This window comes from Pseudoalteromonas sp. G5_S1_54_S4 (genome assembly GCF_054968565.1).
The window spans coordinates 1-57389 of record NZ_JBQKUL010000011.1; the positions used below are offsets into that span (position 1 = coordinate 1).

Consider the following 57389-nt stretch of genomic DNA (forward strand, 5'->3'; position numbering starts at 1 on the left):
ATTAAGCGGTCTATTTTGAGGCAGGAAAAACGGGTTGATAGCTAGGCAAAAAATTCGCTATTTAGTTGTTCTAAATGAGAATTCTTTAACACAGATAGCGACACGTTTAGCCTCGCAAAATGATTTAGTATTATTGCGGATTGGTATAATAGCCAAAAGCCACCTTCATTATGACTCTCCACGCTGTTCTGCCACTACATGCTACTGCGCTGTCGCTAAGAAGTAGGACAGTTACTCTAAATACAAGTCAGTGTTAAGCCCTCAGTTATAAGTTTTGAAGTATTACCATCAGCATTCTCCCTTTACTGATCTCAGTTATTCTCCTTGCACCTTTAAACTAGTCCCTAAATTATCATCTTGCTGCAATTTCATTGTTGGTTTAATAACTGTCCTGTGTAAAACTATCTAGGATAATTTAGTAAATCAGGTGACATGAATGTCGAATATAAAAGCTTGGAAACTTCTCAGCCTGTTTTGTTTGTTTACAGCACTGATTGGTTGTCAATCTAAAGAAGAACAGCTACAACAAACAATTCAAGAGTCCATTAAAAAGGCCGATGTCGAGCTTACTCAGCTTGGTAAAGCACTTGATAATGGTAGTATACGTAATGCGATTATTCTTAAAGAATACAGTCGTATCCTTAAACAACAGCAACCTGAACTCAGTAAGGTTGTTGATGTAGTTAGCCTTGATGCCACACGCCAGGGAGCCCTTTATAGTGGCTTAACCCAACGCCTTGATGATATTAAGGGTAATTACTTAATTCCTCCTTACGAAGACACTTTATACAATATTGATTTATTGCGTGAAGCCGCCAAGCCAACGTTATTTTCTGATGCCTTAACCGATCCTATTAATATGCTTGCGGATATGTCGAATGGTTCTTTGGCACGAGTTGGTGCTATAAGCCAAAAAGCTGAAGGCGAAGGGGTCGGTAACCAAATGGTAGGTAATCCTAACTATGGTAATTGGCAAACGAATAGTAGCGGTATTAGCTTTTGGCAATGGTACGGCATGTACCGTATTTTGGGTGATGTATTTGACCGAGTTGAATACGGAAGTTGGAGTAAACGCCGTAAGTATAGTTACTACAATGACTATGGTCGTACTCGTTACTCAAGCCCTAAACAAATAAAAACCCAAAGTGCATTAGAAACACGTACACGACAATCTTACCAACGCCAAGGCAAGCAGTTCACTAGTCCTTATGCGAGTAAAAAAACAGGTGCATCAGGTTTGAGTCGCAGCAGTTATACGCCGCCTAAAAGTCGCAGCAGTTACTCAAGGGCGAGTAGTTATAGCAATAATTCAGGATCGGTTCGTAACAGCAGTAGCAGAACCTCGCGCGGCGTAAGTCGTGGTAAGTAAAGAATAACGTTGGAGTTAGAATAATATGTATGAATTTAATGGAATAACTATGTGGTCTTTGCAAGCACTGTCTGTGGACTTTGCAATTATCATCTTACTGTTTGTGAGCTTAAAGTATATTAAAGGTTGGGTATCTAATTTACACGCCAATGATGAAATTACCGAGCGCGATAACTTTGCATTTGGAATAAGCTTCGCCGCTGGTTTGGTAGCACTTGCGATTGTGTTAACGGGCGTGAGTAGTGGTGCGTTTGCTGCTACGTTACAAAAAGAAGCTCTGTTAATGCTTGGCTATGGTGCATTAGCAATTCTGCTTATAAAGCTGGGTCACTTTTTTCAAGATAAAGTGGCGCTGCGTAAAGTGAGCTTACATAACGAAATAGTCAAAGGTAACGTTACTGCGTCAATTATTGATTTTGGCCATGTAGTAAGTGTTGCAGTGGTTATCCGCTCAGCCCTATTGTGGGTTGCTACTGAAGGTTGGCATGGCATTCCTATTGTTATTGCTGCGTTTGTCATTGGTAGTGTGGTATTGCTGTTAGTAAGCCAATATCGCGTGCAGTTATTTAAGCGCACCAATAAAAGTGGCGACTGCCTACAACAGGCTATTATTGATGGTAATTTAGCAGTAGGTGTTCGTTATGCAGGCTTTTTAATTGGTAGTGCATTAGCCATTACTGCTGCAACGGGCATTGCTCCTTATGCTGCCGATAATATTAATGCGAGTTTACTTTACTGGGCGCTAAGCGCCGTTGTTTGTTTGGTTGCTTTCATTTTACTGCACTTACTGACGATTAAAATCATTCTTGCTGGCTGTAATATTTCAGATGAAGTGAATCGTCAAAAGAATGTGGGTGTTGCCGCTATTTCTGCAGCTGTGTCATTTGCTGTCGGGATCACTATGGCCACACTACTGGGTGCATAATCACGTGTCATCAACTCAAGCTTCCCCAAGTAAATTTAATTTACTTGGGCATGATATTTTACTGATCACTGTTATGGCCGTACTCGCTGGGTGCGGCCTTATTTATGAATACTTACTTTCTCATTATGCTGGCCGAGTACTCGGCTCAGTTGAGAGTGCAATTTACGCCATGATAGGCACTATGATTGTAGCTATGGGGATGGGTGCATTTTTAGCGCGTTGGTTTAAAGATGCCTTTACCGCATTTGCTTGGCTAGAGAGTATTATTGCGCTCATAGGTATGGGCTGTATATTAGCCATTGCCAGCATTATTGCCGTGAGTTATTCACTCCCTCATTTATTCTCAAGTATTTTTAATATTCCACCTGACGTTATTCTTAATGGTTACGTGTTTCAAAAGCTGCAAGAGTGGTCTCGCTTTTTACCTTATGTATTTGGCTTAATATTAGGGCTATTTATTGGTATGGAAATACCGCTTATTGCGCGCATTCGCCAGCATGTTTATGGACGTTTTTTAGAAAATAACGCCGGCACTATATATGGGGCTGACTATATTGGCGCTGGTATTGGCGCGGCAATTTGGGTGAGTATTATGCTCGCAATGCCAATAATGCAAGCCGCCGCTTGGACAGCGCTATTTAACATTATTGCCGGACTTGCCTTTTTATGGCGTTATCATAGCTATGTACGCTTTGCTAAGTTGCTATTGGTTTGCCATATATTACTGCTGGTGTTATTCGCTTTTATTTTGCAGTTTGGTAGTAGCTGGATGGATAACCTAAGTAACGTACTATACAAAGATAAAGTTATTTACTCTCAGGCGACTAAGTATCAACATGTGGTGCTAACAGAGCGTTTAAGTAAAAATCAGCCTCAGCCAATTACTGATCTATATTTAAATGGTCGTTTGCAGTTCTCTAGTGTAGATGAGCAAATATATCACTCAATGCTTGTTTATCCTGCCATGCTGGCATCTAATCGTCATGACCGTGTTTTGATTATTGGTGGCGGTGACGGATTAGCCATGCGTGATGTATTAAAGTGGCCAGTCAAAGAAGTCACACTAATTGATTTAGATGGCCAGCTACTGAATTTATTTGGCCATGAAGACGATAAATTCACACCGCCAGAAGAGATTAAACAGCGGTTGGTAGCACTCAATAATGAATCGATGTATGACCCGCGAGCAAATATTATTGTGGGCGATGCATTTTTAGAAGTCGAAAAGTTACTGGATCAGTCAAAGCAGTTCGATACTATTTTAATTGATTTGCCAGACCCTAATCACCCTGATCTTAATAAGATGTACAGCGATTACTTTTATAATCATGTGCGCCAATTATTAGCACCTGATGGTGCTATGGCGGTACAGTCAACATCGCCTTATCATGCGAAAAAGGCATTTTTAAGTATTGCTAAAACGGTGAAAGCCGCAGGTTTTGATTATGTAGAGCAATATCAGCAAAACATTCCTTCGTTTGGTCAATGGGGATGGACTATTGCGACTAAAATGGGGCAATCACCTAGTGCCCGTATTAGCAATATAACTGATATGCCAGTGCCATCTCGATGGATTAGTAAAAAATATTTATTAGCGAGTTTTGCATTTCCTAATAACTATTTTGAACAAGTGAACGATATTGAAGTCAATAGGTTAGGTTCTGGTCGCTTATATGATTACTACCGAGCAGCTTGGCAAATAGAAAGTGAATTGTATAAAAATTAATAAAACATGGTTGACATAATATGTCGGCCGTGCGAATCTTAACTCAGACATAATATGTCAAACGACGAAAAGGCAGAGACATGGAATTAAATGAACTTTCAATAAAATTAGCGTCTTTTGAAACCGAGGGTGCTAACTTTGAGTCTTTCTTGATTGCCAATCCAGGTGAGCAAGATGTTTTACAAGTCATTGTTGATGGAAATGACGAGCTTCCAATTTTTGTTACTCAAACACAAGAGCAATTACTATGTATTAGCTACTTGTTTGACGAAGATGAAGTAAAAAGTGAATTACGCAACGAGTTAAACGAAACACTACTGCGTTTAAACGTGCCAATTCCACTGAGTGCATTTGCTAAGATCGATAATAAATACGCGATTTTTGGTGCACTGTCGGTAAATTCATCTCTAGATGATGTTACCCACGAACTAGTGACATTAGCTGATAACGCTATAGATGCACTAGAAGCCGTGACCTTATATTTAAACGATTAGTAGCTAGTTAGTGGAGTTAAGATTATGAGTATTTTAAAAAAATTATTTACAGCAATACGTGGCGGCGCACGTGAAGCAGGCGAAGCAATTGTTGATGCTAATGGTATTCGTATTTTTGAGCAAGAAATTGCTGATGCACAAAATGCGTTACACCGTGCTAAAAAAAGCCTAACAGAAGTGATGGCTAAAGAAATGCAAACTAAGCGTAAAATTAGCGCAGTAGATGCATCAATTGCTGAGCATGAAGCTTATGCAGGTCAAGCCCTTGATAAAGGGAATGAGGCATTAGCATTAGAAATTGCAGAAAAAATTGGTGACTTTGAAGCTGAGAAAGCTGAGCACGAGCAAGTGTTAGCGGGCTTTAGTAATCACATAGTGACTTTGAAGCAGCAAGTAAAAGATGCTGAAAAATCAATTAAGGAAAATCAGCGTCAGCTTACTATGGTTAAAACCACAGAAAGCGTTCAGCAAGCGACAATGGCTGTAAACAGCACGCTTAATACTAATAATTCATCAATGACATCGGCGCGTCAGTCGCTTGAGCGTATTAAGCAACGCCAACAAGACCGTACTGATCAATTAGGTGCTGCAAAGTCTCTAGAAGCAGATGTTAATGGCGACGATTTAAAAGCTAAAATGGCTGAAGCAGGTATTGGTGATACTAATCCAAAAAGTGCTGATATTTTAGCGCGCATTAAAGCGAAGCAAAATAGCTAACATTTAGAACCATATCAAAAAGGTAACCGAGTTTCGCTCCGTTACCTTTTTTGCTTACAGAGGCACCTTATATGTTTAATTTTTTCAAATCTAAAAAAAAGCCAGAACGTCAGCTTAATCATGCGAGTGACCTTAAAAAAGGCGACATGTTTACTGTCATTGATTCGTTTGCTTATCCTTCATGGCTTAAAGGTCAAACGTTGCGCGTTATTGATGTGCAAACGTATCAGTACCAACACAGCAGTGATACTGAATTTGTACTTGAAACTAACACTGGCCAAGTGGTGTTTTTACAAATAGAGCAAAATGATGGTGAACAGTGGGCAAACTTCTCTATAAAAATTCAGCGTGATGAAGTTGAAGAGATCTTTGGTCTTGATGAATTTGCGCGTATTTTTGATGAAGAGTCATTAACACATATCACGGTACAAAATACCCCTGAGCGTTTTATGCAATTTTTAGCGAAAAGCTATCAACAAAGTGAATCGCCTTATGTATGTTATTTTCATAATAAAGACTTTCGTGGCCAAACGCTGCCTCGCTATGAGCAAGAAGGTGGTGAACCATGCGAAATGATTTGCTTAGCCTCTCCTGATGAAGGACATAGCGTTAATATAGAGATTTGGGAGGGAGGTGAAACAGAAGTCTCACTGACGTTAACTCGCCCAATTAGCGATATTGTTGATTTGTTTCCTGGAGATGCCCAGTGAGTGATGCTAAAGACAAGTGGTTGCGCCAAGAGCAAGCTGTGCGCGCCACGCAAATGGCATTTGATTTGAGTAGTGAGGTACAAAAGTCGATAAAAAAACAAGCTATCGATCAAGAGCTCACTCCCTCAGATATGATCCGTAAAATTTTAGGTCTTGATGTAAAGTCTAAAAAAACACGGCAACGACTATCGTTTAATTTAAATGATGACGAAATAGCGCAATTGGCTAGCCGGTTTGAAGTGGCAGTAGATGATAAAAGAGCGGTAAAGCAACAGGTAGCAGAGTTACTCATTGAGCATACAAAAAAGACTAAGTAACCCTTTTGCCTTCTTTATGTAAAATACTTACACTGGGGCTATTATTTTCTAAAAAAGTGCCGCTGTGAATATCTTATTGATTGCCTACTTACTTATGTTTGCTTTATTTGGCACGGCGGCAAGCTACTTCGTGCGTTTTATATATGCTTACTGGGTACAGAAAAAAATGCCACTGGAATACATTTTTAAGGCAGGTGTGTGTATTTTCATGGTGGTGGTTATTTCGGTGTTAATACCACTATTAGATTAACACCGAAACGAACTGCTACTGGTAGTTAACTGTTTTACATTGATTATCAATACATAAAGAGTGGACTTCTAGCACTGGTGAACAGTCTTTGAACTCAAGCATTGCATTATCTAGTTGTTCTTGCTCAGTGATTTTTTGCGCTAATTGCTCTGCTTGTTCTTGAGAGTGATTTAATGTTGAGTACACAACATACTTACTCGGCCCCCCACAGACACGCGAGCCAACACCTAACACCTTACATTGATAGCTGGCTGTGCAGCTTTTATTACTTGTAAGCTCATTAAGTTGAGTATTTAAAACAGATTCACTCGCGTTTTGAGCTTTGCTTGATGTTAGTGCACTACTGCAACCGCTAAGTAGCATAGTCATAACAACACAGGTAGCTGATAGCTTAATTACGGATGACAAACAACTCATAATCTAATCCTTAAAATACACTTACCGCAGAGCCTTCAAGTTTAACACATTTATTTTCAACACACTGAGTGCTTGGCGCAGTTAAATGTTGGCAAATACTCATCATGCCTTTTTGCGCATTATAGGTACTTTCCAATTGAGTGATCGTATCGCTTAGGGCTGAGACCTGCTCTTGGGGTGCGCTTTGTGTAGAGTACACAATGTAATCACTTGGTCCACCACAGGCACGGCTACCAACAGCACTGACTTTACACTGTGAACTAGTTGAACATTGTTTATCTACTATGAGGTTATTTAATTTATTTTTTGCTGTTTTAATATCATCAAGCGACACTTCTTTTGCAGCATCAACCGGTAGTTGCTGTGCTATTTTATTTTGGTTATTCGCTTGTGGTAGTTTTTGTTGTGGTATCGGCGTAGACGTGTTTTCTACCGCATTGGTTTTAGTTTGCTCAGTTTCATTTGAGGTGGTTTCTAAGCAAGCTGTTAAGCAAAGTGGTAGCAGTAGAGCGAGTAATGGAGTACGCATAATCGTTCCTGATAGTGATGAATTATTCATCACTATCATACACGGTGCATCCATTACGGCAATAAAAACTCTACTATCAATACATTAAAGCGCCATTAATGGCGCTTTTACATTAACCCACCTTGGGTTAATTTAGCTGGATTGAGTAATGCCTCTAATTCTGAGCGAGATAGGTCAGTCTCTTGCTCGGCGATATCAATAATTGGCTTTGCTTGCTGATAAGCTTGCTTAGCAATTTTTGCTGCTTTTTCGTAGCCAATAACAGGGTTTAGCGCAGTCACTAAAATCGGGTTTTTAGTTAATGCTTTATCAATCTGAGTTTGATTAACTTTAAAGCTAGCAATGGCTTTGTCTGCCAACGCTTGCGCGCTATTAGCGAGTATCTCGGTACTTTGCAGGATATTATAAGCAATCACGGGTAGCATTACGTTAAGCTCAAAGTTGCCAGCTTGGCCTGCAACCGTAATAGTTGCGTCGTTACCAATGACTTGGGCGCTAACCATTGCAGCGGCTTCTGGGATCACCGGATTCACTTTACCAGGCATAATTGATGAGCCAGGCTGTAATGCTTCAAGCTCTATTTCACCAAGTCCCGCAAGTGGGCCTGAGTTCATCCAACGTAAATCGTTGGCTATTTTCATTTGTGCAACTGCATAGACTTTTAGCTGCCCTGATAAAGCCACAATGGCATCTTGCGATCCAATATTATAAAAAAAGTTATCGCTAGGGGTAAATTGAATCCCTACTTTTTCAGTTAGCTGTGTGGCAAATAGAGCGGCAAATTGTGGGTCGGCATTAATACCTGTACCTACTGCTGTGCCCCCTTGCGCTAGCTCACAAACACGTATTAGTGCATGCTCAATACCGCTAGCTGCATGCTTTACCTGCGATTGCCATGCGCTGAGTGTTTGCTCAAAAGTTATTGGCATTGCATCCATTAAATGAGTGCACCCAGTTTTAACTATATGGCCGATGTCTGCTTTTTTTTGCTCTAAGGCGTCTGCTAAATTTGCTAGTGCTGGCAGTAATTTTTTATCAACGCTGATCGCACTACTCAAAGCAATCGCAGTGGGAATAACGTCATTAGAGCTTTGTCCCATATTCACGTCGTCATTTGGGTGAATAGCTTGGTTAGCATGTTTTGAAGCCAAACTTGCAATAACTTCGTTGGCATTCATGTTTGAGCTAGTACCTGAGCCAGTTTGAAAAATATCAACGGGGAAATGCTCATAATGCTTACCATCAATAATTTCTTGGCAGGCGAGGTCGATCGCATTTGCTTTCGTTTTATCTAAATGGCCTAGTTTGAAATTGGCTATTGCAGCAGCCTGCTTGATATACGCTAAGGCAATAATAAATTGTTGCGGCATTGTGAGGCTGCTGATCGTAAAGTTATTAATGGCGCGTTGGGTCTGTGCTTTATAAAGTGCGTCAGCGGGCACGTTGAGTGTGCCCATGCTATCTGATTCTGTTCTAAAGTTACTCATTAGTACTCCTATAAAAGAGAATATATGACATTTAACTACGCTATATAAAAAGATATGGTGCTGTTATTACTATTTACAACGGTATAGCTAAAAAGTAGAGGGCGTCAAGGTAAGTTAACGAATGGGGTTTAAACTAAAAAGTCGACTTAAACTGATTTTAAGTCGACTTAAATAATGTATCTATATAAACAGCCGGTTACAAGGCTAAACAGAATTTTAATTGTAGCCAAGAATAAATATTTGGTCTGTTTCATGTTTGTTTTGTGCCTTTTGAGTATTTTTTACATGAGAAAGTAAGTCGATAACCGTTGCTCTACAATCTGTTTCATAACTCGTTTTATCTAGGCTTTTGTCTGTAACTGCCATTGCAGCATCTACTGCGGTATAAGGTGAAATATACATAATGTTATCCTTTTGTAGTTTAGTACTCATTAAGTGAGTAATTTAATAAAAGCATATAGCGTACCAGCTCGGTAGAGGTAATTTAACGTATTGAAATTGAAGTTATTTTATTATTTTGGTTAATTTACTCACGACAGAATAGCTGAAATTTGTTTTACTATTGTGCATTCATTTGCAATTTAGGTGCACCAGCATGAGCAAACCGTTTTCACAAGCCTGCGAAAATAATAAAAATCATATACTTAAGGCTTTGCAGCCTGCATTGCAAAATGCAGCATCAGTACTTGAGATAGGCTCGGGGACGGGTCAGCATAGCGTTTTCTTTGCCAAAAAATTGCCACATTTACAATGGTATACCAGTGATCGAGAGGTTAATCATCAAGGAATAAAGTTATGGCATGATGAGGTGCAACTGGCAAACTTGCATCCGCCTTTATTACTTGACCTAAACGATCCTTGGCCAGTAAATAAAGTGGATGCGATATATACTGCTAACACTTTTCATATAGTGAGCTGGGAGTTAATTACGCGTTTTTTTGCTGGAGTAAATCAGCACTTAAACCAGCAAGGGGTGGTGTGTGTATATGGCCCTTTCAAATATAAAGGGGAGTTTACCAGCCCCAGTAATAATGAATTTAACAGTTTATTGCAAAGTCGCGATCCACTTAGTGGTATCCGTGATTTCGAAGCGATTGAGCAACTTGCAGTGCAATCAGGGCTTAAGTTACTCAGCGATACGGCGATGCCTGCAAATAATCAGTTACTCATTTTTAAACGGCAATAAAGAGCTGCATTGTTGTTTGTAAATGTCGATATGTTGGCATTCGCGTTCTAAGTAATCTGCAATAGCATGATTAAAATCGGGGTGAACAATGTGATGGGCAGAGTAAGTAGTGATGGGTTGAAAGCCGCGTGCTATTTTATGCTCACCCTGAGCACCGGCATTAAAACAGTGAATATTATGCTTAATCGCATATTCAATGCCTTGGTAGTAACACAGCTCAAAGTGAAGAGAATCAATCTCTTCGCTTGCTCCCCAATAACGCCCATAAAGGGTATTGTCACCAATTAAACTTAATGTGGCGGCAATCACTTTATGGTCTTTTTTGGCTAGCATAATGAGCAATTTTTCAGCCATTAAGGCGTGTAGCAAGCTAAAAAAATCGCTGTTTAAGTAGCCTAAATGGCCTGAACGTTTTAAATAAGTACGTTGATAAAACTCACAAAAAAGCTGCATCACTGTTGTGGTGATTTGCTCACCTTGCAGCCATTCAATGGTGATATTTTGCTGTGTTATTTTAGCGCGTTCTTTTTTTACTGCTTTGCGCTTACGGGCATTAAAGGTTTTTAAAAAATCATCAAAGTCTTTAAATTCATTATTAAACCACTGAAACTGTACCCCGGTTCTTTGCATAGCACCTGCATCATTTAGCTGAGAGGCTTGTGCTTTATCGCAAAAGTTTACATGCCAGCCTGACCAGGCTTGTTTTGCGCAGTGGGTATTAAGTTGCTCTGTTATATACTCATACACTAACTTTGGATTGCTATGCATAATACTTATTCTTTGCCCCTCAATCGGACTAAAGGGAATACAGCACAGCCATTTAGGGTAATAATCTAAGCCATTTTTTTCATAAGCTTCAGCCCATGCCCAGTCAAATACATATTCACCGTAGGAGTGCGTTTTTAAGTAGCCAGGGGCAAGCGCAATGAGTTTATCGTCTTCATAAACGGCTAAGTGATGGGGCTGCCAACCTGTTTTTGCGCTTACACATTGGCTTTGTTCAAGTGCGTATAAAAAAGCGTGTTGAGTAAAAGGATCATCGCCAAAAAAATAATGCCATTGTGTTGCGTCAATTTGGTTGATGCTATTAAACCATTGATGTGAAAAGTGGCTCATAATGCTTTGCCTACTATTTTTTAAGTGGGTTGCTGATTAATTTTGGTAATAGTGCGACAGCCATATTTGGTTTTCTGTTTTCGATAAATCTTTATGGTTTATCTGGCGCAATATATTGAGATAGGCACTGTACAAGCTTATCGAGTTCGAGAGGTTTTGCAAGATGTTCGTTAAAACCAATTGCTAAGGCATTGGCTTTATCTTCAGGCATTACATCAGCAGTTAAGGCAATAATTGGTAATTGCTCAGTACTTTTAATTTGACGTATCAAGGCGGTGGCTTGGTAACCGTCCATAATCGGCATTTGGCAATCCATTAATACTAAATCGAAGTCATTTATTTTAACTTGTTCTACTGCTAATTCGCCATTTTCAACCAGTGTTGGTGTAATCCCTAAAGAGCTAAGCATTGCTTTTATCACTAATTGATTGACGCTGTTATCTTCTGCAACCAGTATTTTTAGTTTGCTTAAATCAACATGCTGTTGCGAGTGCTTCGCCGTTACTTGTTGTACAGCACAGGTATTTAACTCGACAGACAGAGTAAAAGTGGAGCCTTTACCTGGCTCGCTTTGTACGCTAATATCTCCAGACATTAATAAGCTAAGTTCTTTTGCGATTGCTAAACCAAGCCCTGTGCCACCAAATTTACGTGATGTTGAGCTATCGGCTTGGGTGAACGCATCAAATAACTTACTTTGCTCTGATGGCGCAATACCGATACCCGAATCCTTAATAGTCAAGGTAATTTGACGACGTCTATCGGTGATCTCTTTGCTGTATGCGCTAACACTTACTTCACCTTCATAGGTAAACTTAATGGCGTTACTACATAGGTTTAATAAAATTTGCTCAATTCGCATAACATCACCTTCAAACCAAATATCGGTTGGTAATTGGTTATCAACTTTCCAGTGAATGCCTTTTTGTTCTGCGCTTTGCTCGAACATACTACTGATCCGAGCAAGAAGCGCATTCAAATCAAAAGGAGCGACTTCTAAGGTAAGCTTTTGTGATTCAATTTTAGAGATATCGAGTACATCATTGATTAAACTTAACAATGATTTAGACGCTAAATTAATTTTATTTAAATAATCAGAAAGAATTTCAGGGCTATCTTCATTTTTAGCTAGGGTTGAAAAGCCAATCACAGCGTTAAGTGGGGTGCGAATTTCATGGCTCATATTTGCTAAAAATCGGCTTTTAGCCTGATTTGCTAAATCAGATTGCTGTTTAGCTTTAACGAGCGAGCGAGTACGCTCTGCTACCAAGCGTGAGAGTGCAAGGTGCTGGTTATTAAATAACAGTAATATCAGTAAAATGAGTGAGCTTACAATGACCTGTAAAATAAGTAAAAAGAGGGTCATATGATTGTTTTGATGCGGTAGAAATTCATCTTTAATGGTTAAATCAACGAACCATGTTTGCCCTGCAAAATTAATCGTGATGGTTGTCAGTTTATTGCTTTTGGTCGGTATATTTTCGGCGTTTGAATAAAATGGATTGGTAGTATTAGCTTCATAAATAGCGATATTAAACATCTTATTTTGTGCTTGGGTAATCGACTGAGCAAGTATGTTTTTTACTAAAAATACACCTGTTGCGTAGCCTTTAATTGAGGCAACTTCGTTATTTTGTTGATACACAGGAGCAAATAATAAATACGCAGGTTCAGGTTGTTTTGCTTGAACTAACTGAATTATTTTAGTGCCCACAGGGCGATTTTTAATGCGTGGGTCGAGTAAAGTCTCACGGCGATCTTTACGAGAATTGAGATTAAAACCTATGGCAGATTGGTTTTCTGCAAAAGGAGCAATATAGGTAATAACCACCAATGGATCGTTGTTTGATAATGGCGCCCCTTTAATGCTCGGATCAAAGCTGTATGCAGTATAAACTTCATTGAGCTGTTTGTTAAAGTCACTGACCTGAGCCTGATTAATTTTACGGTTCCATGAAAATGCTTTAATAAATGAATGCTCAGCCAATAGTTGAGCACTGTAGCTATCAAACTCTTGCTTGCTTAAAGTCGGTGTTGATTGTATTTGGCTTGCAAGGCTTTGTACTGTTATTTGGCTGAGGTTTAAATTGCTCAGCAAACTGTTTTCAATAATAGATGTTTCGCGCTTAGCTATTTGTATCGCATTTGAATACGTCTCTTGGTTGTATAGCTTAGTGGTTAAAGCTACAGAGATAAATAACACCGAGCACACTGCAATAGTAGGTAATGGGGTAACATCATGGCGTTTAAATTTTGGTTGTAATAACGCCAATAAAAAGGGAGTTGCGATCAGTACGCCAAGAGAGTCACCAAGCCACCAAAAAGTAACGTTGTTCCAATGATTATCAATGCTGTAAGCAGGGTTAAACTGACTTAAAGCATAGACGCCAATATTGGCCGATATTAGGCTGACGAGAATACCGACGACAAAAATAAAATAAATAATAGATTGGCGTTGTTTTAAATACAACGGATGGCCTAGCCAGTACTTTAAAAGAGCAGCGCCAATCATGCCTTGTAGCACGGCGCCTAAACCGATTAGCAGTACTTGTTCTAGCGTATTACCAATTAAAACCTGATCAGTGATTGGGTTATCACCGGTACTTAAATTAAAGGCGACAGAGGCAATAAATAATGCTGGGATAAAAAGCCACCACCAGATAAAACAGCCAACTAGGGCAATACCTGCAGGGAGCCAGATAGGGATGACTTGTGATTGAAAGGCAAAATTAGTCAATAACTTACCAGTTGCAAAATACGCAACCGCAAACAATATGTAAAAAGCGAAAGATCTGGATGTTGAACGAAAAATATTCACATGCATCCTTGTTAAATATTATTTTTATAATGATATTTTAGTATAGCGAATCGGCACTAAATAGTATTATTTTTTAAAGTGGTAGCTGCTTTTTACTAAATGACTGTTTGAGTACTACCGTTGACTCTATATTGGCGATGCAGCTTAAGCTCCCCAGCTGGTGCTTTACAAACTGCTCATAGCTTTCTAAATCCTGAGAAATAATTTTCAGTAAATAATCGTGGCTACCTGAGATCACAGAGCACTCAAGTACATGGGCTAGCTTTTCTACATGCTGCTCAAATTGCTGTGCCGCACTCACCGAGTTTTGACTTAGTCGCACGAAAGCATAAACCAGCACATTAAGGTTGAGCGACTTAGGGTTAATGGCAGCGTGATAGCCGTAATTACATGTTCCTGCTCAAGCTTTTTGATACGTCTAAGAGTAGGGGTGTCTGATAGGTTAATGGTATTGGCTAATTCAGAAACCGACATGCGGGCATGCGATTGTAAGGCAACCAGTAACTGCTGATCTTTTTTATCTAACATGTCTATGGGATCTTATTAATTATTTTAATATTGTTAGTGATTATTGCTAACTAAAGGTGTTTTTACTATTTTTTTTGGCGTTTTACCCTCAGGGGTTTTTGTTAGCATTAAAACATAATAATAACAGGGTGTAGTTATGAGTTCTTTTACTGCTAAGTTTGACCGTTGGATAAGATCAGAGTTTGTAAGCTTAAACTCGCAATTAGAACAGCTTTATTGGCAGCAAACCGATAAGGCTAATGTTGAGGGGATTGGTGATAGCTTAAAGCTGGCACTAAAGGAGCAAGGCAATGCGCTGATCAGCGATTTATTGGCCGAAGGCAATACCGACGAAGGATTTGATAGCGCATTCGACTTGCTTGGTAATGTTGGTTTGTTTATGGCTGCTTGTCGCAGGCATGAGATCACAGAGCCGAGCAGAGAAACAACCTCACCATTAGTTGAAGCATCGGCGCTTGCTATGCATATTGGTGCCTCTATAGGTGTAACCCCTCGTTTTGCTACTGCGCATCTAACCACGCATAATAAAGCCATTAATGGCACCTATAAACGGTTTACAAATCTTGATGATGAAGCCCTTTTTTTAGATTACAACACCCAAGGTATTTTAGCGTATAAACGTGCGAGTGATGTTTTATTAAAAATACTGCCATTAGGCATTTCACACCCTGTCACGGCTGAACTACTTGAGGTGGTTAAAACGGCATTAATGGATGTAATAGCGTCGAATAACGCTTTATACACTCAGCTAGACACCGAACGTTTTTTTAATTGTGTACGTCCATATTACAAGCCTTACAGGGTAGGTAAAGAGGTTTACCGTGGTGCAAATGCGGGAGACTTTGCCGGTATTAATGTTATTGATATGCTGCTAGGGCTTTGCAGTGCCAATGAGCCGAGTTACTCGCAAATGCTGGTGGATAAATTTTTATATATGATGCCAGAGGATCAACAAATACTTCGTGAAGCCATGCGTATGCAAAGCCTAATGGATGATTTTTTAGAGGCCGAACAATATAAAAATACAGACTGGTTTCAAAAGCACGGCAAACTATTTATTCAAGTGTGTAAATTACATGGCGACACCGCTATCGGTCATCATAATCAGCTGGTGGAAAAGTTTATTGCTCAGCCATCACAGCACATGCAACAACAGCATATGAGTAAAGTAACCGCCAGTGGACCTCCTCTACCGGTACTGCTCGATTCATTAGCTAAGTTAAGAGATAGGCGTGCCGCGGCAAAGCGTGACGACATAAATACGCGCTTTGATGATTTAAACACGCTAAAACAGTGGATTAATTAATATGGCTAAAAATGATTTTTGTATGCCACAGGGTTGTTATTTATTAAGCCACTCTGTTGGCCGCCCATTAAAAACGAGCTTAGAAAATGCCACTGAACATTTTTTTACTCCTTGGCAAGAAAGTGTAAAAGAGCCATGGCAACAGTGGTTACCCGCCATTGAAAGATTTACTGAGGCATTAGGGCAGTTGTTTAATGCGCCTAGTGAGCAATTTTGTCCTCAGGTTAATTTATCCAGTGGTTTAACCAAATTGGTTATGTCACACCCCGTATTTAATAAACCACAGTGTACAGTATTAATGGCGCAGGCTGATTTTCCCAGTATGGGGTTTGTAATGCAAAAAGCACTGCCTGAATGTGCAAAAATACGCTACATCCCTGAGCATGAAGACTTGAGTGATAGACAGGTATGGCAGCGATATTTAACTTCAGAGATTGATGGGGTCTTTGTTAGCCATGTTTATTCTAATACGGGTGTACAAGCTCCCATAAACGATATTGTGGCGCTGAGTAAAGTCACGAATACACTCTCAATAATTGATGTGGCGCAATCGGCAGGGGTTATCCCTGTCGATCTAACGGCGTTAAATGCTGACTTTATGATTGGTTCAAGTGTGAAGTGGCTATGCGGAGGGCCAGGTGCGGCCTATTTATGGGTAAATCCAAAGCAAATAACACAATGTGAACCAAAAGATATTGGCTGGTTTTCACATCAAAACCCATTCGAGTTTGATATTTCGCATTTTCAATATAACGCTAAAACACTTAGATTTTGGGGCGGTACGCCCTCGGTACTTCCTTATATCATTGCCGCTCATAGTATTGAATATATTGTTGAATTTGGCGTTGAACAAGTGAGATCGCACAACTTGATGTTACTTGAGTTAATTCAGCAGCAATTGGGCGCTTTTTTAATGTCACCTAGCGCTAAAGAGCAATGTAGTGGCACTGCTATTTTGCAGTTTTCTGAGCATCAGCAAAGTGTATTAACGGCATTAGAGGCTGCAAAAATAAGTGTTGATGTGCGTAAACTCGGCATCCGTGTTTCACCTCACATATATAATACAAAGTCAGAGATACAAACATTTATTGATGTTGTGAAGCACATACTTAAGGTTGCTGACTAAGCTGCTGTTTTTTTTGAGTGAGTGCTTCTATTTGTTGTTGTGCTTGCTTGATTTGTGGGTCAAATCGCTGCTTAAGTGCCGCCGTTTCAGTAGTAATGGCATTCGCAATTGAGCTGGCCCCTAAGCGATTTGCTTTATCTTGGGTCATGTAATCGATTTGCTGTTTTTTTTGTGCGTATTCTTGTTGGTATTGTTTAATCTTAAGCTCAAGCTGCACAATATCACGCTCTATTTGTTGCACCGCTAGATAATCGTCAACAGAAGTATCGGCAACTGGTGTGTTCTCAGATTGTGGCGTATTTGTTTGCATGATGTTGACGTTTCTAAGCGTGATCACTTGAGCGTCTTCAGCGCAAGGAGTTTGACTAAAAGTAGGCACTCCTTTAATGGTGCATTTATAAACCGTCACTTCATTTGCCATGCTAACAGCACAGGCACCCAAACAATACAGTAGTAATATTAGCTTCGCCATGGTTAAACCTAAGCTGGTTTAAGGTACCATTTATAATGCACTAAGTTGTGACACCATACAATTTGTTTAATTTATTAGAATACGCTCGCGACTGCGTTATAAAAAGTGCAAATTAATAGAGGCTATTAAAATTTAGGCACAAAAAAACCACAATTAAGTGGCTTGTAATCAGTAATGGTGGAGAGGGAGGGATAGACTTACTTACATCCCTGTAATTAATCGCTGCGCGACGCTTGCAGCGGCCTAAAATGTTCCAGACATTTTATCGAACCCTGTCGAGAGTGCTCACCCTCCCTATTTCTTAACGGAGTTAAAATTTAGGCACAAAAAAACCACAATTAAGTGGCTTGTAATTAGTAATGGTGGAGAGGGAGGGATTCGAACCCTCGATAGAGCTACAAACTCTATACTCCCTTAGCAGGGGAGCTCCTTCGGCCACTCGGACACCTCTCCGACGCATTATTCAGCGTGTTATCAATCGGAAAAAACCAATTAATATAAATAAATGGTGGAGAGATAGGGATTTGAACCCTAGAGGGGCTATAAACCCCTGCCGGTTTTCAAGACCGGTGCATTCGACCACTCTGCCATCTCTCCACGTCGTGATGCAGGATAATACTTAGGTGAGTTGCCTGTGTAAATAGCAAAAAGATCGTTTGCTTAAAAAGTGAGCGTAAATGCGGTTTTTTTTGTAAATTATGAAAATTAAAGATGATTTTTAGCTATGAGGAGGGGGCTGGCAGCAAACAGATGGAGCTAAAGAAGAAACTTCATTTAGTGGTTGGGTGTTTGCTGCAGCAATACAAAAATCATGGTTGGGTGATTATTTGTATTGAATTGCACCGCCAAGTGCTAATTTTTTTCCGTAACGGTTAAGTTTAGCTAACATTCTCGCTTTGCGATTAGTTGGTTTAACTGCAACGTGAGTTGTGGCTGTTTGGTTTAATGTATTAATTGGGTTCATTGTATTCGCTCCAAGGTTGTGTCTGTTGAAAACGTGTGCATTTTGCCCGTAGGTTGGTTAAAAATAAAGCGATAAAAATTGCTGGTGAAGTATTAGTTTTTTTAATCCGAAACCGTTTTATTAATTTGTCGTTCAACTACTGGTTTATTATTTTTTGTATAATTATTCATCTGGGCTCATTGTTATGTCACTTTTATATGGGGTCTTTTCGGTTTTTTTGAGTTTAAACTGTTTATAAAAAGAGTTTTTTGAATATTTATTCAGATTAAATTATTTTGTATTAACGGGTTGGGTTTTACTTCGTTCAAAGATTTAACATGTTATTTATAGGGAGTTAATTATTTATCAGATAAGAGCAGTAAATAAACGATAAAAAAGAGTGTTGCGAGGTTTTTAAATTATAAAAAAAGTGCCTAGGTTACTAGGCACTTTGGAGTTAGTTGCGTTTTAAAACGCGTCTAACTGGGGATCGCACCGCCTCAAGAATTTAAAACTTAAAAAGAGGTGGTTTTAATATGTTGCAATTTGGGCTTACAATCATCAGTTCGGACGGCATTCTAAGTGATCTAGAGCGAAGTGAAGATTATACTTTGGTTTGTATTTTACTATGAAGCCACAAAATGCCTCTGCACGGCAAGAGCAGATCCGCTCAACAGTCTATTATTTGAGTTAAATGGGACTGGTGGGGGTAAAAAACGCAAAATGCGGCATAGCTTAAAAGCAAATGCCGCAAAGGGAGATTAATTAAAATGCTGAGCAGTTAGTGCTGTTTTATAGTAAATAACTCATAGCCTTTTAATGCAGGCACTTGCGCAGCAAGTTGAGTTTCTTGTTGTGCGATTTCAACAAAGTCATCACACAGTGTATTTGCACGCTGTTCAAGTTTTTTTGCATGGAGCTCTACTTTTTCTTCTATTTGTGCGCCCATATTTTCCATGCGCTCTTCAAAGGCTTGCATGTCGCCACCTGAACCCATTAGCTCAGAGCCTAATGCTACTAAAATACTGCCCATTGATTGCATTACGGCCGACTCAACGGCAGTTTCTATTTGTTGTTCAAACTGCTGTTCAAAGTTTTCACCAAACTGAGTGAAGCTTTGCTGGCCCATGACAAATGTACCTTGTTGGTAAAAGGTACCCTCTACTTCTTGTTGAATATCGTCCATTAAGGTAGCAATGTTATCGAGGCCATCAATATTAAATGCATTGGCGACTTCTTCTAATGCAACGCCCGCAATTTTAACGCCATCAAGTGCAATGTTGGCTACTTCAGGTAATTGCGCACGTAAATTATCTGTGTAGTTGGTCAGTGCTTGGCGCTGAGCGCTATTTAATGCTACTTGCTCGCCATTGATCGACAACTCACCTTGAGTGGTAAAAGTCATACGTTGATTGTTGGCTTTAAAAATTTCTAATTCACTTGGCTTTATACGTACATCGTTTTTAAACTCAACTTTACATTCGTCGTTACTAAATGAAATTGAAGAGCTGTTATCGTTATGAGCCATGGCGACGGGGGCGCACATAATTGCGCTAACTAATAATAATTCTTTCATGTTTATTCTCTGTTTTTTGCTGATGATAATTAACTTATAACAAGTTTGGTGCCAATAGTTTTTAGTGTTTAAAAACAGTGGTTTGTGATTTTTAAGGTGCTTTGAAGTTGAAAGTAAAGTCATTGAAAAAGCTAAAATTTGGTCAAAATAACCAATGATCAAATGCTAATAAATAAAATTTATCGATACGATAAAAAACTCTCACTTTCCACAATTCAAATTTAGCGCTATTTATTCACAATACTGACACAGAGACTATTTAGGATAGCGATGTGGCTTTATTTTGACGTAAATTTGTACAATGAATTTGCGTTGAACATTTTAATTTCACCAATTATCGCGATACAAGAATCCGTAATTGGTCTCAAACACTTTATGGAGTGGGTTGTGGGTAAGACATTTAGTTACGATGCGCTAGATGATGATTTTGTTGAAGACGAATACGAAATGGTCGGGCGTAATCAACACGACAAGAAAAAGCAAAAGGTGAAAAGAAAGTTAGAGGATTACCTTGAGCAAAAACGCTTGCGTAAAAACCTAGGTGAAGATGACTTAAACGATTATATTGATTAGGTTGTCGCTAGTACAAATCAGTGCCGACATATTAGCTTTTAACTGCTACTTAGGTAGTATTTAAAGCTCTGTGGGTTGGTAATAAAGAGGCTTTATGCCTCTTTATAATTTTTAAGCCTCAAACTTTAGCTGCGAGCAATGCTTTTTCAATTACTTTTTCTAGTTTTTCAGGTTTAGTAAAGGGCGCGTAGCGCTTAATGGGTGAGCCATCTGCATTAATCAAAAACTTTGTGAAGTTCCACTTAATTTTTCGTGTCAAAAACCCCGGCAATACAGATTTTAAATAGCGGAAAACCGAATGTGTATGCTGACCATTAACGTTCACTTTTTCTGCGATTAAAAAACTAACTCCGTAATTGATTAAACAACCTTGCGCTATTTGATTCGCGTCTCCGGGTTCTTGCTGGCCAAATTGGTTACACGGGAAACCTATAATGACTAAACCTTGACTGGCATACTTTTCGTGTAATGCTTGCAATGACTCGTATTGATAGGTGAATCCACACTCACTTGCGGTATTTACTATTAACACAACTTTACCTACAAACTCTTTAAAATCGATAGGTTGGCCTTGCAGGCTAGTAGCACTTAGTTGATGAAATGGGTGCATATTAATAAGCTATTATTTGTTTATTTGGCATAGTCTAACCTTTGCTTGGTGATTAACAAAGTCGAAATAGTGAACACTGCTATGGCGTTACTGTTAATTTAAAATCAAAAATAACCCCATACCAGCAAGTGTGGTTAGGTAAATATTATGTGTTTTGTAAGCAACTATAATGGCTACAATCGCTGCGCTTAAATAAGGGTTTTGCCAATTTAGATTAATGCCACCATCATTTATAAATACAATCGGCACCCAAATCGCTGTTAGAACCGCAGGTGCACTGAAGCTCAAAAACTGCTGCATTTTAGGCCCTACTTTAAATGGTAGCGCGCGGTGTAAGAATAAATAACGGGTAAAAAAGGTAATACATGCCATAAGTAAAATAGTCGTCATCATGATTTAGCGTCCTTATTTTTTACTATTCTAGTTACAGTGTAACCTGCACTCATTGCTAATAGTGCTGAGCATACCAACCACAGCTCAAAGCCTGTGCTTTTTAATAAAGTGGCACAGATCCCTGCAACAATGACCGTGACAAGAGTGGCTAAATTTTTAACTCCTGGGATAACCAAAGCAATAAAGGTTGCAGCAATCGCAAAGTCGAGTCCTAAATTGGTTAGATCAGGGAGCATAGTGCCGGCTACAATACCAATAAGTGTCCAAATATTCCAAGCAATGTAAAAGCTAAAGCCTGCGCTGAGCGCGTAAATTAGGCGCGTTTGAGTCTGGTAGGCGCGAGGGTGATGCGAAAAAGCAAATAGTTCATCGGTTAATACAAAGCTGACTGGAAGGCGCCAACGCATGGGTTGCTCAATCACTTTGTGACGAACCGCCAAGCCATATAAAAAATGACGAGAGCTAATAATAAATGTAGTAAATAAAATGGTTAATAGAGGGGTATTACCAGCAATGAGCTCAATTGCAACCAGCTGCGCCGAGCCAGCAAATACCAATAGCGACATAGCTTGAGTCTCAAAAGGGGTAAAGCCATTTTGTATTGCCAACGAGCCACATAAAATCCCCCAAGGAATAACGGCTAAACATAATGGCAGCATATCTAAAAAGCCTTTTAGTATCGGTTTTTTAATGGACTGCATGTGTTTTACTCTGTGTAATAGTAGAAAGACTCATCGGGATACCTTAATATTAAGATGCTAAAATAGTTAGCGTTTTAGATGATACTGTTTTTTAGGGAAGGTGCAATGTTCAAGGTAAAAGTGTGGGATGGCTTTTTAAGAAGCTTTCATTGGTTATTAGTATTGAGTATTGCTGCGCTTTATTTTAGTGCTGAAGAGGGCATGATAGAGCTACATTTTGTGATTGGCTTTTTTACTTTAGCGCTTATCTCAACGCGGATTATATGGGGTCTTATAGGCAGTAAAACGGCAAGAATATCGGCATTACTGCATTCTCCTAAGTCGGTGCTTGCTTCTTTTAGTGGCAAAAAAATAAATGATGTGGGCCATTCTGCACCAGGCAGTTATATGGTGTTATTATTTTTTATCCTGATTATTACGCAGCTGGTTAGTGGTTTAATGAGTAGTGATGGTATTTTAACTGATGGTCCGTTAGCGCAGTATGTATCGAGTGATACGATTGATTTTGCCAACTGGCTGCACCATATCAATTTTGATATTTTATTTTATGCGATTATTTTGCATGTTGTGGCTATTATTGTTTACAAAATTAAAGGCAAGCCTTTAGTAAAAGCAATGATCACCGGCAATAAAGCACTGCCAATACAAAGCTCAGAGCCTGAGACAAAGTCACCATGGATTGCATGGTTTTTATTGTTACTATTACTGATTTTATTAATGAGTACTTGGGGAAGTGAGCCTTTAAGTTATCTGCTTAGTTAAAAAAATGGCGCTAATACAGCGCCATTTTTATTGTTTAATATACAGAATTTATTAGTCTTTGAATTGCTTATGGCAATCTTTACAGCCTTTAGCCCATGCACCAAATGCTTTACCAATGACCGCTTTGTCACCTGTTTGAGCTGCTACAGCAAGTTCATCAGCATATTGCTGAAACGCTGTCGCTTTTTTCATAAAAGTATCTTTTTCAGACCATACCGCAGGAAGTGCTGATGTATTGCCTTTTTCAGTGCCTGCGTAAAATGCCTCCCAAGGCATTTTAGATAATGCCGCCGCGTTATTTGCACGCTGTTTAAATTGCTCTGCATCAAAAGGAATTTTACCCTTCAGCATGGCACCCATATCGCCTATTTGAACTGAAATCATAGAAAATGCAGCTTGGCGATACTCAATTGCATCACTCGGCTCTTTAAATGCAGAATTTGCAGATACACTAAGTGCGCATGTAGATAGTAATGCCCCGATAAATACTTGCTTCAATTTCACTTTACTCTACTCCTTTGACGATTCTTTAATTATCTTTGTATATTAGCTTAGGATTTAGTTTAAGCCTAAGCGCTGGTTTTAGTCGTTTATATCAATATCAGCAAATATCATTCCTCGACGCATGCTACGCGTTGCCAAGAACACCTCACCGAGTAATGACATAAACGCACATATTAGCAATGCCATGGCACCAACAAAACAACTACCAATAGTGACGCCTAAATTAATCGACTGTATGTGAGATAAAAATAACAGCATAACGACTGCACATACTAATAATACACTTAAACTAAATGCAATATGTATGCAGCGGGAGCGCTTAAGAAGCGCCCTTAGTTCTGTAGTTAGAGACAAGTTAAACTCTTCATCGGTGCTAACTTTTAATTTTCGCTCTAACTGCCTGGCTCTGTCTGTAATACGTGCCAAACGGTTGGATAGCACCCCAAGTGTTGCCGCAATACCTGTAATTAAAAAAACAGGGGCAACGGCTGTTTGAATGACTTTGGCCATAGTTAAAATATTAATTACATCGTTGTTCATTTATCTCTCAATTTAAATCTTTTCATTTACAATGTTTTACAAGCTCAAGATGTTTTATTTTCCTTTTAAATCAATGTTGTATGGTGATTTTTCAAGGTGGTTGTTTTTTTGTGTAATTTTAATGTAGCAATGCTGTTGCAGGCGCGAAGGCTGACGTTTTATATTTGCCCACATAGTTAAAAAATTAAATATAGTAAATACAATAATACATAACATACCCTAGGGGAAACAATGTCTAAAAATATAATTAAAAGAACAGCAATAGCTACAGCTGTATCGGGTGCATTTGTGGCAACATTTGCCAACGCAGTGGCTTTGCCTAGCGCGACAATTAATTACAAACAAGCAGAAAAAGTTAAAGAGATAGTTGCTGATAAAAAAGCGCCTTCAGCTCACATGATTGTTTTAAAAGCAAGAACCTCAGTTGATGCAGTTGTCGCTGGGACTTACCAAGTGTCTTCTAACCGTGAAGTAACGGCTCAGGTTGAGCAGCTTCAGGACATAATGGCGATTGAGCTTAGCAGCCTAGATTTTAATGCAAAAGTAATTGGCAAAACAAAAATTTTAGCACCAACTTTAATTGTTCAAGCCACACCTGAAGCGTTAGCTCAAATTGCAAAAGATGATCGCGTTGCTAAGGTTTTACCAATGTTCGACCGCGACTTACATGTGGCAGCTAGCTCTGAATATATTAATGCAAAACCACTTATTACTGACGGTATCGTAAGTGGTAAAGGCCAACGTGTTGCAGTACTTGATACTGGTATTGACTACACGCACAAAGCATTTGGTGGTGCAGGCACTGTTGAAGCTTACCTAGCTGCACAAGCAGATCCAACATCAGTTGCATGGCCACAAGGCATTGTACAAGGTGGTTATGATTTTATTCGTAATGATGCCGACCCTATTGAAAATGATGCGGCTAACTCGCCATCAACGGGTGATCCTACTAATCACGGTACATCTTCTGCAAACTCAGTAAATGGTATTGCGCCTGATGTTGAACTTTACGCTTACTCAGTATGTGGCGGCGGTTGTCCTGGCGATGCACAAGCTGCTGCTCTAGAAGCTGCAATGGATCCTAACGGTGATGGCGATATTTCAGATCGTGTTGATGTAATGAATATGTCTCTTGGTGGTGAGTTTGGTGATACTTACACAGGTGGTGGTACACAATACTTAGTTCAACGTGCAGTTGAGTTAGGTGTGAATATGGTTATTTCTGCTGGTAACGATGGTGATAATCCGTTCCGTGTTGGTGGTCCAAGTACTACACCTAACGCACTATCTGTTGGCGCTATGACTCACCCAACAACTGAAGTTGGTATTGCTGAGGGAACGATTGCTGGGATTGAGGGCAATATTCAGCCATCAGGTTTTGGTCCTCAAGAAGACTTTGCTATTTCAGGTGCAGATATTGACTTAGTTTATCCTGATGCAAACCAGGATGGTTGTGATGCGTTTGCTGCGGATGTTGATTTTACAGGCAAAGCTGTATTAATCGATCGAGGCTCATGTAATTTTACTGCTAAAGTTTTACATGCTCAGGCTAAAGGTGCTGAGTTTGTAATGATTGCAAACAACGTAGATGATGGTACTCCTGCATCTATGGGTGGCTTTGATGCTGCAGTTACAATTAAAAACGTAGGTATTAATTTTGCTGCAGGCGCTGCTTTAAAAGCACAATTAGCAGCGGGTGGCCCTGCAATATTTGATATTAGCATTGAATTTAAAACAACAGCGGGTGCAGTTGCTACATTCTCATCTCGCGGTCCTTCTATGGATGGTTTATTAAAGCCTGAAATTACGGCGCCAGGTACAAGTATTGTAGTTGCAGCAACAGGTACACAAACGGGGACTAATCCGGTTTCAGGTACTTCTTTCTCGGGCCCAATCACAGCCGGTGCTGTGGCAATGATCCGTGAAGCGCATCCTGAGCGTAATGCGTTTGAGATTAAAGCAACAATAATGAATGCTGCGAACTTAAACGTAACAAATGAGCCTCTTGATATAAACCCTGACTCAGAACTTGCGCCAATTAGTATGATAGGTGCCGGTTTAGTTGACGTAACTAAAGCCGTTAATTTACCTGTTGCAGCTTGGGTACATAACGGAGAGTTTGATACTAAACAAGCTGCACTCTCTTATGGCTTAGTAAGCTTAGCGGAAACAGGCTCAATTACTAAGACGGTAACCGTTAAGAACTTCTCTGCAGATGCAAAAACGTATAACCTTCGTACTGAAGCTCGTTACCAAAGTGATATTGATACGGACGCAGTTAGCTGGGATTTCCCTGCATCTATAACAGTACCTGCAGGTCAAGCGATTAACTTTGACATTACAATGACGGTTGATCCAAGTAAGTTACCTGCATGGGAGTTAGAAAACCCATTCAGTGCAGAGGATATTGCAGCAAGAAGTGCAGCCTTAACATCAATCGAATTTGATGGCGCGTTAGTCTTTGATGATGCATCTACTGAGACAGACCATGACTTACATGTTGTGTATCATGCAATGCCAAAAGCGGCTACTGAGTTAAGTTACTCACCTCAAATCGTAAACAATGAAATGGCATTGGTCATTGAAAACACAGGTCAAACTGAAATTACGCCTCAGGCTGAAAGTGTTATCGCAATGGGTACAGAAAAAACAATTGAAGATGCTGAGTTTAATATCCTGTCTACCACGTTCTCAGCATTTAATTCTGATGCTTGTGATTCAGGCATATTTATTACCTCATCTATTCAATTACGAGATCCGTTAACTCATACTTTCCAAGCTGGTTATAGACTTGAAATTGATACAGATAATGACGGCGTATCTGATCAATTAATGCAAAACTATAACGATGTAGGCCGCACAACTGCGTTTCCTGGACGCAGTCGTACTGTAATAGGGACGACTGATGGTGCTGGAAACGACTCTTTAGCATGGGTTACTCCTATGTATCATTCAGCAGGTGAAGATACAGTTACATTTTCAGGCTGTTCAGAGTTGATGAATATTGATGCTTCACTTATTGGTGAGCCAATGAACTTCAAAGTGTCAGTGGGTTACCCTAGTTATCAATCAGGTGTTTTCTCTGAGACAGACAGCGTAACCGGTTCAACGGTATTTGGTGTACAACCTCAGGTACAGATTACTTCACTTGAAACGGGCGAAGCGGTTTCTTCAATTATGCCAGGAGAGAAAGCGGTGGTTTCTGCAAGTGGTCCTTTTGCATTATCGCAAGGCTCAGGTACTAACATTATTAAAGTAATGGCAGCTGAAGACCTAGAATTACCAGACGTTGAAGCACCAATGCTGGTTGGTGGTGAGTTTAGTGTTTCTGAAGATGCAGCTGATGGAACCGTTGTAGGTGCGCTTACAATTGAAGAATCAGATTTAGACTTGGCTGTTTCAGAATACTATGTTCAATCTAATACAAACCTTGGCTTTGCAGTTGATGCAGATGGTCAAATTGTAGTTGCAGATACCACTTTATTAGCGGGTGATACATCTGCAGAAATGGAAGTTGTTGCGATTGATGTTCGTGGTAATGTGTCAGAGCCTGCAATGGTAACAATATCCGTTACTAAAGTAGCGCCTCCGGTTGTTACTCCAGAGCCTACTAAGAAAAGTTCTTCAGGTTCATTAGCTTGGTTAACATTACTTGTAGCGCCGTTTGCCTTTATGCGTCGTCGTAAGCAAAAGTAATTAAATAAATTAAATAAATTAAATATTAGCTAAAGGGAGCTTCGGCTCCCTTTTTACATAGCTTCACAAACTAAATTTCTGTCGTGTTTAATATTAGGTATATTTAATATAATAAAAACAACAGGGATTTAAATTAATGAAACACACTTCGTTTACGCTTGCCGTAATATCGTTAGCTATTTTAGGTGGTTGTAATAAAGCACCTGAAGTTAAACAAAACACGCCTACTGAACAGTCTGTATCTCAAATCGCAGTAATGCCGCCGGTTGCTAAAAAAGTACCATATGAAATGTCTATTCATGGCGACACTCGTATCGATGATTATTACTGGATGCGTGATGATGAGCGAAAAGATCCTGAGGTACTTAGTTACCTTGAGGCTGAAAATGCTTATACAGATGCAATGCTTGCGCATACAAAAACGTTACAAACTAGGTTATTTGAAGAGCTAAAAGGGCGAATTAAAAAAGACGATGATTCAGTGCCAGTTAAAAACGGTGACTATTATTATTCATCACAAACTCGCGGTGATAACGAATACGCAACTTATGTACGTAGTAGTGATTTTGCAGGCACTGACCAGCAGGTTATTTTAGATGTAAACGAGCTAGCTAAGGAACATGATTATTATGCCGTAAGTGGTTTAGATGTAAGTCCAAACGGCAATTTAATGGCATATGGTGAAGATACCGTAAGTCGTCGTATTTATAATATAAAAATAAAAGACTTAAGCACTGATAAATTACTCGAAGATACGCTTAAAGGTACGAATGGCAGTGTTGTTTGGGCAAACGACAACAAAACGCTTTATTACATAAAAAAAGATTTACAAACTTTACTAGGTTACCAAGTTTATCGTCATACGCTCGGTACCCCACAGGCTGAAGATGAACTCGTTTATGAAGAAACAGATACCAGTTATTACATGGGTATTAGCAAAAGCAAAGACGATTCAGAAATTTATATCTGGCACAGCAGTACAACTGCGTCAGGTGTATCGGTTTTAAGTGCTGATGATGTTAAGGCTATGCCAAAACGCTTGATTGAACGTGAAGCGGATCTGGAGTATGGAATTTCTAAGCTGGGTAATACTTACTATATTGTCACTAATTTAAACGCAGTCAACTTTCAGTTAATGAAAGTAGATATTGATAAAGCTGGCGATAAAGCTAATTGGCAAACGGTGATCCCCGCTCGCGATAATATAAAATTAGAAGGCATCGACTTATTTAACGACTACTTAGTGTATCAGCAACGTGAAATGGGTCAGTCGACTATTATTGCTCGTAACTTAACCACGGGTAAAGAGGTACCGCTTAGTTTTAACGACAGTGCTTATACAATTAGCACCTACGGTAACAATGATTTAAATAGCGATACATTACGTGTGTATTATACCAGTATGACAACACCCGCTTCATCGTATGATGTTAATTTAGCTACTGGCAATAAAACATTACTTAAACAACAAAAAGTACTCGGTGATTTTAGTGCAGATAATTACGCATCAGAGCGAATTTTTGTCACTGCACGAGATGGTATTAAAGTACCGGTAAGCCTAGTCTATCGCAAAGACATGTTTAAAAAAGAGGGGACTAATCCGCTGCTACAATATGGTTATGGCTCGTATGGCGCGACCATGGATCCTACCTTTTCTAGCGCTCGCTTAAGTTTGCTCGATCGGGGTTTTGTATTTGCCATTGCGCATATTCGCGGTTCACAAATGTTAGGTCGCCCTTGGTATGAGGACGGTAAACTACTGACTAAAAAGAACACCTTTAACGACTTTGTAGATGTTACCAAGGCATTGGTTGAGCAAAAGTATGGTGCAAAAGATAAAATATTTGCTCAAGGTGGCAGTGCGGGTGGCTTATTAATGGGTGCAGTGGCAAACCAAGCTCCTGAGTTGTATAAAGGTATGGTGGCTGCGGTTCCATTTGTTGATGTAGTGACCACGATGCTTGATGCAAGTATTCCACTTACAACCAACGAATACGGTGAGTGGGGTAACCCTAACGAGAAAGAATACTATGAGTATATGTTATCGTATTCACCTTATGATCAGGTCAGTAAGCAAGATTACCCAAATATGTTAGTTACTACTGGCTTACATGATTCACAGGTACAATATTTTGAGCCTGCAAAGTGGGTGGCTAAGCTGCGAGATTACAAAACAGATGATAACAAGCTACTGTTTAAAATCGATATGGAAGCAGGGCACGGAGGTGCATCAGGTCGCTTCAAACGCTTAGAAGATACTGCATTAAATTATGCTTTTATGCTTGATTTAGCGGGTGTGAATAAGTAACTGGTCTGGCAATATCAATAAGCGCAGCTATTTGCTGCGCTTTTTTTATTTTTAAATATACACAAATGCTTTGCATTGGATAAATAAGCATTTACATTAAGGTGGCTAATGAGTGTGAATATTATTTTAGCGCAAAATAAAGACGAGAAGGGAGAGTGTAATGGAACAAAATCAAGAGATTAAAGTCGTCAATAAAGATGACCGCACATGGGCAATGCTATGTCATTTAAGTGCATTAGCGGGGTTTATTGTGCCATTTGGGTCGGTACTCGGCCCTCTTATTATCTGGTTAATTAAAAAAGATGAAATGCCAATTGTTGATATACATGGAAAAAAAGCCCTTAATTTTCAAATCACTATGGCAATAGCTTATTTTGTTTGTTTTTTACTAATTTTTGCAGCGGTTGGTTTACTACTGTTACCTATGGTGGCTATTTTTTCATTTGTGATGGTGGTTATCGCAAGCGTGAAAGCCAACGATGGCAAAGAGTTTAATTATCCCCTTAGCTTAAATTTGATAAAATAACTGTTTTTATTATTCGGTGAATTGGTTTTAAGTTAAAAAGTCGTTCAAACCCAGCTTAATTGCTGGGTTTAGTTTTTAGCCATAAGGGAAAGATGCTCTATATAACATTATTTTTTACAGCATTTATATCTGCCACGTTATTACCTAGCTCCTCTGAAGTATTGATGGGTGGCATGATCATGCAAGGCAATACTAACTTATGGCTAATTTGGTTTGCAGCAACCTTGGGTAATGTACTGGGCAGTTGTGTTAACTATTGGTTAGGGACGCAGGCATTGCGTTTTAAAGATAAAAAATGGTTTCCAGTATCTGAAAAAGGGCTTAAAAAAGCACAACAGCAGTTTAATAAATATGGTGTTTATAGCCTGTTGTTTGCTTGGCTGCCCATCGTTGGCGACCCACTAACCGTTATTGGCGGCGTGTTTAAAGTTCACTTTACTACATTTTTAGTGCTGGTAACGCTCGGCAAGGGGTTACGTTATTTAGCGGTAATAGCCCTTGCCGTTGGATTATTTGTGCCAGTCGAGGGTTAAAGAAACCGAATCGGCAAAGCGCAACGCATGAGGTTTATCTACTCGAGCCTTAGCATAATTAACACTTGGGTGTGAGTGGCAAACAGCAAGAATTTCAGCAACTAGTTTTTCTAACAATAAAAAGTGTCCTTGCTCCACTAAGCTAATCACCTCTTTAGTAATCACTTTGTAGTTAAGTGCTTGGTCTACTTCATCTGTTTCACAAGCTTGATCAGCAGGGTAGTGAATTTCAAGGTTAATGACCACATCTTGTTTTTTTTCACGCTCATCAGGATTAAAACCAATAAATGTGCGTAGTCGTAAATTAGTTACATTAATAATTGCGTTTGCCATACATTATCCTTTGATCAGCTGTAAAAACTCATTACGTGTTTTCGGATCGGCTCTAAAGTTTCCTAGCATTACCGAGGTACGCATGCTTGAGTTTTGCTTTTCTACACCACGCATCATCATACACATGTGTTTTGCTTCAACAATTACCCCCACACCTTTTGCACCGGTTACTTCCTCAACCGCTTTTGCAATTTGATGGGTAAGCTGTTCTTGAATTTGAAAACGACGCGAAAACATATCAACAATACGCGCAAACTTAGATAAGCCTAATACTTTGCCATCAGGAATATAAGCAATATGACAGCGGCCAATAAAAGGGAGTAAATGATGTTCACACATAGAGTAAAGCTCGATGTCTTGTATCAATACCATGTCGTCAGCGTCAGAGGTGAATACCGCATTGTTAGTGATTTCGTTAAGCGTTTGACGATATCCTTGAGTAAGGTACTCCATCGCTTTTGCAGCGCGTTTTGGGGTATCAAGTAACCCTTCACGTTCAGCGTCTTCACCTACAGCAGTTATAATTTTTTGATAGCTTTCTTTTAATTCGTTATGCATAAGTTTCTCAGTTTTATTGGGACTTACTTAAGGTGGCGACCACCATCAACAGGTAAAGCACGCCCTGTGATGTAATGGCTGTTCAGTAGTAGGTCTATACTATTGATAATTTCTTGGCATCCAGGTTCGATACCCATTAATGATTTTTTTAAAGTTTTAGCGCGATACTGCTCATCATCATGTTGGTTAAAAATAATTAATGATGGTGCGACTGAATTCACTTTTATGTTAGGTGCATATTTAGCACTAAATGATTTAGTTAAGTTATCCAGTGCGGCTTTACTGGCCGCATAAGCAAGATGTTTTGGGCTGCCTGTTTCCACTACATAATCAGTCAAATGAATAATGTCAGCGGGTTTAGCATGCGACGCCTGATAATTTAATAGTAAATCTGCGCAATGTAAGTTTACCAAGTACGGTGTTTTTGCATGAATGCGCATCATATTGTCAAACAGCTGCTCAAAGTGAGGGTTGTTAGCTTCACAGTCCCAGCTTGATGCATTATGAATAACCGCCCTGAGTGAGTCAGTGTGTGATTTAAGCAAAGTAATAAAAGTATTAATGCCCTCATCAGTACTAAAGTCAGCATAAAGACAGGTAACCCCTTGTTGTTCCAACGAATCAACAGCCTCATGACGGGTCCGATAAGTAATAATGACCGCTTGCCCTTGGGCTATAAAGTGCTTTGCCAGCGCAAGCCCTATACGTTGTGCTGCACCAGTAATCAAAATAGGGGGTGTCATAAAATATAAAACTCTCTGTTGGCAAGCGTTAAGGTTAACTTTTAAAAATTTAAGCCACTTATTTTCACGTCATGTTTACGTAAAATACAAGCGGCTCGATCAGTTAAATTACGCTTATAATATTGATTTAAAAAGCATCGTATATTGTTGGAATAGGCTGGCGCTTATGTTGCGTGCGCTGGTAAATTGCAATTAGCGTTTCTTCTACATGACTTGAAACTGCTTTACCTTCTAAAAAGTCATCAATTTCTTCATAACTTAAGCCAAGTGCTTCTTCGTCTGTTAGTCCTGGTCTATCACTTTCTAAATCCGCTGTTGGTGCTTTCTCAACTAAAAGCGCAGGCGCACCCAATGTGGTTGCTAATGCGCGAACTTGGCGTTTTGATAGGCCAAATAAAGGAGCCAAATCGCATGCACCATCACCAAATTTAGTGTAAAAACCAGTAATATTTTCAGCACTATGATCGGTACCGACCACTAAGCCTTGGCAAAAGCCGGCTATTTCATATTGCGCAATCATGCGTTGACGTGCTTTGACATTACCTTTAATAAAATCGATTTTATCTTGCGAAGGGAGTGTTTGTTCGGTACCCGCGAGAGTTGCCATTGTCTGCTCATGCAGTGCATCGGTTGCGGGTTTAATGTTTACCGTCATGCGGGTGCTCGGCTTAATGAAATCAACCGCCATTTGCGCTTCACTTTCATCAGCTTGAACGCCATAAGGTAGGCGTACAGCAATAAATTGATAATGAGTGTCAGGGTGTTCTTGGTTTAGCTCATCAATAGCAAGTTGACACAAACGGCCACAGGTCGATGAATCTACACCACCACTGATCCCTAGTACAAGTGAGGTTGAATATGCCGCTTTTAAACGTGCTTTAATAAAATCCACTCGGCGTTTAATTTCAGCGTTTACATCAATCGAAGGCTGAACTTTCATTTCAGCCATAATCTCGGCGCGCATGGCCCGCTCCTTTAGTTAAATAATTTTTACGCTCTACATAGAGCAACTATTATGTGATTTCATATTTATGAATTAAAGCCCTAAGTGAGCTTTTATTTGTTTAAGCTGGACTTTTAGCTCATCAATTTCTGCAAGTAAGTCATTTAGTTCAGTGTTTTTTATATCATCAGTGTGTGTTTGTGCCTCAAGTGAAGCCTCGTTCACAGATGATTGATCTGCAAATAAATGAATATATCGACAATCCCGTTTACCTGATTCGCGCGGCAGCTTTTTAACATGATTGCTTTGAATTAGTTGTTCAAGTGACTTTTCAACATCATCAATACGAGCAAAGTCGGCAAGGCGGCTACTGCGTGTTTTTAATTCGCCAGGTGTTTGTGCGCCTCGCAATAATAATAAACAAATAATCGCCCTTTGCTGTTGATCAAATTGCAGGTGACTAAACTCAGTATTACAAAAACGATGATCGTATTTATTAACTCGCCCAGACAGCCCTTCATTTACAGTGACTAATCGCAGACTGATTAATTCATCAACGGTTGTTTGAACTTGCTCTTCTGTATAATTAACAACTGGCGCGCGATTCGATTTTTGATTACAGGCATTTGTTAATGCATTTAACGATAAAGGGTAGTGCTCAGGTGTTGTGCTTTGTTTTTCTAATAAACAACCAATAACGCGTTGTTGCTCCATTGATAATTGCAATTGCATACCTTATCTCACCTAATAAATTCTATTTTTAGCTTACACTGTTATTTGCTTGTAAGCCATTGCTGGAGCTTAGAATGAAGAGTTGTGGCATTGAGGGGTTTAGTTAAATAGTCATCCATACCAGTGGCCAAACATTTGTCTTTATCACCCTGCATTGCATTTGCGGTAAGCGCTATTATTGTTATGTTTTTATTTACCTTGCCTGCTTTGCCTTCTCTGATGGCAATAGTTGCTTGGTAGCCATCCATCGTAGGCATTTGGCAATCCATTAATATTAATTGATAAGTGTTAGCTGGGTTTTGATTCAACTTTTCAACTGCCTCAGCACCATTTTCAGCAATCTCAAATGTCACGTTCAACTGTTTTAAAAAAGCAGCGGTAACAACTTGGTTAATTTTATTATCTTCTACTAATAAAACATGCGCCGCGAGTGTATCTGTCATAACCTCAGTGGCAGCAAGCAACTTTAGTTGTGTATCAACGTGTGTTTGCTCGATAGTGCTTTTTGCAGTCAGCGCATTTTGTAAATCAAAAGGGGTGAGTGGTTTAAATACGAGGGTTTCTTCGGTTAATGGTAAGGTCGCGTTTTTATTTGTATAACTCATGGGAGCCATAATAATTAAATGGCCGCTACTTCTTGTTAAAAACTGCTTAAGTGCGAGTGCTTGAGCTTCGTATAATGGTTCAAATAAAGCACTGTCAACGAGCACAATGTTTGGTGGGGTATCTTCATGGCTATTAATGTAGGCACTTATAGACAGGTAATCGCAGATCGTGCTGACCTTAGCCCCCCAGCGAGTTAATTGTTTTTTGGCAATAGTGGTATTGAGTAAGCAATCATCAATAACCCAAATACGCTTATTTTTAATTGCTTGATATGCTTCGTGCTCTTGAACTAATTGAGGGGTTATCTTTATAAAAAAGGAAAATGTACTGCCTTTATTTGGTGTACTACTCACACTCACTTTGCCACCCATGAGCTCACACAGCTGCTTTACAATAGCAAGACCCAGGCCTGTGCCACCATATTGGCGTGTGGTTGATGTGTCTGCTTGAGTAAATGAGTCAAATAAATGGGGCTGTTTCTCTGCGCTGATTCCTATACCTGAGTCAGCGATTGCACATTCTAAAACTGTGGCGTCAAGTGTATGGGCAATTTTAGCGGATATCAATATTTCACCGTTTTGGGTGAATTTAACGGCATTGCCAATTAAGTTACTTAAAATTTGACGTAATCTATTCGGATCGCTAATAAATTCACTGCTGGTGATATGTGTTGCATCCAAAATTAACGTGGTGTTATTTTGCTCGGCTTTTAATGCAAATGACTCAACCACTTCACCCAGAAAGCGAGGTAAATTAAATTGAATATTTTCAATGTCTAACTTGCCAGCCTCTATTTTAGAAAAGTCTAAAATATCATTAATAATTCCTAACAATGACTCTGCAGATGATTGCGCAAGTTTAATATGATGCTTTTGTTGTTGATCTAATTGGGTTGCTTTAACAATATTAAGCATTCCCAACACCCCATTCATGGGTGTGCGAATTTCATGGCTCATACTGGCTAAAAACTCACTTTTTGCAATCACAGCTTGTTCTGCGGCTTCTTTTGCCCTGACTAGTTGTGCCTCTGTTTCTATACGTTGTTGGCTAGAGTAAAGGCTGCCAATTAAAGCCCCTACAGCAATTAAAAAGCTTTCTTCATTATGGCTCCATGTTCTAACTATATCTTGCTCAGCACAAACTATTCCAATAGAGCCACTGCTTGCAGGAATAAGAACACACAGCATCGCCTTGACTGAAAACGGTTGAAGGTAGCTTTCTTTGATAGGGGCTAAGTAGGGATGTTGTTGAGCATCATCAACACAAAATATCGCTTTTCGTTCTATTGCGGTAAAAAAGTCAGGAATAGTTTCTTGCAGCCACGGAATATTATTTTCGCTACCTGAACGATTATAACTCGCAAATTGAATTAGCTGGGTTCTTTGTTGGTTAAACAATTTTATACTGGCGCTGTTTACCTCAAGGGCTTGGCAAATAGACTGCGTGATTAATTCTTTAGATTGGCTTAGTTTGCCATTTAATATTTCATCACTCACCGTTAAGGAGGCCAAGGTTTCGTTAAAACGAGCAATTTTACGATTTTCTAATTCTACTTTTTTACGGGCATCAATATTTTGTAATGAACCAAATATTCTTACACAACGGCCATTTTTATGTTCAGCTTCACCGTGAACAAGTGCCCATACAGACTGACCATTTGCATTGATCACTTCAAGCTCAGTTTCGTAACTTTCACCATGCTTAATTGCTCTTTCAACCAGTTTAGCGATTTTTTCTCTACTTTCACCTTCTTTAAAATAGTTTAAATTTTCTGACCATTTTGGTTGCTCATCTAATGGGTATTCAAATATTTTTTTAGTCATATCTGACCAAAACACGTGTTTTTTTTCTAAGTTAAACGACCATGCACCGACTTGTGCTAAATTACTCATCATCTCAAGCATTCTTTCGCTTTCTTGTTCACGGTTGAGTATTTTTAGATAAAACAAAAAGGCAGAAATGAGCAAGCCTAACACGGTTAAAATAATGAACCGTAAAGGCCAGATCGAAGAACTCACTGGTTGCCAGCCTTGCTTGGGTATAACATAAAGCTGCCAAACACCTCCTTGAAAGTTTAAAGTAAATTCTAGAGGGTCTTGAACAGTAATAGAGGGGTCACCGAAAAAAAACTCACCTTGCTTACCTAATCCATTACGTCCTTGTATTGCTATATTATAATTTTGCTGTAGTTCAATAATCCCCGAGTTTTCATAAACTTTTTCTATATCGAGTACCACTGAGAGCAATCCCCAAAAGGCGTTATTTTCTGGCAAGTATGCTGGTACGCGCGCAATCAAGGCTTCGCTGCCTTGGACAAGCTGAAGTGGACCTGCCATCACGATCGTATTCGTGTCTCTTGCTTTAATGGCATCTTCGCGCTGTGCTTTATTTTCCAAAAAATTAAGACCTATCGCTTTTTCGTTACCTTTAAGCGGATGGGTCATTTTTATTACCATGTCTGGCGCCGCGCCAATGTTACGTAGCTCATTTGAGGTTTCAAAAAGTGGGGCTGCAATTTGTTCAAAGCGAGTTTGATCTAAGTTTGGCTCAGCGGCAACAGCAATAGCTAAGCCACGAATGAGTTGAATATTAGACACTAATACAGCTTCAAGTTGTGCTCTATAGGTACTTACCTGCGACAGAGTGCGTAATCGATAAGCATCTTTCTCACGGTGATAATTGACGTGATCAAGCACCAAGCTGATAGTGATTATCAACACCAGCGATAATAAAAAAGTCAGCTTAGCGTTATTAATTCGGGTGCGTTTGTTTTTGCGCTGCGGGGACATAGAATGTAATTAAGTTGTTAATCAAGACAGGCTAACTATAGTCAATTTATCGAAGAAATAAAAATGGCGCAGTTAAAAATGCGCCATTTTATTTTTATAATTAGTAGTTTAGGTGTGGTTATGAGTCGCTAACTTCGCGCGCCCAATGCTGTTGCTTTGCAACGTGTAATTTGCGGTAACCATCAAGAAGTGCTGCATGCTTTTTAAAGCCCTCAAGCGATAAGCCTGGGAACGTTAAGCCGTTAAATAATTTACGACCTTCAGCAATTTCAATAGCAAGCGTGACATTGTCGCTACCAAACATTAAACCTAATGCATCTTGATAACTTGCATATTCGCGCTCGTCATCATATTTAATTTCAAGGATTGCTTTTAAGCAACGAAAGTGACGCATCGCTTCGTCGTTTACTTGGCCGGTATGCAAAATCCAATCAACCCAGTCAATAGCTTCTTCATTACCCGCCGCTAAGCATAAATGTGCTTTAAGCTCACCAATGCGTAGTGTGTGCCAAGGTGTATCGGCGTCGGTTGCTAAGCCAATGAATTCAGCTGCGCGAATAATATCGCTATGGCCTGCTTCTTCGAGGTTGTCGTAAATTTCCATCCATTGTTCGCTATCGTACTGATCAAGCGATAAGAAGTCTTCGCGGAATTTAGCGCCTTCATTATTGTTGCGCCAAATTAACTCATCTACTGGATAAATGTCTGACATACCAGGAACTAAAATACGACATGCATACACGTTTAAGTGGGTGTAATCCATAATATAGATATCGTGACCCATGCTATGAATTAAATCAGTACAGAAGTTGTATTCTTGCTCAGTTGAACCACTAAAGTCCCAATGTACAAATTCAAAATCTGCTTCAGAGCGGAAAAAGTCATGTGAAATTAAACCGCTTGAATCAATAAAGTGCAGTTCAATGTTCTCAGGAGTAGCGACTTCGTCGTTATCAAATGTAGCAGGTTGGAATACGTCTAGTTGATCTAGGCGACGACCTTGTAGTAATTCGGTAACGGTACGCTCTAGCGCTACTTCAAATGAAGGGTGAGCACCAAAAGAAGCAAATACTGACCCATCAACAGGGTTTATAAGCGTGACACTCATTACTGGGTATTTACCGCCTAGTGATGCATCCGCAATGCGTAAATGGAAGCCATGGCTTCGTAGCTCTTCACAAGCTTCATGAATTTTAGGGTATTGTTTTACCACCTCTTCAGGCACGATTGGTAAGCTGATGCCTTCGGCAATAATGCGGTTTTTAATAGCGCGCTCAAATACTTCAGATAACCCCTGAACACGGGCTTCAAATTTAGTATTACCGGCACTCATGCCATTAGAAACAAAAATATTACCAATCACATTCACCGGAATATAAATGTCTTGGTTGTCGCGCTGACGAGTGTACGGCACAGAACAAATGCCACGTTCGAAATTGCCAGAGTTAAAGTCATAAAGGTGTGATGCGGTTAATTCACGCTCTGGGTCAAAATAATCCCATAAGCTTTCATCCATAATACCCTGCGGTATTTCATCGTTTTCAACTTTAAACCATTTCTCGTTTGGATAATGAGTAAAGTCATCATTGGCGAACTCTTCGCCTAAGTAAAAATCAGCAAAAAAGTAGTTACAGCTTAAACGCTCAAAATATTCACCTAGCGCAGAGGCAATAGAGGCTTTATCAGTGGCACCTTTACCATTAGTAAACATCACACCGCAGTCGCTATCTTTTATATGAACTGAATAACAGTTTGCTACAGGGTTAAGCCACAGCGCTTCTTCAATATTAATATTTAGCGCTTTTAGCTTGTTTTGCATGGTAGAGATAGACGATTCTAAATCGCGGTCTTTACCTTTAATAAATGTTTTTTCAGTCATTTTGATCTCAACTAGGTCTGCACAATACATGAACTATGTATTATCGTGGATTTTGATGTTTATTTCACCCTTTACCCGCTTTTCGTAGCGTTTTTAATAGAACGATTATGAATATATGCTAATAATAGTTTATTGAAATAGTTAAAGGGTATGTCTATGTTTAAAGTAATCAAACGGTTGCTATTGGTTGTTGTGGTTTTAGCACTCGCCAGTACTGCAATTGTTTACGGCGTTTTGACCTTAAGTTTGCCAGCCCTTGATGGTAAAGGCCGAAGCGATGCGGTAACACAGCCCGTTAAAGTCGCTCGTGATACGCTTGGCCAAGCCATTATTACTGCAACTACTCGTCATGACGCTGCTTATGGCTTAGGGTATGCTCATGGGCAAGACCGCTTTTTTCAAATGGATTTATTACGTCGTAATGCGGCCGGTGAGCTAAGCGAGCTATTTGGTAAAGCCGCGCTTGGGCTTGATAAAAAAATGCGTTTTCACCAATTACGTAAACGCAGCCAAGCTATTTTAAAAACCCTCCCGAAGACCGACAAACAGCTGCTACGCAGTTATGCCCAAGGTGTAAATGAAGGCCTTGCACAAGTAGGGTACCCAAGTTTTGAATATTTACTCACAGGGGCTGAGCAAAAGCCTTGGCAAAGTGAAGACAGTTTATTAGTTATTTTTAGCATGTACCTTGATTTACAGTCATCTACATTTGAGCGTGACCAAGCTTTAATTCAAATACAACAGCAATACGGCGCAAAAATGGTTGAATTTTTAACCCAACCAAGCCAATACCAAGCAGCATTAGATGGCAGTATTTTAACACCTTATTCTCAAACTATACCTCAGTTACCAAGGCAGCCATTGGCGGCGATTAAAAGCATTACTGCTAATTTAGAGGTAGGCAGTAATAACTGGGCAGTCACAGCAGACTTAACTAATACTCAAGCTGCGATGCTTTCAGATGATATGCACTTATCAATGGCGGTGCCGGTTATTTGGTATCGCGCACAACTTAATTACACTCATAACAATCAAGCGTATCAAGTAACCGGTGTTTCGTTACCAGGAGCACCTGCCATTGTGGTTGGCAGTAATAATAAAATTGCATGGGGATTTACTAATGGCTATATAGATACAGCCGACTGGGTTGCACTAACGGATAGCAGTAAAACATGGCAAGTAAATGAAGTGATTACCTTGAATAATGGCAACGATGAAATCTATCCCTTAACGCTAAGTGAGTATGGCCCTGTTAAATACATTAACAATCAGCCTTATGCCTTAAGTTGGGCTGCGCATCAGCCGTATGCCGTTGATATGCAATTGTTACAGCTTGAGCAGGCTGAAACAGTGGATGATGCCCTTAATATTGCAAGTAACGTGGGTATTCCGGTACAAAACTTAATTGTGGTAGATAGTCAAGGCAGTGCAGCTTGGAAACACATGGGCGGTATTCCTGCACGAACAGTACCCAGTGAGTTAGCCATTAATGAAAATGAATATGCAGCAACTTGGCAGCAAAATGAAGTTATTCGCCCGTTTGTTAAAAACCCTGAGAGTGGGCGTCTATGGACAGGGAATTCGCGAGTGGTCTCTGCTGAGGATAATGCACGTTTTGGTAATGGCGGCTATGCCCTAGGTGCTCGTGCGACGCAAATACGCGATCGGTTGTTTGAAAAACAGCAGTTTAACGAAGGCGACTTTTACCAATTACAGTTAGACAATCAAGCGCGTTTTTTAACTCCTTGGCATAGCTTATTACTTGAGCAGTTAAAACAGCAGCCAGAACACAATGCAGATTATATCAATGCACTGGATAACTGGCAGCAATGCGCCTGCTCAACCTCCGTTGGTTATACTTTAGTTAAGACGTATCGTGATGAACTAATAAATATTTTATTTAGTAGTATTGAAGCCAGTCTCAATCAGCAGGATGGTACATTAAGTTATGTAAAACGCGATTTAGAGCCCGCTGTTTGGCAATTAATAAAAGCGCAGCCAGCAAGTTGGGTTAACCCGCAATTTACGAATTGGGAGCAGCAATTACAGGCAGCTTTTGAGCAAACTCTCGCGCAGTTAACAGCAAAGTTTGGTAATAACATTCAAAACTGGCAATGGGGTAAAGTAAACGAATTAGCGATTGAACACCCATTTGCTAAACAAATACCTCTATTGAGTAAGCTACTAAATATGCCTACCGCTCCAGGCTTTGGTGATAGCTATATGCCTGCCGTACAAAAAACCAGTTTTGGCGCATCGCAGCGATTTATTGCCCAGCCTGGATATTTAGAAAGTGCCATTTTAACAGTGCCTGGAGGGCAATCAGGGCACCCGCTTTCTGAGTTTTATCGAGCCGGTTTTGATGAATATGTAGAAGGAAAGCACACCCCATTGTTACCGCAAACATTCATGCATCAAATTGAAATAGTGCCTATCAACGACTAGCTTTGGATGCAGAGTGAGCTAAATAAGTTGCTATCACGTTTTATAACCATGATTATTAATTATAGGGTTACAACAATGAAAAAATTACTACCGGCATTAATCACCAGTTTACTACTAAGCAACTACGCGGCGGCGGATGACAACCCAGTTACAGCTAAGCAACTGAGCGAGCATGTATACGTCCTATACGGACAAGGTGGCAACATTGCAGCCAGCGTAGGGGATGATGGCATATATATCATTGATGATCAGTTTGCCAAACTCTCAGACGATATTAAAAAAACCATTAGCGACTTAAAGCCAGGCAGTGCAGAGTTTGTAATTAACACTCATCATCATGGCGATCACACCGGTGGTAACGAAAACTTTGCTAAAGCCGGAGCCCATGTTATTGCCCACAATAATGTACATAAACGCCTAAAAGAAAAACATGGCGAAGGGTCGGATTACCTACCACGAATTAGTTTTGGTGATGATTTAACACTGCACTTTAATAATGAGCAAGCGCATGTTGTGCATTATCAACATGCCCATACCGATGGCGATGCGGTGATTTTTTTCAATAATGATAATATTGTGCACATGGGCGATATTTACTTTAACTTTGGCAGCCTGCCGTTTGTTGATGTAGACAGCGGGGGTAGCGTTGATGGTGTTTTAGCGGCGGTTGATGATGTGATTAATCAGATTGATGATAAAACCCAAGTTATTCCAGGGCATGGCCCGCTAAGTGACCGTTCAGGACTGATCACGTATCGTAAGCTGGTGCAAAAAGCGAAAGATGTTATGCTAAAAGCAATGCAAAATGACGCCAGTTTAGAGCAGGTACTTAAAGCAGATCCATTGTCAGAACTTGGCCTTGAATATGCTAATTGGTTACCTAAAGAGCGGGTAACCACACTTTTTTATCGCAGTTTAAAGTAGCGCAAAGCGCGAATAAAAACGCATAAACCTAATAAAGCTGAGCATGTGTTCAGCTTTTTTGATTCTTACATGCCCCAAGGAGTTGCGTATGTCGGCAGAAAAAACCCATCTTGAAATTTGTAACTTAACCCGAGAACAATACCCACAAATTAAAACCTTGATGGACGAAGCTTACCCCGACCTAGGCGGAGCATGGCCAAGCCATACTATTTTTAGACTCATCGATCAGTTCCCTGAAGGGCAAATCGGTATTGTGGATGACGGCGTGCTGGTGGGTTTAGCGCTGAGTGTACAGGTAGATTATGCGCGTTTTTCAAACCCGCATACCTATGAAGATATTGCCGATGGCCACGACCGTGTATTTAGCGATACCACAGGAGATGCTTTATACGGCTTGGATGTTGCCATTAGTGAGCAATACCGAGGCATGCGTTTAGGGCGCCGTTTATATGATGCGCGAAAAGAATTGTGTCGCCAGTATAACTTACGCGCTATTTTAGCGGGTGGCCGCATTCCGCGTTATTACAATCACAGCAGTGAAATGACCCCGATGGAATACATTGCAAAGGTCGATCAAAAAGAGCTGTATGACCCTATACTCAGTTTTCAATTAGCCAATGACTTTCAGGTTAAACGATTATTAAAAAAATACTTACCTGAAGATCAGGAGTCGGTCGGTTATGCCACATTACTTGAGTGGAATAACATTATGTATGAGCCAACCGACACCGTTATTGAGTCAACTAAATCAATCGTGCGCGTAGGAGCTGTGCAATGGCAAATGCGCTGTGTTGAATCGGTTGAAGAAATGCTTAAGCAAGTTGAATACTTTGTTGATACGGTATCTGATTACAAAAGCGATTTTATTTTATTCCCTGAGTTTTTTAATGCGCCACTGATGGGATTAACCGAACAAAGTAACCAAACCGAGGCAATTCGGTATTTAGCCGAATACACTGAGACTTTTAAAAACGCCATGTCGCGTATGGCGATAGAATACAACGCCAACATTATTACCGGCTCAATGCCGCTTGCCGAAGACGATAAAATATATAACGTTAGTTATTTATGCCATCGCAGCGGTAAAATAGACGAGCAACGTAAAATTCATATTACCCCGCATGAACAAAATGATTGGGTGATCCAAGGCGGTGATAAAATTGCTGTATTCGATACAGATGCAGGCCGTGTAGGTATTCAAATTTGTTACGATGTCGAATTTCCTGAGTTGTCACGTATTTTGGCCACCCAAGGTTTGGATATTTTATTTGTGCCATTTTGGACTGACACTAAAAACAGTTACTTGCGTGTACGCCATTGTGCCCAAGCACGTGCCATTGAAAACGAATGTTATGTGGTTATTGCAGGCTCTGTGGGTAACTTACCTGAAGTAGAAAGCTTAGATGTGCAGTTTTCGCAGTCGGCGGTACTAACCCCATCGGACTTTTCATTTCCGCACGATGCCACACTAAATGAAGCCACCACCAATACAGAAATGTTATTATTTAGCGACTTAGATATGGATAAGTTAAAAATTCTACACAGTGAAGGGACAGTGCGTAATTTAAAAGACCGCCGTCACGATTTGTATGAAGTGATATTGAAAAAGAGAGATATTTAATGGCGTGGATGTATTTAATTATTGCTGGGTTACTTGAGATTGGCTGGCCTATAGGGTTAAAAATTTCTCAAACCCCTGAAACTCGTTGGCAAGGCATTGCAATTGCAATCGCGTTTATGGTCGCAAGTGGCTTTATGCTTTGGTTAGCGCAAAAGCAAATCTCTATGGGGACTTCTTATGCGGTATGGACGGGTATTGGCGCAGCAGGTACGTTTTTAGTGGGTATATTATTTTACGGTGATGCCGCCACGTTTGGTCGTATTGCTGGTGTGTTAATGATTATTTGTGGTGTGATCACCCTAAAAATTAGTCATTAGTCATTAGTCATTAGTTATTAAAAAATAAGCGCAGGTTGATACCTGCGCTTTTTTAGCTGCTCGGCAGCATTACCAATATTGCAGCCACTGCAATCAATAATAGCCCAGCGCTATCTTGGCGTTTTAGCGGTTGTTTTAGCCATAAAATAGAGATTAACATCGTAAAAAATACTTCTATCTGGCCGAGCGTTTTTACATAGGCAACATGTTGCAAGCTCATTGCGCTAAACCAACCTATTGATCCCAAGCAACTAAATATACTCACCGTACAAGTCATGCCCTTATGCTGAAACATAGTTTTAAATGTATCGCGTTCCTTTAAGGCAATATAAATACACAGCATTAGTGTTTGTAAACTAATAACAAGCAATAAAACCCACGCGGGTGCATAAGGAAAAGCTATACCTGAGCTTAAACTTGCTTCGCGGATCCATGACGATGACAACGCAAACGAAGTACCGCAAGCAAGCCCTGTTAAGGCGGTTTTTAAGCTAAAGTGTTTCACATTGGCGATACCGCTTAATAGCAATACCGCAATTGCACCAATAAACACGCCAAACCAACCAAGTAATGAAAGCGTTGAGCCAAAAAACAGCAACCCGAGTATGGCCGCCATAAGCGCTTCACTTTTAGCTAGCCCGGCGCCTACAGCAAAATTATTCATTTTAAATAATTTAACCATGAGTCCCGTGGCAATAATTTGCACTATGCTGGCACCAATAATGTAGCTAATAAATAAAGGGTTAAATGAAGGAAAGGGAGCATTTTGGTAATAATAAAGCGCATATAAATACAGCCCAGCAATAGGGCTTGCCACAATAAAGCGGGCTAATGTAACGCCAGCAATGCTCACATGAGTGCTTAATTTACTTTGCAGAGCGTTACGCCATGACTGCATAAATGCGGCAAAAATAGTCAGTAAAATCCAAATCATCTTAAACAACATACAATAAGTGGAGGAGTAATTTAGCAGTACTCTGGCATTAAAGCGACCATCAAAAAGGCATAATGAATATTCATCACCTGCGACAATTTGCCACAGTGACGCACTGCTTAAATCGGCTATAGTGTGAGGGGTGTTACTGCTAGCCGCCAGAGCTCAGGTTATTTATATTTGGCGGCTTTTTTCTATTTGCTGTGTTATTTTGGGTCATAAATAATAACTTGAGAATTATAATGACGACTTTATTGGTTTGCGCCTTAATGGCAGTGACTATGCCTTATGTTGCGAGAATCCCAGCTATTATAGAAATGAATAAGCTCGGTGGTTACGATAATAAACATCCGCGGCAACAACAAACACAACTTACAGGACTCGGAGCACGGGCGCTGGCTGCTCATCAAAACTGTTTGAATCGTTAGCAGTTTTTGCCGTTGCTTTGGCTGCTGTATTAGGCACAAACAATGTTAATGCCGTAACCGAAACTTTAGCGATGACGCATATTGTAGCGCGTATTTTATTTTGTACTTTTTATTATTTAAACCTCGATATTATTCGCTCGATCACTTGGCTGGTGGGAATAGGCACCGCTATTGGCATGATCGCCGTCAGTTTATAACGAGAATAAGCAAAAACCACAAAGCAAGCAGCCTAAAAGGGTGCTTGCTTTATAGTCTTAAGCACCTATTCCCATTAATGCGATATGTTAACTCGCTCTATTAAATCACTTTTTTTAACTGTACTGTTGAGTGCAAAATCAAGTTGTATTAGTACGTTTTGTTGTCCCATTGATGAAGGTGTATATTGCCATTGCATCAGTGCTCTTTTTGCTTCTTTGTTAAAGACTGCTTCTGGTTCAGCTTTTACAACAGTAATGTTAGCTGTTTTGCCTGCTGGGGTTATGTCGTATTTTAATACCACTGAACCGCTAATGCCTTGTTCCGCCGCTTGTTTTGGGTAAAGCGGTTCGATTCGCATTACGGGAGCGATAGATGTTTCTTTTTTAGCTGATGCTTCAGGTTGCTTTGCTACAGCTAAGCCGCTGAGCAAGCTCGCAGCGATAAGTAACACGCTTCCTTTTGCTAGGCGCGAATGTGCGCCGTTATGTTTGATATTAGTAAGTCGTTGTAACATGGTTTTTTTATCTCCGTAGTGTGAATAAGCCATCAGACCCGCTGGCGCATTGGCAGCGCAGTTTATTAAGGCTTTGCTGTATAAAATTTGTTGCTGTGTGGTTTTATTGCTTAGTACCCGTTCATCACAAGTTAGCTCCTGCAAACGTCTACAGCTTGCGTAAGCCATCCAAGCCAGAGGGTTAAACCACAATAAAATTGTAGCCAGTAATAGCAGCACATTTATAAGGTTGTCTTTGCGCTTTATATGCACGTTTTCGTGCTCTAGAATAAGCGCCAGAGTAGTATTATCAAACTGAGTATTATAATTGTGCGGCAATACCAGTTTGCTATTAAAAACACCAATGACCATGGGCGTAGCCACCTGAGCACTGGTATAAGTTTTTACTCCGGTTATTACCTGCTTAAAGTTCGCTAATTCAGTGAGCTGTAGGCCTTTAACAAATCGGGTATGGGTAACAACAGCGGCAATTAATAAGACCGTGGTAATAATGACATACAGTAGCGCCCAACTAACACTCAAGCTGTTTGTAAGTGATTGATTAGGCGTGATTAAATGGTAACTAATGCCGCTATTTTGCAGTGGCTTAATTGCACTAGGTAAATTAGCCAACAGAACTGATACAGGTATTAACCAAGCTAATTTATACACAAAGCGTGAACCAAGGGTTTTTAAGCCAAAGCGCTCCAGTAAAACAAACCCTGCAAACAACAGACTTAATAATAGCTGCTGCTCAATGAGCCAATTAAATCCTATTTGAATCGCCATGCTAACTCCTTACTTTTGATTCTTTTCCCAGTCATCAATGACTTTTTTAAGCTCGTTTATATCTTGCTGAGAGAGTTGCTCCGATTTAGCGAAGCCACTTACCAAAGGGGCAATACGACCACTAAAAAAGCGCTCTATGAAGTTCTTACTCTCTTTTAAAGTATAATCAGCACGGGCAATACATGGCGTATAAATATATTGGCGGCCGTCTTTTTCAAAGCTAAGCGCGCCTTTTTTTACTAAACGACCCAATAAGGTTTTAATGGTTTTTTCGTGCCATTGTTTATCGTCACTTAAACGCTCAATAATTTGGCTGGCTGTGGCGGGGTAGTTAATCCAGAGTGCATCCAGCACTTCAAATTCTGCTTTTGATAATTCGATCATTTTATTGCCTACAAGTGTAATCTTTTATTTAAGACTACACCTGTAATCTATTTTTGCAAGTTTATTTTTTGTTTTTTAATCACGCTAAAGGAAGGGGATTAATGTGAGCTTATTGGCTTAAAATATCGTTTTTGTTAATTTTTATAAAGTGGTTTTCTGGGAGGTTTAAATTATCTAATAATAATTCACTGATCTGTACGCGGTATAAATCAATGACTGTGTAGCCACAGTAATGCGCCATTTTACGTATTTGCCTGTTGAGCCCTTGTTTTAAAACAATACTAAATTGATTACTCGCTATTTTAACTGCTTCACAAGGTCGTGTTATTTGCTTATCAACGGGGACGCCTGCTGCCATTTTTTCACAAAAATGCGCGTCTAATGGTTTATTCACAGTGACTAAGTAGCGTTTGGGTTGATGAAAGTCTGGATGAATCAGTTGATTACAAAAGTCTCCGTCGTTGGTCAAGATAATTAAACCACGAGAATCTTTATCAAGGCGGCCAATAGGGTAAACACGGGTAAGTTGAGGCAGGTGATGGATAAGGCTGCTGGGGTCGTGATGATTGAGTTTACAGTCAATCCCTACCGGTTTGTGATAGGCAAAGTACACTAAATCGGCTGGGCCTTTAATGGCGTGGCCATTAACGATAACACGGTCGTTTTCGTCCACATGATCAATATGATTAGCGGGGCGATTATTAACGATGACAACGCCTTCATCAATCAAGCGCGACGCTTGTTTTCGTGAGCAAATACCGGCATGAGCAATGTATTTAGCAAGTCGAATTTTTGTATCCATAATGCCGTGTAATTAAAAAATATTGATCGCGATTATAGCAAAGCTGCGTATTGATTACTTGGACAGTTAATTTAACAGTAGGTAGGTTACTATGGGTATTCAATTTTCAGAACTAAAAAAGCATCAGCCATTACAAAAAGTGGTTGTTCATTCACTGGAAATGGCCTTGTACCAAGTGTCTGTTGTCATTAATAATGTTGAATACTATGTACAAGAAAGTAATGGTGAATTTGTGAAGGCACTAAGCCCATTACATATTCAAAAACGCTTTGAAGATATCGCCTATGCACAAATGATGCTAAGGCACACCAGTGCTTATGATGAAATGTGTGGTCAACCGGAAAAAATTTCCAGTAATATGCTCGAAGTGCCCTTTGGGCAAAACAACCTGTTTTAATATCAGGTATTTGCTAATATAGGTCTATTTGGAATCATCCAATGCACCTATTACATCCCGATAATTCTGAGCAATTAAATCAAGCACTGCGCGCGCACATGCTTGAGTTTAATGCTCAGCACTTCGACGCACAGCGTCAACCTCTTGGCTTTAAATATCTCGATAAACAAGGTGAGTTAGTTGCAGGCATAAGCGGTCATGTGTTTGGTAACTGGTTGCTAATAAGCTGGTTATGGTGCGATGAATCTGCACGAGGCAATGGCTTGGCTGATTTGTTATTAATGTCATTAGAACACGCGGCAATTGAACAAGGCGCTGCTCAGGCTCAGCTTGACACCTTAGATTTTCAAGCCAAGCCTTTTTATGAAAAACGGGGTTACCAAGTTAAATATCAACTTGATAATTACCCACTTAATGGCACTCGTTACTTTATGGAAAAACCGCTAATAGTGGCTAAATAACGCTGATTGGAGCGTTATTTTTTTGCTGTTAATGGCGTACCATCAAAGGTAATACCTAAAAATGGGGTGGCTTCAGGCGCTAACATAAAGGTGCGAATATTCATGTGATCGTCTGCATCTGGGTTGTTTAGTACGTCTTCGCGATAAAATGCCCCAAAACAATCTAATGTATTTTGCTTACTAAGACCATTGAGCTTAGCAAACGCAAAAATTTTGCATGAACCGTTATTTTCACTCGCAGAGCTCAATAACCCATGGTTACTAAAACTGCACGCTGTAAAAGTATAATGCTCATCAATAACGGCCATAGTATCAGCAAAACCAATGCTCTTAGGCTCATTCGCGAGCGTTGTTAAGTAGTTTGTGAGTGTCATACGCTGTCCTTGTTATTATAAGATATTGTTAAGTAATTACCCCTAACCTATCTTATGATTGATTTATATTCAATTGAGCCAATAAAACAAGCATAGTTTATTTACCAATTAAGTGGGTTAACGCATGAATGTTGGTTATTTCAATATCAGCAAGTCCTTTGTAGGCATAGGCTTGTGCTTGATTATTTAACCACACAGACTGGCAGCCAGCGTTATTAGCACCTTGCACATCGCTATCAAGGCTGTCACCTATGTGTAAAATTTCACTGTTGTTAATACGCAAATGTGTTGCAGCTTGATCAAATAAGGTCGTATGTGGTTTAGCTTTACCGTGCAAGCCAGCCTGCAGCACTAGTTCAAACTTATCTTTTAAATTAAAACGCTCAACCTCTACATTACCGTTAGTAATGGCAATTAATTTGTAGTGCTGGCTTAGTTTATCGAGCAATGTTAGTACGTCTTCGCTCACTTCAATATTACTGCGCGCATCAGCAAATGCTTGATAAGCACTGTGTGCATGATGCTCTACTTCATCGTCTTTAAAACCAAGCTCAGACAAAACTAAGCGTAGGGTATGTTTACGCCACTGAGTGACGTTATCAATGAGTTCAGGTTGGTGTTGAACAACTCGCTCACGGCATTGTTGCCAAAACTGTGGCCCCTGTTTTTTATAGCCTGGCAGCGCATTTAAATAATCAATTTGCGCCTGAACGGCTGCGGTTATGATTGGGCGGTTGTCGTATAAGGTGTCGTCTAAGTCAAAGCTTAGTACAGAAAAAGGAGAAATTGCGCGATTAAATCGGATCATGGTTATTACCCTAATCGGTTCGTTTTTTAGCACGTGGATGGGTGTTGTCGTACACCTTAGCCAAGTGCTGAAAATCTAAATGAGTATAAACTTGGGTTGCAGATAAACTACTGTGGCCTAATAGCTCCTGTACTGCTCGTAAATCGCCAGACGATTCTAAAATATGCGACGCAAATGAGTGGCGTAATTTATGCGGATGCACTTGTGAGCTTATACCTTGTTTAATGCCCCATTCTTGCATTCGCAAACGGACTTGGCGCACAGAGATACGGTTTTTTTTACTACTTAAAAATACCGCGTGTTCGTCTGCGCCCATAAATAGCGGCCGAACCGCGAGCCATTTCTTTAATGCCTCAAGGGCCTTAGAGCCAACCGGTATTAGCCGTTCTTTTGCACCTTTACCACGTACCAGTATTTCACCATTACGGGCGTTTATATCCTGCATGTTAGCACCAACTAACTCGCTAATGCGCAGACCTGATGAATACATGAGTTCCATCATGGCTTTATCTCGAATGGCAAGTGGATCGTCATCGGGTATTTCGAGTAAACGTGCCATTTGGTCAACATCAAGATTTTTAGGTAAAGGCTTGGCAAATTTAGGGCCTTTTATCCCTTGCGCGGGGTTATGGTAATGCGGTTGCTCAGTAATATTTTTTGCTTTTAAAAACTTATATAAACTTCGAATGCAGCTTAGCTTTAAGCTGATTGTTCTGCCGCTCAGTTGCTTAGCACGCAGCGCCATGCTGTAACGGCGAATGTGCTCACTTTGTACGGCAAACCAATTGTCGCATAGCTTATTAAAATACAAGGCGGCAAAACCTAATTGGCTAACATATTGATTGACGGTGTGCGCTGAATACTGACGTTCAAATTTTAAGTAGTCACTAAATAATGTAATGGGTGTACGCCAGCTATCGCTTAAGTCGCTAATATTTGGCGTGTCGTCGCTCATGCCAGTTCCAGTAACCGTATTTGTAATGAGCGTACAAAATCTAACACAAATAAGTTATCTTGTGAGGGCTCAAAGTGGTTCTCATCGTGGCTGCCAAAAGCCAAAATTGCGTAGGGGTTAGTGGGTTCGCCAATTAAATACAGGGCGGTCGATTGGGTATCCTCGTTAAAGAGTAAGTCGCGCTCTTGCTGATTTACCCGCCCTAAATAATGATTACTATCTGACAATCTATGCTTTACTAAGCCCTCAAACGCGCTGTCGTATCTTACGAGTTTGCACTCATTAATAGTCGGGCTCATGCAAATAATGTTGCGTAAGTTACTTGCCAAAGTATTAAAGTCGTAATTACTCCAAAGCTGACGATGGCATTGACTGAACAAGCGGTACACGAGTTCATTTTGCGTGGCATACTTGGTCATCGTCTCGATTTGATGTTTTAACTGAGTATTATGTTCACGTAGTTGACGTTGCTGAATATGTACTAACGAAGTCGCACCCTGAACTTGCTGTTGTAACTCAAGTTGCGCTAATAGCGCAGGTTGATTTATTAAAAAATCAGGGTGCTGTTGTAAGTAATCTATTACTTGCTGTTTAGTTAATTCACTCATAGTGCAACTTGCCCATCAAATACATGTTCAGCGGGGCCTGTCATACGCACTGGGTGGCCTTCGCCACTCCAGCGAACTTGTAAGCTACCGCCTGGTAAATCAACTTGCACTGTGCTGGTGAGCTTGTTTTGAATAAAGCCAATCACCATAGCGGCACACGCACCGGTACCACAAGCAAGTGTTTCGCTTACACCACGTTCCCACACTCTGAGTTTAATGTGTTCTTGAGAAATAACCTGCATAAAGCCAATATTTGCGCGCTGTGGAAAACGTTCATGATTTTCAAGCAACGGGCCAAGGGTACTCACTTGTGCCGTTTCAATGTTGTCTACTTCCATGACGCAATGCGGGTTACCCATAGAAACAGCACCACTAAAAACGGTATGTTCTTCTGCACGAATAATATAAGTCAGCTCACGTTTGGTTGCTTTAAGCGGGATTTTACTCGGCTCAAAATTAGGGTGTCCCATGTTAACCGTTACTTGGCCGTCTTTTTCAATATACAGGGTGAGGTTACCAGATTTAGTTGAAACGCTAATTTTATGTTTATTGGTTAAGCCTTTCATGCGCACAAAGCGGGCAAAGCAACGGGCGCCGTTACCACATTGTTCTACTTCGTGGCCGTCGGCATTAAAAATCCGATAGTGAAAATCGAGATCGGGTGAGTAAGGGGCTTCAACCATCAGTAATTGGTCAAACCCAATGCCGAAATGGCGATCGGCCAGCTTTTTGATTTGATCACGGGATAAAAAAACGTTTTGTGTAATATTATCAATCACAACAAAGTCGTTACCTAAGCCGTGCATTTTGGAAAAATTAACTAACATAGCGCTCTAATTCGGTTTTGCTCTGCGCTAATCATGCCACAGAGCAGCTAGGTAACAAAAACGTTTATGGTAAAATTTTCTCACCTTGGTACAGGCTCTCGATGGTTTCGCGTTCGCGAATAAGATGATGTTGCTCACCATCTACCATTATTTCGGCAACCCGTGGGCGTGAGTTATAATTTGAACTCATTGTAAAGCCGTATGCTCCAGCGCTTCGCTGCACTAATAAGTCACCTTGTTTGAGTGCTAGAGGGCGGTCTTTACCTAAAAAGTCACCGGTTTCACACACCGGCCCAACCACATCATAGTTGTGGGTAGGTGTTTCGTCATCACGCACCGAGACAGGAATAATTTTTTGCCACGCTTGATAAAGTGATGGGCGCAACATGTCATTCATACCCGCATCAACAATCGCAAAGTACTTGTCTTGATTTTGCTTAATAAACTCAACCTGAGTCACTAAAATCCCAGCGTTGGCGGCAATAGCTCGCCCTGGTTCAAAAATCAGTTCAAGGTGGCGATAATTAGTAAGGCGCTGTGTTACTTGTGCTGCATACTCACTCGGGTGGGGAGGCTGTTCGTCGTCGTAGGTTACGCCAAGGCCTCCACCAATATCTAAATGGCTTAACTCAATACCTGCATTTTTTAACTCATCAATTAATGCCAGTAGTTTATCAAGCGCCTCTAAAAACGGTTTGGTTTGTGTCAGCTGTGAGCCAATGTGACAATCAACCCCAACTATATTTAAGCCAGGTAACGACGCAGCATGTTGGTACACACTTAACGCGGTTTCGATACCAATGCCAAATTTGTTTTCTTTTAGGCCAGTAGAAATATACGGGTGTGTTTTAGCATCAATATCAGGATTAACACGAATAGAAATTGGCGCGTCTAGATTAAGCTCACACGCTACTTCTGAAATGCGCTCAAGCTCTGAGATTGATTCAACGTTAAAACATTTAATACCTAATTCTAACGCATAAGCAATTTCGTCAGCGGTTTTAGCAACCCCAGAAAACACCACTTTATTGGCTGCGCCTCCCGCTTTGATGACCCGCGCGAGCTCGCCTTTTGAAACAATGTCAAAACCCGCACCAAGTCGCGCCAGTATATTTAATACTGCAATATTTGAATTTGCTTTAACGGCGTAGCACACTAGGCTTTTATGATCTTGAGCTGCATTGGCAAACGCTAAATAATGGCGTTCAAACGTCGCTCTTGAATACACATAACACGGTGTACCATAGTGCTGTGCAATCGTTGCTACGCTGACATCTTCAGCAAATAGTTGGTTGTTTTTATAATTAAAAAAATCCATTTACTGCTCCTGTTTTTGCTCAATAGGTGTTTGCTTGTTGGGGGTGTCTGTTGGCTGATTTTGTTCAGTAGGCTGCTCTGGTAAGTACAGCGGGCCGCTTTGACCACAGCCAGCTAACGCACACAACAAAACGGTGCTGATTAATAGTTGTTTTAATTGTAAGGTATATGTCGCTTTCATTAGATTAATACGGTTGCTGGCTTTATAATCGCAGAGTAACAGAATATCTAAAAAATGCAGCTATTCGCGGATGATTTTATTCCTGTTACACTAGCTGTACAAACATGCACCCATTATTTAGGCGTCTTGCCTGCAAAGGAAATTAACGATGACTGATCACGAATATCACCAGTTAGCAGAAGCTCTTATGTTCACAATTGAAGAACAAGTTGATGATTGTGAAGCAGATTTAGATTATGAATCGGCTCAAGGTATTTTAGAAATTATTTTTCCAGATCGCAGTAAAATTGTGATTAATAAGCAAGCACCGTTGCATCAAGTGTGGGTGGCAACAAAATTTAACGGTCACCATTTTGAAATGCGTGATGGTCAATGGATTGATAACCGCTCAGGCGCAGAGTTTTGGAGTTTCATCAATGAAGCGTCAACACGTCAAGCGGGTCAAGAAATTAAGTGGCAATCATCGCTATGAGTTTAGAGTTTGTTCAATACCCAGCTCAGGGAACGCATAAAGCCACGGTTATTTGGCTACATGGTTTGGGTGATTCAGGTGATGGTTTTGCCCCAGTAGCGCCACAGCTCGATTTACCCAGTGAACTAGGTGTGCGTTTTATCTTTCCGCATGCGCCTATGCAGGCTGTTACTATTAACGGCGGTATGCAGATGCGCTCATGGTATGACATTAAATCGATGGATTTAGACAAACGTGCAGATGAGCAAGGGGTTAGGAAGTCTGCAGAAAAAGTTGAGCAATTAATAACGCAAGAAATTGCTAACGGCATACCGGCGAACAAAATTATTTTAGCGGGATTTTCACAAGGTGGCGTCATATCGCTACATTTAGCCCCGCGTTTAGAGCAAAAGCTTGCTGGCGTTATGGCACTATCAACCTATATGTGTGTGCCACATAAATTGGCTGATGAAGCAAAGCAAACACAGCTAAATATATTTATGGCTCATGGGAGCCAAGATGACGTTGTACCGCATAGCGCGGGTAGAAGTGCGTTTGAAGTATTATCAACGCATAACATGGATGTGAGTTGGCAAGAATACCCTATGGGGCATCAGGTTTGTACACAAGAGTTACAAGCTGTGCGCCAATGGTTAATTTCTCGCTTAAGTTAGTTTAGGAGCCGCTGAGGGTCAAAATGAGTCAAAAAATAGTAATAACAGCAAATGTAAAACGTGAACCACAGGTTAGCGAACCCAGCGTGAGCTATGAGTGGCATTGGCGTCGGATTGTGAGTATTTCTATGTTGGTGATTATGACCTCTGCAGCGGTTATTTACGGCCTGTCTAGCGCTGTGAATGCTGATCAAGGGGCGCCGCATCCTAATGAGCAGCTCGATTTTACTGAGCAACAAACAGCAATTGTGTCGCTAAGCAATGATACTGCAGCATCAGCAGAGAGTGAAAACGCAACAGATGCTGATGAGGAGCCGCTGAGTAGTGTCGCAATTGCAGCACCTAAAATCCTTTCCCCAGATGAGCAAAAACCAGCTCCTACTACCGAAAAAGTAACATCAGAGCCTAAAGTTCAACAAAGTATTATTGAGCAAGAAGTAGAGCCAACGCTCACTGCTGAGCCTGAAGAAGCAGCCATGGCTGCAACAGATAACCAAACGCCTGAAACCGAAACGGCCAGTGAAAAACCGGCTGAGCAAAAAGTATTTGCTGAATCAGCACAAGTTGCGAGTGTGGCCATTGGTGCCAAAATAGATACAGCTACTATTAGCCGAGCCGTATTAACGCGCAGTGTGAGTAATCGTGAACCAACCAATGTATTTGCCGCCGATGTGCGTTTAAGCCAATTTGAAGAATCATTGTCATTTTTTAGTGAGCTTAAAAACTTACAAGGTCAGCAGGTAAAGCATATTTGGTTATTTGAAGGCGAAGTGATGGCGGAAGTGTCGCTCAAAGTTACTTCTCCGCGCTACCGAACTTACTCAACTAAAAATATTATGGATTCCCAGTTAGGGAATTGGCGCGTTGATGTGGTTGATGAGCGAGGTTTACTCATTGCGCAAAAAGAATTTAGAATTTTAGCTGATTAAATCGCCCTCAGATAGAACAGGTTTTAATCCTGGAAGGTCAACAGACCCCAGTAATTATTAATGGATATTTTATGACTGAAAAAACAAAGTTAGTTCGCATTGCTACTCGTAAAAGTGCATTGGCACTGTGGCAGGCTGAATTTGTAAAAGCGCAGCTAGAGCATTTTCACGATGACGTGCGTGTAGAGCTGGTGCCTATGTCGACTCAAGGTGACATTATTTTAGATACACCACTGGCTAAAATTGGTGGTAAAGGCTTATTTGTAAAAGAACTAGAACAAGCCATGCTTGATGGGCGAGCAGACATTGCAGTGCATTCAATGAAAGATGT

Annotated in this window: 59 protein-coding genes, 2 tRNA genes and 2 pseudogenes (1 of these 63 running past the window's edge); 28 read left to right on the forward strand and 35 right to left on the reverse strand. The window is 40.2% G+C overall.

Annotated features, from left to right (window positions below; genetic code table 11):
- Positions 1-436 precede the first annotated feature (436 nt).
- The 8 genes from ACTRWE_RS06365 (at position 437) to ACTRWE_RS06400 (ending at position 6508) form a co-directional block, all read left to right on the forward strand.
- Positions 437-1369, forward strand: coding sequence for a hypothetical protein (locus tag ACTRWE_RS06365; protein WP_010392530.1), 933 nt, complete (start codon positions 437-439; stop codon positions 1367-1369).
- Between the two features lie 25 nt (positions 1370-1394).
- On the forward strand, positions 1395-2294 hold the full coding sequence (locus ACTRWE_RS06370) for a DUF350 domain-containing protein (RefSeq protein WP_013463678.1): 900 nt from the start codon (positions 1395-1397) through the stop codon (positions 2292-2294).
- A 4-nt stretch (positions 2295-2298) separates the two neighbouring features.
- On the forward strand, positions 2299-4020 hold the full coding sequence (locus ACTRWE_RS06375; RefSeq protein ID WP_028834892.1) for a polyamine aminopropyltransferase: 1722 nt from the start codon (positions 2299-2301) through the stop codon (positions 4018-4020).
- A gap of 80 nt (positions 4021-4100) precedes the next feature.
- Positions 4101-4514, forward strand: coding sequence for a YjfI family protein (locus ACTRWE_RS06380; RefSeq protein WP_004335098.1), 414 nt, complete (start codon positions 4101-4103; stop codon positions 4512-4514).
- Between the two features lie 24 nt (positions 4515-4538).
- Positions 4539-5231: a PspA/IM30 family protein gene (locus ACTRWE_RS06385; RefSeq protein ID WP_462879689.1), complete on the forward strand. Its 693-nt coding sequence runs from the start codon at positions 4539-4541 to the stop codon at positions 5229-5231.
- A 71-nt stretch (positions 5232-5302) separates the two neighbouring features.
- Complete coding sequence (locus ACTRWE_RS06390; RefSeq protein ID WP_013463680.1) at positions 5303-5941, forward strand: hypothetical protein; 639 nt, start codon at positions 5303-5305, stop codon at positions 5939-5941.
- Positions 5938-6258, forward strand: a complete 321-nt coding sequence (locus tag ACTRWE_RS06395) for a hypothetical protein (RefSeq protein WP_008113280.1) — start codon at positions 5938-5940, stop codon at positions 6256-6258. The genes ACTRWE_RS06390 and ACTRWE_RS06395 overlap by 4 nt, the downstream gene beginning before the upstream one ends.
- A 64-nt stretch (positions 6259-6322) precedes the next feature.
- Positions 6323-6508 (forward strand): hypothetical protein, encoded by a 186-nt coding sequence (locus tag ACTRWE_RS06400; RefSeq protein ID WP_008113278.1) that lies wholly within the window; start codon positions 6323-6325, stop codon positions 6506-6508.
- Positions 6509-6523: 15 nt separating this feature from the next.
- Here the strand turns inward: ACTRWE_RS06400 and ACTRWE_RS06405 are convergent, their stop codons facing one another.
- The 4 genes from ACTRWE_RS06405 to ACTRWE_RS06420 all read right to left on the reverse strand — a co-directional run bounded on the left by ACTRWE_RS06405 (position 6524) and on the right by ACTRWE_RS06420 (position 9343).
- Complete coding sequence (locus tag ACTRWE_RS06405; RefSeq protein ID WP_008113277.1) at positions 6524-6925, reverse strand: hypothetical protein; 402 nt, start codon at positions 6923-6925, stop codon at positions 6524-6526.
- A 10-nt stretch (positions 6926-6935) separates the two neighbouring features.
- Positions 6936-7493, reverse strand: a complete 558-nt coding sequence (locus tag ACTRWE_RS06410) for a hypothetical protein (protein ID WP_008113275.1) — start codon at positions 7491-7493, stop codon at positions 6936-6938.
- A gap of 68 nt (positions 7494-7561) precedes the next feature.
- Positions 7562-8941, reverse strand: a complete 1380-nt coding sequence (locus ACTRWE_RS06415; protein ID WP_462879690.1) for a class II fumarate hydratase — start codon at positions 8939-8941, stop codon at positions 7562-7564.
- Between the two features lie 216 nt (positions 8942-9157).
- Positions 9158-9343, reverse strand: coding sequence for a hypothetical protein (locus ACTRWE_RS06420; RefSeq protein WP_008113269.1), 186 nt, complete (start codon positions 9341-9343; stop codon positions 9158-9160).
- Positions 9344-9536: 193 nt separating this feature from the next.
- On the opposite strand from ACTRWE_RS06420, the gene ACTRWE_RS06425 reads away from it, so the two are divergent.
- Positions 9537-10127 carry a DUF938 domain-containing protein gene (locus ACTRWE_RS06425; RefSeq protein ID WP_462879691.1) on the forward strand — a complete coding sequence of 197 codons (591 nt, stop codon included), beginning with the start codon at positions 9537-9539 and terminating at the stop codon, positions 10125-10127.
- Here the strand turns inward: ACTRWE_RS06425 and ACTRWE_RS06430 are convergent.
- The 3 genes and pseudogenes from ACTRWE_RS06430 to ACTRWE_RS06440 all read right to left on the reverse strand — a co-directional run bounded on the left by ACTRWE_RS06430 (position 10104) and on the right by ACTRWE_RS06440 (position 14589).
- Positions 10104-11243, reverse strand: a complete 1140-nt coding sequence (locus ACTRWE_RS06430) for a GNAT family N-acetyltransferase (protein WP_462879692.1) — start codon at positions 11241-11243, stop codon at positions 10104-10106. The genes ACTRWE_RS06425 and ACTRWE_RS06430 overlap by 24 nt on opposite strands.
- A 91-nt stretch (positions 11244-11334) precedes the next feature.
- Complete coding sequence (locus tag ACTRWE_RS06435; RefSeq protein WP_462879693.1) at positions 11335-14061, reverse strand: CHASE domain-containing protein; 2727 nt, start codon at positions 14059-14061, stop codon at positions 11335-11337.
- Between the two features lie 73 nt (positions 14062-14134).
- Positions 14135-14589 (reverse strand): annotated as a pseudogene (locus tag ACTRWE_RS06440) (Lrp/AsnC family transcriptional regulator).
- 136 nt (positions 14590-14725) lie between these two features.
- On the opposite strand from ACTRWE_RS06440, the gene ACTRWE_RS06445 reads away from it, so the two are divergent.
- Both ACTRWE_RS06445 and ACTRWE_RS06450 read left to right on the forward strand, forming a co-directional pair.
- Positions 14726-15895 carry a PrnB family protein gene (locus ACTRWE_RS06445; RefSeq protein WP_008113261.1) on the forward strand — a complete coding sequence of 390 codons (1170 nt, stop codon included), beginning with the start codon at positions 14726-14728 and terminating at the stop codon, positions 15893-15895.
- Between the two features lies 1 nt (position 15896).
- Complete coding sequence (locus ACTRWE_RS06450) at positions 15897-17021, forward strand: aminotransferase class V-fold PLP-dependent enzyme (protein ID WP_462879694.1); 1125 nt, start codon at positions 15897-15899, stop codon at positions 17019-17021.
- Here the strand turns inward: ACTRWE_RS06450 and ACTRWE_RS06455 are convergent.
- The 5 genes from ACTRWE_RS06455 to ACTRWE_RS06475 all read right to left on the reverse strand — a co-directional run bounded on the left by ACTRWE_RS06455 (position 17005) and on the right by ACTRWE_RS06475 (position 20012).
- A complete protein-coding gene (locus ACTRWE_RS06455; RefSeq protein ID WP_028834882.1) occupies positions 17005-17493 on the reverse strand; it encodes an RNA-binding protein in 489 nt (162 codons plus the stop codon). The genes ACTRWE_RS06450 and ACTRWE_RS06455 overlap by 17 nt on opposite strands.
- A 360-nt stretch (positions 17494-17853) precedes the next feature.
- A tRNA-Ser gene (locus ACTRWE_RS06460) sits at positions 17854-17946 on the reverse strand.
- A gap of 53 nt (positions 17947-17999) precedes the next feature.
- Positions 18000-18090, reverse strand: a tRNA-Ser gene (locus tag ACTRWE_RS06465).
- A 226-nt stretch (positions 18091-18316) separates the two neighbouring features.
- Positions 18317-18457 carry a hypothetical protein gene (locus ACTRWE_RS06470; RefSeq protein ID WP_008113257.1) on the reverse strand — a complete coding sequence of 47 codons (141 nt, stop codon included), beginning with the start codon at positions 18455-18457 and terminating at the stop codon, positions 18317-18319.
- Between the two features lie 760 nt (positions 18458-19217).
- Positions 19218-20012, reverse strand: a complete 795-nt coding sequence (locus ACTRWE_RS06475) for a YggN family protein (protein WP_462879695.1) — start codon at positions 20010-20012, stop codon at positions 19218-19220.
- Between the two features lie 387 nt (positions 20013-20399).
- On the opposite strand from ACTRWE_RS06475, the gene ACTRWE_RS06480 reads away from it, so the two are divergent.
- Positions 20400-20585 carry a PA3496 family putative envelope integrity protein gene (locus ACTRWE_RS06480; protein WP_008108975.1) on the forward strand — a complete coding sequence of 62 codons (186 nt, stop codon included), beginning with the start codon at positions 20400-20402 and terminating at the stop codon, positions 20583-20585.
- A gap of 118 nt (positions 20586-20703) precedes the next feature.
- Here ACTRWE_RS06480 and ACTRWE_RS06485 read toward each other — a convergent pair whose 3' ends face one another.
- From ACTRWE_RS06485 to ACTRWE_RS06495, 3 genes are all read right to left on the reverse strand, one after another.
- Positions 20704-21195, reverse strand: coding sequence for a glutathione peroxidase (locus ACTRWE_RS06485; RefSeq protein ID WP_013463695.1), 492 nt, complete (start codon positions 21193-21195; stop codon positions 20704-20706).
- Positions 21196-21288: 93 nt separating this feature from the next.
- A complete protein-coding gene (locus ACTRWE_RS06490) occupies positions 21289-21588 on the reverse strand; it encodes an AzlD domain-containing protein (RefSeq protein ID WP_016900234.1) in 300 nt (99 codons plus the stop codon).
- Entirely contained in the window at positions 21585-22289 is a 705-nt protein-coding gene (locus ACTRWE_RS06495; RefSeq protein WP_013463697.1) for an AzlC family ABC transporter permease, read from the reverse strand. The genes ACTRWE_RS06490 and ACTRWE_RS06495 overlap by 4 nt, the downstream gene beginning before the upstream one ends.
- Before the next feature lie 105 nt (positions 22290-22394).
- On the opposite strand from ACTRWE_RS06495, the gene ACTRWE_RS06500 reads away from it, so the two are divergent.
- Entirely contained in the window at positions 22395-23051 is a 657-nt protein-coding gene (locus ACTRWE_RS06500; protein ID WP_462879696.1) for a cytochrome b/b6 domain-containing protein, read from the forward strand.
- A 51-nt stretch (positions 23052-23102) separates the two neighbouring features.
- On the opposite strand, the gene ACTRWE_RS06505 is transcribed toward ACTRWE_RS06500, so the two are convergent.
- Together ACTRWE_RS06505 and ACTRWE_RS06510 are read right to left on the reverse strand one after the other, a co-directional pair.
- Positions 23103-23555, reverse strand: coding sequence for a c-type cytochrome (locus ACTRWE_RS06505; RefSeq protein ID WP_462879697.1), 453 nt, complete (start codon positions 23553-23555; stop codon positions 23103-23105).
- Positions 23556-23633: 78 nt separating this feature from the next.
- Positions 23634-24095 (reverse strand): DUF2721 domain-containing protein, encoded by a 462-nt coding sequence (locus ACTRWE_RS06510; protein WP_462879698.1) that lies wholly within the window; start codon positions 24093-24095, stop codon positions 23634-23636.
- A gap of 231 nt (positions 24096-24326) precedes the next feature.
- Here ACTRWE_RS06510 and ACTRWE_RS06515 point away from each other — a divergent pair, with 231 nt between their 5' ends.
- The 4 genes from ACTRWE_RS06515 (at position 24327) to ACTRWE_RS06530 (ending at position 31158) form a co-directional block, all read left to right on the forward strand.
- On the forward strand, positions 24327-27791 hold the full coding sequence (locus ACTRWE_RS06515) for a S8 family serine peptidase (RefSeq protein ID WP_462879700.1): 3465 nt from the start codon (positions 24327-24329) through the stop codon (positions 27789-27791).
- 136 nt (positions 27792-27927) lie between these two features.
- Positions 27928-30099, forward strand: a complete 2172-nt coding sequence (locus tag ACTRWE_RS06520; protein ID WP_350606750.1) for a S9 family peptidase — start codon at positions 27928-27930, stop codon at positions 30097-30099.
- A 160-nt stretch (positions 30100-30259) separates the two neighbouring features.
- On the forward strand, positions 30260-30625 hold the full coding sequence (locus ACTRWE_RS06525) for a DUF4870 domain-containing protein (RefSeq protein ID WP_010392586.1): 366 nt from the start codon (positions 30260-30262) through the stop codon (positions 30623-30625).
- 92 nt (positions 30626-30717) lie between these two features.
- A complete protein-coding gene (locus tag ACTRWE_RS06530; RefSeq protein WP_016900229.1) occupies positions 30718-31158 on the forward strand; it encodes a YqaA family protein in 441 nt (146 codons plus the stop codon).
- On the opposite strand, the gene folX is transcribed toward ACTRWE_RS06530, so the two are convergent.
- The 7 genes from folX to ycaO form a co-directional block, all read right to left on the reverse strand.
- The gene (gene folX / locus ACTRWE_RS06535) at positions 31135-31491 is read right to left on the reverse strand and encodes a dihydroneopterin triphosphate 2'-epimerase (RefSeq protein WP_013463705.1); all 357 of its coding nucleotides are present in this window, start codon (positions 31489-31491) and stop codon (positions 31135-31137) included. The genes ACTRWE_RS06530 and folX overlap by 24 nt on opposite strands.
- Positions 31492-31494: 3 nt before the next feature.
- Complete coding sequence (gene folE / locus ACTRWE_RS06540; RefSeq protein WP_008108996.1) at positions 31495-32049, reverse strand: GTP cyclohydrolase I FolE; 555 nt, start codon at positions 32047-32049, stop codon at positions 31495-31497.
- 23 nt (positions 32050-32072) lie between these two features.
- A complete protein-coding gene (gene folM / locus ACTRWE_RS06545) occupies positions 32073-32792 on the reverse strand; it encodes a dihydromonapterin reductase (protein ID WP_013463706.1) in 720 nt (239 codons plus the stop codon).
- 127 nt (positions 32793-32919) lie between these two features.
- The gene (gene nadE / locus ACTRWE_RS06550; protein WP_013463707.1) at positions 32920-33756 is read right to left on the reverse strand and encodes an ammonia-dependent NAD(+) synthetase; all 837 of its coding nucleotides are present in this window, start codon (positions 33754-33756) and stop codon (positions 32920-32922) included.
- A gap of 72 nt (positions 33757-33828) precedes the next feature.
- Positions 33829-34461 carry a YceH family protein gene (locus tag ACTRWE_RS06555; protein WP_350606798.1) on the reverse strand — a complete coding sequence of 211 codons (633 nt, stop codon included), beginning with the start codon at positions 34459-34461 and terminating at the stop codon, positions 33829-33831.
- Positions 34462-34508: 47 nt separating this feature from the next.
- Positions 34509-37862 (reverse strand): ATP-binding protein, encoded by a 3354-nt coding sequence (locus tag ACTRWE_RS06560; RefSeq protein ID WP_462879702.1) that lies wholly within the window; start codon positions 37860-37862, stop codon positions 34509-34511.
- Between the two features lie 118 nt (positions 37863-37980).
- Entirely contained in the window at positions 37981-39741 is a 1761-nt protein-coding gene (gene ycaO / locus ACTRWE_RS06565; RefSeq protein WP_013463710.1) for a 30S ribosomal protein S12 methylthiotransferase accessory factor YcaO, read from the reverse strand.
- Between the two features lie 156 nt (positions 39742-39897).
- Between ycaO and ACTRWE_RS06570 the strand changes: the two genes are divergently transcribed.
- From ACTRWE_RS06570 to ACTRWE_RS06585, 4 genes are all read left to right on the forward strand, one after another.
- Positions 39898-42186: a penicillin acylase family protein gene (locus tag ACTRWE_RS06570; protein ID WP_462879704.1), complete on the forward strand. Its 2289-nt coding sequence runs from the start codon at positions 39898-39900 to the stop codon at positions 42184-42186.
- Between the two features lie 75 nt (positions 42187-42261).
- Positions 42262-43110 (forward strand): MBL fold metallo-hydrolase, encoded by an 849-nt coding sequence (locus ACTRWE_RS06575; protein WP_024601975.1) that lies wholly within the window; start codon positions 42262-42264, stop codon positions 43108-43110.
- Between the two features lie 88 nt (positions 43111-43198).
- Complete coding sequence (locus tag ACTRWE_RS06580; protein WP_010392609.1) at positions 43199-44731, forward strand: bifunctional GNAT family N-acetyltransferase/carbon-nitrogen hydrolase family protein; 1533 nt, start codon at positions 43199-43201, stop codon at positions 44729-44731.
- Positions 44731-45048: a DMT family transporter gene (locus ACTRWE_RS06585; protein ID WP_010392612.1), complete on the forward strand. Its 318-nt coding sequence runs from the start codon at positions 44731-44733 to the stop codon at positions 45046-45048. Before ACTRWE_RS06580 ends, ACTRWE_RS06585 begins: the two co-directional genes overlap by 1 nt.
- 52 nt (positions 45049-45100) lie before the next feature.
- Here ACTRWE_RS06585 and ACTRWE_RS06590 read toward each other — a convergent pair whose 3' ends face one another.
- Positions 45101-45982, reverse strand: a complete 882-nt coding sequence (locus tag ACTRWE_RS06590) for a DMT family transporter (protein WP_024601976.1) — start codon at positions 45980-45982, stop codon at positions 45101-45103.
- Positions 45983-46224: 242 nt separating this feature from the next.
- On the opposite strand from ACTRWE_RS06590, the pseudogene ACTRWE_RS06595 reads away from it, so the two are divergent.
- Positions 46225-46607: pseudogene (locus tag ACTRWE_RS06595) on the forward strand (MAPEG family protein).
- A 74-nt stretch (positions 46608-46681) separates the two neighbouring features.
- Here ACTRWE_RS06595 and ACTRWE_RS06600 read toward each other — a convergent pair.
- The 3 genes from ACTRWE_RS06600 to ACTRWE_RS06610 all read right to left on the reverse strand — a co-directional run bounded on the left by ACTRWE_RS06600 (position 46682) and on the right by ACTRWE_RS06610 (position 49076).
- Positions 46682-47890, reverse strand: coding sequence for a M56 family metallopeptidase (locus ACTRWE_RS06600; protein WP_024601977.1), 1209 nt, complete (start codon positions 47888-47890; stop codon positions 46682-46684).
- A gap of 9 nt (positions 47891-47899) precedes the next feature.
- Positions 47900-48274 (reverse strand): BlaI/MecI/CopY family transcriptional regulator, encoded by a 375-nt coding sequence (locus ACTRWE_RS06605; protein ID WP_016900222.1) that lies wholly within the window; start codon positions 48272-48274, stop codon positions 47900-47902.
- A 109-nt stretch (positions 48275-48383) separates the two neighbouring features.
- Positions 48384-49076 carry a pseudouridine synthase gene (locus tag ACTRWE_RS06610; protein WP_024601978.1) on the reverse strand — a complete coding sequence of 231 codons (693 nt, stop codon included), beginning with the start codon at positions 49074-49076 and terminating at the stop codon, positions 48384-48386.
- A 91-nt stretch (positions 49077-49167) separates the two neighbouring features.
- Between ACTRWE_RS06610 and ACTRWE_RS06615 the strand changes: the two genes are divergently transcribed.
- Together ACTRWE_RS06615 and ACTRWE_RS06620 are read left to right on the forward strand one after the other, a co-directional pair.
- Positions 49168-49473 (forward strand): DUF6482 family protein, encoded by a 306-nt coding sequence (locus tag ACTRWE_RS06615; protein ID WP_013463720.1) that lies wholly within the window; start codon positions 49168-49170, stop codon positions 49471-49473.
- A 41-nt stretch (positions 49474-49514) separates the two neighbouring features.
- On the forward strand, positions 49515-49934 hold the full coding sequence (locus ACTRWE_RS06620) for a GNAT family N-acetyltransferase (protein ID WP_462879705.1): 420 nt from the start codon (positions 49515-49517) through the stop codon (positions 49932-49934).
- Positions 49935-49948: 14 nt separating this feature from the next.
- On the opposite strand, the gene ACTRWE_RS06625 is transcribed toward ACTRWE_RS06620, so the two are convergent.
- The 7 genes from ACTRWE_RS06625 to lptM all read right to left on the reverse strand — a co-directional run bounded on the left by ACTRWE_RS06625 (position 49949) and on the right by lptM (position 55004).
- Positions 49949-50308: a HopJ type III effector protein gene (locus ACTRWE_RS06625; protein ID WP_033103666.1), complete on the reverse strand. Its 360-nt coding sequence runs from the start codon at positions 50306-50308 to the stop codon at positions 49949-49951.
- A 97-nt stretch (positions 50309-50405) separates the two neighbouring features.
- Positions 50406-51116: an HAD-IA family hydrolase gene (locus ACTRWE_RS06630; protein WP_013463723.1), complete on the reverse strand. Its 711-nt coding sequence runs from the start codon at positions 51114-51116 to the stop codon at positions 50406-50408.
- Positions 51117-51126: 10 nt separating this feature from the next.
- The gene (locus ACTRWE_RS06635; protein WP_013463724.1) at positions 51127-52071 is read right to left on the reverse strand and encodes a tyrosine recombinase XerC; all 945 of its coding nucleotides are present in this window, start codon (positions 52069-52071) and stop codon (positions 51127-51129) included.
- Positions 52068-52679, reverse strand: coding sequence for a DUF484 family protein (locus tag ACTRWE_RS06640; RefSeq protein WP_064663178.1), 612 nt, complete (start codon positions 52677-52679; stop codon positions 52068-52070). Before ACTRWE_RS06640 ends, ACTRWE_RS06635 begins: the two co-directional genes overlap by 4 nt.
- Positions 52676-53506, reverse strand: a complete 831-nt coding sequence (gene dapF, locus ACTRWE_RS06645; RefSeq protein ID WP_462879706.1) for a diaminopimelate epimerase — start codon at positions 53504-53506, stop codon at positions 52676-52678. Before dapF ends, ACTRWE_RS06640 begins: the two co-directional genes overlap by 4 nt.
- Positions 53507-53570: 64 nt before the next feature.
- Positions 53571-54824 (reverse strand): diaminopimelate decarboxylase, encoded by a 1254-nt coding sequence (gene lysA, locus ACTRWE_RS06650; protein ID WP_024601982.1) that lies wholly within the window; start codon positions 54822-54824, stop codon positions 53571-53573.
- Positions 54825-55004, reverse strand: a complete 180-nt coding sequence (gene lptM / locus ACTRWE_RS06655) for an LPS translocon maturation chaperone LptM (RefSeq protein ID WP_013463728.1) — start codon at positions 55002-55004, stop codon at positions 54825-54827.
- Positions 55005-55152: 148 nt separating this feature from the next.
- Between lptM and cyaY the strand changes: the two genes are divergently transcribed.
- The 4 genes from cyaY to hemC form a co-directional block, all read left to right on the forward strand.
- Positions 55153-55476, forward strand: a complete 324-nt coding sequence (gene cyaY / locus ACTRWE_RS06660; RefSeq protein ID WP_013463729.1) for an iron donor protein CyaY — start codon at positions 55153-55155, stop codon at positions 55474-55476.
- Positions 55473-56129, forward strand: coding sequence for an alpha/beta hydrolase (locus tag ACTRWE_RS06665; protein ID WP_350606801.1), 657 nt, complete (start codon positions 55473-55475; stop codon positions 56127-56129). The genes cyaY and ACTRWE_RS06665 overlap by 4 nt, the downstream gene beginning before the upstream one ends.
- 23 nt (positions 56130-56152) lie before the next feature.
- On the forward strand, positions 56153-57058 hold the full coding sequence (locus ACTRWE_RS06670; RefSeq protein WP_350606779.1) for a DUF2914 domain-containing protein: 906 nt from the start codon (positions 56153-56155) through the stop codon (positions 57056-57058).
- A 71-nt stretch (positions 57059-57129) separates the two neighbouring features.
- Positions 57130-57389, forward strand: the beginning of a protein-coding gene (gene hemC, locus ACTRWE_RS06675; RefSeq protein WP_462879707.1) for a hydroxymethylbilane synthase. The gene runs 679 nt beyond the window's last position; 260 of the gene's 939 nt are visible here — the first part of the coding sequence; its start codon is at positions 57130-57132; its stop codon lies beyond the right edge, outside the window.

Bases quoted from the DNA above. Each gene is read 5' to 3' on its own strand.
- lysA (WP_024601982.1), bottom strand. From the start codon at position 54,824: ATGGATTTTTTTAATTATAAAAACAACCAACTATTTGCTGAAGATGTC.
- ACTRWE_RS06500 (WP_462879696.1), top strand. From the start codon at position 22,395: ATGTTCAAGGTAAAAGTGTGGGATGGCTTTTTAAGAAGCTTTCATTGG.
- ACTRWE_RS06575 (WP_024601975.1), top strand. From the start codon at position 42,262: ATGAAAAAATTACTACCGGCATTAATCACCAGTTTACTACTAAGCAAC.
- ACTRWE_RS06495 (WP_013463697.1), bottom strand. From the start codon at position 22,289: ATGCAGTCCATTAAAAAACCGATACTAAAAGGCTTTTTAGATATGCTG.
- ACTRWE_RS06610 (WP_024601978.1), bottom strand. From the start codon at position 49,076: ATGGATACAAAAATTCGACTTGCTAAATACATTGCTCATGCCGGTATT.
- ACTRWE_RS06580 (WP_010392609.1), top strand. From the start codon at position 43,199: ATGTCGGCAGAAAAAACCCATCTTGAAATTTGTAACTTAACCCGAGAA.
- cyaY (WP_013463729.1), top strand. From the start codon at position 55,153: ATGACTGATCACGAATATCACCAGTTAGCAGAAGCTCTTATGTTCACA.
- ACTRWE_RS06600 (WP_024601977.1), bottom strand. From the start codon at position 47,890: ATGGCGATTCAAATAGGATTTAATTGGCTCATTGAGCAGCAGCTATTA.
- folE (WP_008108996.1), bottom strand. From the start codon at position 32,049: ATGCATAACGAATTAAAAGAAAGCTATCAAAAAATTATAACTGCTGTA.
- ACTRWE_RS06420 (WP_008113269.1), bottom strand. From the start codon at position 9,343: ATGTATATTTCACCTTATACCGCAGTAGATGCTGCAATGGCAGTTACA.
- folX (WP_013463705.1), bottom strand. From the start codon at position 31,491: ATGGCAAACGCAATTATTAATGTAACTAATTTACGACTACGCACATTT.
- ACTRWE_RS06520 (WP_350606750.1), top strand. From the start codon at position 27,928: ATGAAACACACTTCGTTTACGCTTGCCGTAATATCGTTAGCTATTTTA.
- ACTRWE_RS06665 (WP_350606801.1), top strand. From the start codon at position 55,473: ATGAGTTTAGAGTTTGTTCAATACCCAGCTCAGGGAACGCATAAAGCC.
- ACTRWE_RS06640 (WP_064663178.1), bottom strand. From the start codon at position 52,679: ATGAGTGAATTAACTAAACAGCAAGTAATAGATTACTTACAACAGCAC.
- ACTRWE_RS06490 (WP_016900234.1), bottom strand. From the start codon at position 21,588: ATGATGACGACTATTTTACTTATGGCATGTATTACCTTTTTTACCCGT.
- ACTRWE_RS06470 (WP_008113257.1), bottom strand. From the start codon at position 18,457: ATGAACCCAATTAATACATTAAACCAAACAGCCACAACTCACGTTGCA.
- ACTRWE_RS06385 (WP_462879689.1), top strand. From the start codon at position 4,539: ATGAGTATTTTAAAAAAATTATTTACAGCAATACGTGGCGGCGCACGT.
- ACTRWE_RS06410 (WP_008113275.1), bottom strand. From the start codon at position 7,493: ATGATAGTGATGAATAATTCATCACTATCAGGAACGATTATGCGTACT.
- ACTRWE_RS06615 (WP_013463720.1), top strand. From the start codon at position 49,168: ATGGGTATTCAATTTTCAGAACTAAAAAAGCATCAGCCATTACAAAAA.
- ACTRWE_RS06405 (WP_008113277.1), bottom strand. From the start codon at position 6,925: ATGAGTTGTTTGTCATCCGTAATTAAGCTATCAGCTACCTGTGTTGTT.
- ACTRWE_RS06620 (WP_462879705.1), top strand. From the start codon at position 49,515: ATGCACCTATTACATCCCGATAATTCTGAGCAATTAAATCAAGCACTG.
- ACTRWE_RS06450 (WP_462879694.1), top strand. From the start codon at position 15,897: ATGGCTAAAAATGATTTTTGTATGCCACAGGGTTGTTATTTATTAAGC.
- ACTRWE_RS06605 (WP_016900222.1), bottom strand. From the start codon at position 48,274: ATGATCGAATTATCAAAAGCAGAATTTGAAGTGCTGGATGCACTCTGG.
- ACTRWE_RS06635 (WP_013463724.1), bottom strand. From the start codon at position 52,071: ATGAGCGACGACACGCCAAATATTAGCGACTTAAGCGATAGCTGGCGT.
- ACTRWE_RS06455 (WP_028834882.1), bottom strand. From the start codon at position 17,493: ATGGCGAAGCTAATATTACTACTGTATTGTTTGGGTGCCTGTGCTGTT.
- nadE (WP_013463707.1), bottom strand. From the start codon at position 33,756: ATGCGCGCCGAGATTATGGCTGAAATGAAAGTTCAGCCTTCGATTGAT.
- ycaO (WP_013463710.1), bottom strand. From the start codon at position 39,741: ATGACTGAAAAAACATTTATTAAAGGTAAAGACCGCGATTTAGAATCG.
- ACTRWE_RS06380 (WP_004335098.1), top strand. From the start codon at position 4,101: ATGGAATTAAATGAACTTTCAATAAAATTAGCGTCTTTTGAAACCGAG.
- ACTRWE_RS06670 (WP_350606779.1), top strand. From the start codon at position 56,153: ATGAGTCAAAAAATAGTAATAACAGCAAATGTAAAACGTGAACCACAG.
- ACTRWE_RS06390 (WP_013463680.1), top strand. From the start codon at position 5,303: ATGTTTAATTTTTTCAAATCTAAAAAAAAGCCAGAACGTCAGCTTAAT.
- ACTRWE_RS06570 (WP_462879704.1), top strand. From the start codon at position 39,898: ATGTTTAAAGTAATCAAACGGTTGCTATTGGTTGTTGTGGTTTTAGCA.
- ACTRWE_RS06530 (WP_016900229.1), top strand. From the start codon at position 30,718: ATGCTCTATATAACATTATTTTTTACAGCATTTATATCTGCCACGTTA.
- ACTRWE_RS06630 (WP_013463723.1), bottom strand. From the start codon at position 51,116: ATGATCCGATTTAATCGCGCAATTTCTCCTTTTTCTGTACTAAGCTTT.
- ACTRWE_RS06590 (WP_024601976.1), bottom strand. From the start codon at position 45,982: ATGATTTGGATTTTACTGACTATTTTTGCCGCATTTATGCAGTCATGG.
- ACTRWE_RS06625 (WP_033103666.1), bottom strand. From the start codon at position 50,308: ATGACACTCACAAACTACTTAACAACGCTCGCGAATGAGCCTAAGAGC.
- dapF (WP_462879706.1), bottom strand. From the start codon at position 53,506: ATGTTAGTTAATTTTTCCAAAATGCACGGCTTAGGTAACGACTTTGTT.
- ACTRWE_RS06525 (WP_010392586.1), top strand. From the start codon at position 30,260: ATGGAACAAAATCAAGAGATTAAAGTCGTCAATAAAGATGACCGCACA.
- ACTRWE_RS06365 (WP_010392530.1), top strand. From the start codon at position 437: ATGTCGAATATAAAAGCTTGGAAACTTCTCAGCCTGTTTTGTTTGTTT.
- folM (WP_013463706.1), bottom strand. From the start codon at position 32,792: ATGACACCCCCTATTTTGATTACTGGTGCAGCACAACGTATAGGGCTT.
- ACTRWE_RS06430 (WP_462879692.1), bottom strand. From the start codon at position 11,243: ATGAGCCACTTTTCACATCAATGGTTTAATAGCATCAACCAAATTGAC.
- ACTRWE_RS06560 (WP_462879702.1), bottom strand. From the start codon at position 37,862: ATGTCCCCGCAGCGCAAAAACAAACGCACCCGAATTAATAACGCTAAG.
- ACTRWE_RS06370 (WP_013463678.1), top strand. From the start codon at position 1,395: ATGTATGAATTTAATGGAATAACTATGTGGTCTTTGCAAGCACTGTCT.
- ACTRWE_RS06445 (WP_008113261.1), top strand. From the start codon at position 14,726: ATGAGTTCTTTTACTGCTAAGTTTGACCGTTGGATAAGATCAGAGTTT.
- ACTRWE_RS06475 (WP_462879695.1), bottom strand. From the start codon at position 20,012: ATGAAAGAATTATTATTAGTTAGCGCAATTATGTGCGCCCCCGTCGCC.
- lptM (WP_013463728.1), bottom strand. From the start codon at position 55,004: ATGAAAGCGACATATACCTTACAATTAAAACAACTATTAATCAGCACC.
- ACTRWE_RS06510 (WP_462879698.1), bottom strand. From the start codon at position 24,095: ATGAACAACGATGTAATTAATATTTTAACTATGGCCAAAGTCATTCAA.
- ACTRWE_RS06585 (WP_010392612.1), top strand. From the start codon at position 44,731: ATGGCGTGGATGTATTTAATTATTGCTGGGTTACTTGAGATTGGCTGG.
- ACTRWE_RS06415 (WP_462879690.1), bottom strand. From the start codon at position 8,941: ATGAGTAACTTTAGAACAGAATCAGATAGCATGGGCACACTCAACGTG.
- ACTRWE_RS06485 (WP_013463695.1), bottom strand. From the start codon at position 21,195: ATGCACCCATTTCATCAACTAAGTGCTACTAGCCTGCAAGGCCAACCT.
- ACTRWE_RS06425 (WP_462879691.1), top strand. From the start codon at position 9,537: ATGAGCAAACCGTTTTCACAAGCCTGCGAAAATAATAAAAATCATATA.
- ACTRWE_RS06515 (WP_462879700.1), top strand. From the start codon at position 24,327: ATGTCTAAAAATATAATTAAAAGAACAGCAATAGCTACAGCTGTATCG.